This window comes from Curtobacterium sp. ME12 (assembly GCF_903970855.1).
GTDB lineage: Bacteria > Actinomycetota > Actinomycetes > Actinomycetales > Microbacteriaceae > Curtobacterium > Curtobacterium poinsettiae_A.
This window is the reverse complement of the sequence record NZ_CAJCKD010000020.1, coordinates 1-57,459: the sequence shown is the minus strand read 5'-3', so window position 1 is coordinate 57,459 and position 57,459 is coordinate 1. Positions and strand designations below refer to the sequence as shown.

Below are 57,459 nucleotides of genomic sequence, written 5' to 3'. Positions count from 1 at the left end.
GCGGTCAGCTTGATCTGCGGCAGCGCCACCACCGGGAACGGCAGGAACATCGCCGCGAGCAGGTAGACGAACGAGTACCGGAAGAACCGCTTGTGCCAGTTCCGGACGATCGCGTACGAGGCGAACGAGCTGAGCAGCAGCGTCGCGACGACGGTGAGCGCCGCGACGCCCAGGGACACCGAGAAGGACACCGGGAACCGGGTCAGCTGCCAGGCCTCGGCGAACGAGCCCGGGTTGAACGGGAACGGCAGCGACAGGGCGTTGCCGTCGACTGACTGCTCGGTCGTCTTGAACGCCATCGAGAGCGTGACGTACAGCGGGATGAGCACGGTCAGCGACGCGAGGCCGAGGACCACGGTCAGCGTCCAGTTCGTGCCGCCCAGTCGTCGGCGGTGGCCGCGCCCGGAGCGACCGCCGCCGGTGGTCACGGTGCGGGTGTCGGTCGGGGGTCGTGTGTCGATGGCGGTCATGCGAGTCGCAGGTTCCTTCCGCGGGTCGCCGCGAGCTGCAGCACGGAGATGAGGACGGTGATGATGAAGAACACGGTCGCGTTCGCCATCTGGTAGGCGTAGTCGCCGCCCGTGAAGCCGCCGAAGATGGTCATCGCGACGCTGCTCGTCGCGCTGCCGGGGCCACCGTTGGTCAGACCGACGATCACGTCGTAGGCGCCGAGGTAGCCCTTCACACCGAGCACGGTGTTGATGACGATGAAGCCGCCGAGCAGCGGGAGCGTGATCGAGCGGAGCTGCTTCCAACCGGTTGCGCCGTCGAGCGCACTCGCTTCGTACAGCTCCTCGGGGATGGACGTCAGGCCCGCCGTGTAGATCAGGAGCGCGCCGGGCACGGTCTGCCAGGCGGACACGATCACGATCGCGAGCCAGGCCAGGTTCGGGTCGCCGAGGATGCTCTGCTCGAGCGGGCCGAACCCGACGCTCGTGGCCAGGGCCGGCACGGTGTTCGAGAACAGGAAGTTGAACACGTAGGCGACGATGATCCCCGAGATCACCATCGGGATGACGAACACCGACCGCAACCCGGCGGCGAACCGGATCTTCTTCGCCAGGGCGATCGCCAGGGACAGCGCGACGACCTGCGTGACGACGACGGTGACGGCCGCGAAGCCGAGCGTGAAGCCGTACGACGCCAGGATCGCAGGGTCGGAGACGAGCGCCCGGTAGTTCTCGGCGCCGATGAAGTCCCACTGCCCGAACCCGAGGTAGTCGGTGAAGCTGTAGAAGACGCCGACGCAGGCGGGCGCGACGACGAACGCCGTGAACAGCACGAGGGCGGGCACGAGGAACAGGTAGTACATGCCCTCCGTGCGCCGGAGGGACCCGGCACGACGGTGCGTGCGGGCGGCCGCGGTCGCCGGCCCGGAGGTCTGCGGGTCGGTGTCGCGGGAGAGCGGGGTCTGCATGGTCATGGTGGCTCCTGTGTCCTGGTCCGGCTCAGACCGTCGCGGAACGGCCGGCGAGCCGCCGCCAGTCCGAGTCGAGCCGCTGCAGCATCGAGGTGAAGTCCCCGCTCCGGATCGCCGACTGCAGGTAGTTACCGAGCGGGATCGACGTGGGGATGAAGGTGCCGGCGCCCTGGTAGAACGCGGCGTCGTCGACGTACCGCTGCAGGCCGGCGAGACGCTCGTCCTGCTGCGGCGGTGCGTCGATGCGTGGCGAGTACGCCAGGTTGTCGCGGTTGTAGGCGTCGATGACCTCGGGCTGCATGAGGAACTCGACGAGCTCCTTCGCCTGCTCCGGGTGCTCGGACGCCGTGGGGATCCAGAGCCCCAGGTCGATGTTGACCCGGGCCTTGCGGTCGGCCGGGTCGTTCGACACCGGCAGGGCGAAGGTGCCGACGGGCAGCTCGTCGTCGATCAGCGCGATCTGCCCGAGCGCCCACGGGCCCTGCAGGTACATCGCGGCCTCGCCCTTGCCGAACGCCAGGTTGCCGTCGGCGTAGGCCCGGGTGGCGTGGTCGCGGTTGAAGAAGGACGAGATGGTCTTCGCACGCTCCATCGGCACCGCGAAGTCCTTCTCGAACGACACCTCGGAGTCCGGGCCGACGTCGGCGCCGAGGGCCTTCATCTTGCGGAAGAACGAGCCGGTGTCGACGAGGCTGCCCACCGAGTAGTCGAACAGGCCCTGCCAGAGCGTCCAGGTGTCCCGGTCAGTGGCGTAGATCGGTGTGGTGCCGGCCTTCTGCAGTGTGCGGCAGACCTCGACGAACTCGTCCCACGTCGTCGGGACCGGCAGGTCGTGGTCGGCGAAGATCCGCTTGTTGTAGATCACCCCGGCTGCGGCGAGCGAGTACGGCAGCACGCTCGTGCGGTCCTCGAACTTCGCGTACTGGTTCGTCAGGGTGTCGATGTCCGGTCGGACCCGCGCTGCCGACGGCAGGTCGCTGAGGTCGCTGAGCACGCCGCGCGAGATGTACCGGGCGAGCTCGAGGTTGTCGTTGAAGCACCCGACGTCCGCCGGTTCACCGCGCACGAACTGCGGGGCGATGGCCGCCGTGCTGTCGTGCACGACCGACATGCCGGCGTGTTCCCCCTCGAACTTCCGCAGCAGCTTGTCGAAGTACGCGATGACCTCCTGCTTCTGCTCGTAGAAGCGGAGTGTCGTGGCAGCACCGGCGGCACGCCCCGGGGTCGCGCACCCGGCGAGCGCCATCGTGCCGAGTGCGATGCCACCGGCCGCGCCCGCGAGGAACCCCCGCCGGCTCACCGCCGCCTGGAGTGTTGCGGTCCTGCTTCCCACCATCGGGTCTCTCCCTCGTCGCGCATCGTCGCGCAGCCTCTTGTTTACAGCGCTGTAAAGCCTACGTCAACGTTGTAATCGCATGTGGCGGTGGTCGGTGCGCCCCACGGCCACGCCTTGACGGCACGCCACGACACGCCTGCACGAACGCACAGGAACCCGAGCAGGCACCATGGTCCGCATGGCAAGCACCGCTCCTCCCCTGCCCGGGCCCGTGACCATGACAGCGCAGTTGCGGCGGTGGGTGTTCTGGCCCGCCGCCGTCATCGTGCTGGGGTTCGTGGCGTTCACCTTGATCTCCCCCTCCACCGCCGAGGCGCTGTTCCTCGGTCTGCAGGACGCCATCGTCGAGAACTTCAGCTGGTACTACGTGCTCATCGCCGCGTTCTTCGTCGGCTTCTCGCTGTTCGTCGGCTTCAGCCGGTTCGGTGACATCAAGCTCGGCAAGGACCAGGACGAGCCCGAGTTCTCGACCGGCTCGTGGTTCTCGCTGCTCTTCGCCGCCGGCATGGGCATCGGCCTCGTCTTCTACGGGGTGTCCGAACCGCTCAGCCACTTCGCCTCGCCGCGGCCCGGTGTCACCGGCACCGAGAACGAGCTCGCGCAGCAGGCCCTGACCCAGACGTTCCTGCACTGGGGTCTGCACGCCTGGGCGATCTACGTGGTGCTCGGGCTCGCTCTGGCGTACGCGATCCACCGCCGGGGTCGCCCGGTGTCGATCCGCTGGGCCCTCGAACCCCTGCTCGGCAACCGCGTGCGCGGCGGCTGGGGCAACCTGATCGACGTGATCGCCCTGGTCGGCACGCTGTTCGGCGTCGCGACCTCGCTCGGCCTCGGGGTCATCCAGATCGGCGCCGGACTCGAGAGCGCAGGCATCGCCGACAGCAGCATCGTCAGCCAGATCGCGATCATCGCCGTGATCACCGCCGTCACGATCGTCTCGCTCGTCACCGGTGTGACCAAGGGCATGAAGATCCTGTCGAACTTCAACCTGCTGCTCGCCGCAGCGCTGCTGCTGTTCGTGCTCATCGTCGGGCCGACGCAGTTCCTGCTCCGCGACTTCGTGCAGTCGATCGGTTCCTACCTGCAGAACATCGTCGGCCTGTCGTTCAACGTCACCGCCCAGCAGGGCGCCGAGGGCGTGGCCTGGCAGGGTGCCTGGACCACCTTCTACTGGGGCTGGTGGATGTCGTGGGCGCCGTTCGTCGGTGTCTTCATCGCCCGCATCTCCAAGGGCCGTACCGTCCGGCAGTTCGTCTTCGGCGTCCTGCTCGTGCCGACCGCACTCACGTTCCTGTGGTTCGCCGTCCTCGGCGGCACCGCGATCCACCGCCAGACCGACGGCTCGGGGGGCCTGATCGGCTCGGACGGCTCGGTCGACATCGAGGGGTCGCTGTTCGCGGTCCTCGGCGACCTGCCCGCCGGCGTGGTGCTGACCTACGGCGCGATCCTGCTCATCGGCGTGTTCTTCGTGACCTCGTCGGACTCCGGGTCGCTCGTGATGGCGATGATCGCGTCGGGCGGTGACATCGAGCCGAAGAACTGGCTGCGGGTCTTCTTCGCCGGGGTCGCTGCGCTGCTCGCCGTCGCCCTGCTGCTCAGCGGCGGACTCAACGCGCTGAAGACCGCGGCGATCACGACCGCGTTGCCGTTCAGCATCGTCCTGCTGCTCACCTGTTGGTCGACGATCATCGCCTTCACGCGCGAGCGCCGTGCCTACGACAAGGCCGAGCGCGAGGTCCTGCTCGAGCACGTCGGCGCCTACTACGGCCTGGAGGTCGAGGCGCCGACCGAGCGTCCGGCACGGTCCGGCCTCGGCCGCCCCTGGGCCGCGGTGAAGAACCGCGTGCGCGGCGGCCGCGGAACCGCGGCCCCGACGCCGACGGTGGGCGCGGGCGCGCTCGAGGACTTCCCCGTGCGGCCGTCGTCGATCTCGGCCGACCCGGCGGTGGATCCGAGCCTCGACGCGCGTCCGGCGTCGGACGACGGGCGCGCGACGGAGCAGCCCGGGCGCTGACGTGGCGCGCGGCGCGCCAAGCGCCGCACGCGCCGCGTGGTGCGAGGTTCCGTGTTCGGTGCGACGAACGTGCCCTCGCACCAGAGACGCAACCGCGCACGGGCCGTCGACGCGACCACCTGACGGACAGGAGGCACGGTGTCAGCTGGCACCGTGCCTCCTGTCCGTCGTCGGTCAGGTCTCGGTCCGTGCGGACGCGACCTCGAGGGTCACGACGACCGCCACCACGGCGAGCGCCGTGACCGGCAGCGACACCGCCGGCACCGCGATCGACGCCAGGACCAGGAGCACCAGGGCCACCACGACGGCGTTGGCCCGCGCCGACAGTGACGGGCGGATCGCGAGCGCCCAGATCGACAGCACGAACACGGCGACCGGCACCGCGACGGTCGCCGCGATCGAGGCGGACGACAGCGCGACGTGTCCGGCGTCGGCGCTGACCGCGACCTCGATGCCGGCGGGCAGGGCACCGGCGGCGGCGAAGACGAAGTAGTGGCCGTAGCCGAACACGAGCGCGGTGGGCAGCGAGCGGATGTGCGCGTGCTGCTCGCGGGAGAAGTAGATCCACCACATGCCGACGGTGATCACCAGCCCGCACCCCGCGAGCGCCAGCAGGGCCCCGAGGTGCTCGGTGTGCGCGAGGGCGTCGATCACCGCACCGGCCGAGGCCACCAGCCCCTCGCCCAGGACGATGAGGGTGAACAGCGAGAACCGCTCGGCCAGGTGCCGGGTGTGCCACGGGGCCGTGCCCGTCGAGGTCTGCGCCCAGATCGGCACGGAGAGCTCGGCGAGCACGAGGAACGGTGCCGCGTACGACCAGACGTCGTCGGGCAGGGCCAGGGAGACGACCCAGAGCACCTGCACGACCGTGATGCCGACGGCGTGCAGGGTGGCTGTCCTGCGGTAGCGGGTGGAGGACGCGGCGGCGCGGATCCACTGCCCGACCAGGGCCAGCCGCATGACGACGTAGCCGATGACGCCGATCGTGAAGTCGTTCTCGACCATGGCGGCGTGCACCCCGGCGGCGAGGACGAGCACCCCGGCCATCTGCACGAAGGTCATCACCCGGTAGAGCCAGTCGTCGGTGTCGAACGACGTGGCGAACCAGGTGAAGTTCATCCACGCCCACCAGATCGAGAAGAACACCAGCCCGTAGGCCAGGACGGCGGAGGTGACGTGTCCCTCGAGCTCGATCTCGTGCAGGTTCGTCGCGGCGAAGCCCACCGCGACGACGAACACCAGGTCGAACAGGAGCTCCAGGGGGCTCGCGGCCCGGTGTCGCTGGTCGGGGTCGCGCGGCACCATCCGCCGCAGTCCGATGGTCGGCATGGGGGCAACGGTAGGGCATCCCCGGAACGCGGACCACTGACGGCGGGACCGGCCCTGCCGATCTGTCCGTGTGCAGGCCCCGCACCACCAGACCCAGCCCGTCCCGGCCGTGTACGTCGTGTCCGGCCGATCCCCTCCGACAGGAGTCCCGGTGACCTCACCGCGTCCCGCCGTCCGTCCCAGGTCGTTCCGCGGAGCGGCCGTCAGCGCCACCGCCGGCGCACTGGCCGCCGCCACGCTGCTGGCGTTGGCCGTCACCCCGGCGAACGCCGCGACCTCGGACACTCCGCGCTCACCGGCCGATCCGACCGCTGCGGTGGCCGCACAGGAGGGCCAGCCTGGAGGCCCGTCCAGCGTCGGTCCCGCCGCCGACGGCGTGCAGGTGGGTTCCGGTTCCTACGCGCCGGCCCCGCCGGACGAGCTCACGGACATCGCCGACGTGCGGAAGACGCTGGACCAGGAGCTGTACGTCGACCCGTCGAAGGCCGGCGAGCCGGTGCCGACGAACCAGTGGTGGACGGACCTGCTGGTCAGCAAGTACTCCGGCGACATGTGGGCGTACCCGTTCGTCTCGTCGAACAGTGCTGCGGGCACGAAGCTCACGATCCCGACGCGGTGGAACAGCGACGGCACGGCGATGCGTCTGGAAGCCCCGGTGACGGTCGGCGGGACCGTCGAACCGAGCCCGGACGCGAGCGACCGCACCCTCGCCGACTTCGAGGACGGCCTGCCCGACGGCTGGACCGCGACCGGCGACGCCTTCACCGCCACCGCCAGCGGGACGGCCAGCGGGCAGAGCGCGGTCTCCGGGTGGCTCGGCGGACGCTTCCTGAACTCGTTCACCGACGAGGACGGCGACGGCGCGACGGGGACGCTCACCTCGCCGACCTTCAACATCGACCGTTCGACCCTGGCGTTCCTGGTCGGCGGTGGCCGGCACCCCGACCACGAAGCCGTGCAGCTCCTGGTCGACGGGGACGTCGTGGCGAGCAGCACCGGGACGGACAGCGAGCAGCTGCGCTGGGAGAGTTGGGACGTCTCCGCTCACCGGGGGCAGTCCGCGCAGCTGCGGATCGTCGACGATCTGCGGGCCGGGTGGGCACACGTGCTGGTCGACCAGGTCCTGCTCACCGACACCCCGGACGGTCTCGCCGACCGCTTCACGACCACGTTCCGGGCGAAGCAGGCCGACGCGCTCCGCTGGGGTGACTGGAACGTCAGCTGGCGGATGCCGCAGGACGGCCCGGGCGGGCAGTACATGGACGTCACGAGCGTGCAGGGTTCGCCGTACGAGTGGTTCGAGTTCCACGGCATCAGCCCGCGCCTCACCCTGCAGGACGGTGCCGAGATCACCGACGGGGACGGCGAACCGCTCGACCTGCCGGTGACGACGGACCGGTTCGAGATCCGCCAGGACGGCCACGTCTTCGGCGTGCACGCCCCCGACGGGACGACCTTCACCCGTGTCGGGGACGCGCTGGAGGCATCGTCCGGCACGCCCTACCTGGTGCTCAGCGCGGTACCCGAGCAGGGCCTGTCCCTCGACGACCTGCACCGCACCGCCTTCGCGGTCCCCCGTGACACGACGATGACGTACTCGTACGACCCGGCGGCGGCGAACGTCCGCCAGCAGTGGGCGATCCGCACCGACGCGCTGCAGGGCGACGACCACGACACCGTGCAGGGCTGGCTGCAGCACCAGTACGCCGACGCCACCACGAACCTGCGCTTCACCGGCGCCACCTACGAGACCCCGCGCGGCACCATGCGGACCACCGTCGGCCACGGCGGCTGGACCCTGGACTACGCGTTCACGGGCATGACCCCGATCGGCGCCACACCCGAGGCGGTCGGCGACGACCCGTACTCCGAGGAGGTCATGCGCGAGTACCTGCACGAGTACGCCGCGAAGACGACGTACGGCGGAGACACCTACTGGGGCGGCAAGGACGTCCTGCAGCTCGCCGAGTACATGACGATCGCGCGGCAGATCGGTGCGACCGAGGACGCCCGGACGCTGCAAGCCACCCTCGAGCGCGCCCTGACCGACTGGTACACGTACACGGACGGCGAAGCGGAGCACTTCTTCGCGATGTACCCGACGTGGAAGGCCCTGATCGGGTTCGCCGACTCGTACGGATCGGCCCAGTTCAACGACAACCACTTCCACTACGGGTACTTCGCCGTCGCGACCGCCATGCTCGGCAGGGTCGACCACGACTGGGCCGCGGAGTACCAGGGCATGGCGACGCTCGTCGCGAAGCAGTACGCGAACTGGGACCGCGACGACGCCCGGTTCCCGCACATGCGCACGTTCGGCGTCTGGGAGGGCCGGTCGAACGCCGGTGGTGTGTCGTCACCCGGCGGCAACAACCAGGAGTCGTCGTCCGAGGCGATCCAGTCCGAGGCGGGGCTCTTCCTGCTCGGCTCGGTCCTCGGCGACGAGGAGATGCAGGCCGCCGGTGCCGTGCAGTACGTCACCGAGCGCGCCGCCGTCCGCGACTACTGGCAGAACGTCCGCGGCAACCCCGCCTCGGCGTCCTACGACGGCAACGGCGCGTTCCCGGACGAGTACGAGCACGGGCAGGCGGGGATCCTGTTCGACTCCGGGCAGGCCCACGCCACGTACTTCTCCGGTGACCCGGCCTGGATCTCCGGCATCCAGTGGATGCCGATCGCCCCGTGGTTCGACTACTTCGGCTGGGACCCGGGCTTCTCGAAGGCCCTGATGCGCGAGATGATGGCCGCCCGCCCGGGGTCCATCGGGCAGGCCGGCGTCACCGACGGCAACGCGGCACGCATCCAGATGCTCACGAAGAAGTGGTGGGGCGTGGGCAGCTACGGCGACGTCGAGATCACCCGCGACCGCCCGGCCGCGATCGGCGAGTTGCAGGACGCGATCCGCGCCGTCGAGGCGAACCACCCCGGCTACGTCACCCGACGCACCGCGGCGAACCCCCTGTACGACCCGGCCACCGACACCCTGCTGGTGAGCGTGGACGACAGCGGACGGGTGGTGTTCCCGGACCGGTACTGGACCCCGGACACCCTGCCGGCCGCGCTGGTGCCCGCCGAGCTCGACGGTCCCACCGCCGACCGGAACCCCCGGGACTGGCCGACGCCGTCACCGCTGATGCCGTTCCTGGTGGACGACTTCCGCGCCGACACCGCGACCATCGACCAGCTGTACGGCGTCGACCTCACCGACCACACCCCGGGCGAGGACACCGAGCACGCCGCGCGGGTGTTCAGCGGCATGGGCGACGCCCTCGGCAACGTCGTGCTCGGGTTCCTCGGACAGTACGACCCGGACACCTACGCCGACGTGCACGCCGCGCTGTGGGCCGCCGACGACCCGGCAGTGACCGGACAGTCGATGGCCGGCCTCGTGTACCACCAGGCGATGTCGAACCGGACCGTCGGCACCGAGGTCACCGACCGGCACACCTCCGACCCGCTCAGCCAGGTGTTCCGCGCACCCGACGGCACGATCAGCTACGTGCTCGACAACCCCGACACCGTCCAGCACACCTACGACGTCTACGAGGGCACCGAGGTGATCGGCCGGATCGCGGTCCCGGCGCAGACGCAGATCACGTCGCACCTGGACGCGCGGCTCACCGAGGTCGTCGTCAGTGCCGAGGGCGCCCCGAAGACGATCGTCCCCGGCGCGACCACGACCTTCACCGCCACCGGCTCCGACCAGTACGGCGCCACCGTCGCCCTGGACGACGTCACCTGGTCGACCGACACCGGCACGATCAGCGCCGACGGCGTCCACCGCGCATCGGAGCGCGCGGAGCGGGCGACCGTCACCGCCACGGTGGGCGGCGTGCAGGGGTCGTACGCCTTCCGGGTCGCACCGGCACCGGTCCTCACCGGATTCGACGTCACGCCCGGCTTCGACCGGCTCGTCGTCGGGACGCCACAGCGGTTCCGTGCCGCCGGCCACGACCAGTACGGCGACCCGGCGGACCTGCCCGCGGACGTCACCTGGTCGTACACCGGCGCCGGGAGCGCCGGGACCGACGGCACCGTGACGACCACCGCCGAAGGCTCCGGGTACGTCGTCGCGACCGGCGGCGGTGTCGAGGGCTCGGCGGTCGTCGCCTCGGTGACCTCGATCCCCGACGCCGCAGCGGGTGCCGACGTCGACGCGAGCTCCTCGGACGGCGGCAACGTCGCCGGGGAGGCCGTCGACGGGGACCGCAGCACCCGGTGGGAGAGCGCGCACGGCGTGGACGAGGTCGACTACACGATCGACCTCGGGCGACTGACCGATGTCGACACGGTGCGGGTGGACTGGGAGAACGCGGCCGCTGCCCGGTACGTGCTGCAGGTCCGGGACACCGCCGACGGTCCCTGGCGCGACGTGCGGACCGTCGACAAGACCACCGCCGACGCGGACACGGTGGCCGTCGGCGAGACCGCCCGGTTCGTGCGCCTGCACCTGACCGACCGGCTGACGGGGTACGGCTACTCCATCTGGGAGGTGCACGTGTCCGGCACCCCGGCCGCCTCGACCGTCGACGTCGAGGACGTGCTCGTCGCACCGCGCGCCGCGACCGTCCGCGCCGGTGACACGCTCCGGATGGCGGCCTACGGGTTCGACCACGACGGGTTCGGCGGCCGGCTCGCCGCGGACCGCACGGAGTGGACCGTCGACGGTGGCGGCGGTGTCGACCGGGACGGCGTCGTCACCGCAGCGGCCGAGGGCGGTGTGACCGCGACGGTCACGGCCACGATGCCGGAAGCGTCCGGGACGGCCACGGTCAGGACCCTCGACGGGGCGACCGACGGTGACGACGACGGAACCGCACCCGCCCGCTCTCGTGACGTGGCCGCCGGCAAGCCCGTCACCACTTCGTCGGACGAGCGCAGCGACCTGTCGGGCGGCAACGCGGTCGACGGCGACGCCCGGACCCGGTGGGCGAGCGGAGCGCGCGACGGCGAGTGGTTGGCTGTCGACCTCGGGCAGGTGGTGCCGATCGACCAGGTGCAGCTCGACTGGGAGGCCGCGTGGGCCGAGGCCTACCGCGTCCAGGTGCGCGACGACGACGACGCCCCCTGGCGGACCGTCGCGGAAGAAGCGCACGGGACCGGCGGCGAGGTGACCCACCGGTTGGAGGGCGACGACGTCACCGGCCGCTGGGTCCGGGTCGTCGCGGACCGTCGGCACACCGAGTTCGGTGTCTCCCTCTGGGACCTCCGCGTCACCTCGACGCAGGGCGAACCGACGCCGGACCTGGCACGACGGGCGACCGTGTCGTCGTCGGCCGACGAGGGCGACGGCGTCCCCGCACGGAACGCCGTGGACGGCGACCCGGGCTCGCGCTGGGCGAGCGGGCACACCGACGACCAGTGGCTCGCCGTCGACCTCGGCGCATCGCACCGCCTGCACGGCGCGGTGCTCCGGTGGGAGGACGCGTTCGGGCGCGCCTACCGGATCGAGGCGCGGAACGCGGGCGACGACGGGTGGACGACGCTCGCCATCGAGACGGACGGTGACGGCGCGACCGACCGGCACTCGCTGGACGGCTCGTGGCGGTACGTCCGCGTGCACGGTGTCGAACGCGCGACCCCGTACGGCTACTCGCTGTACGACCTCGAGATCCGGTAGCGCTGACGCCCTGTTTCCCGCACACTCGACCGAACAGCCGACAACCGACGGGGAGACCATGTCACAGCCGCTCGAATCGCTCATGCACGCCAACCTGTTCGAGGTGTTCGGGGAACGGGACCCAGAGCGCCGCCGGGCCGCGATCGAGCGCACGTACGCCCCGGACGTCGTGTTCATGGACCCTGACGAGGTCGTCACCGGGCGCGAGGCCCTGCACGCCAAGGCGCAGCGCCTGCTCGACGAGGCCCCCGGCTTCGTGTTCTCGCCGGCCGGCCCGGTCTACGAGAACCACGGGATGGGGTACCTCGCCTGGCACTTCGGCCCCGAGGGGCAGCCGCCCGTCGTGTCCGGCATGGACATCTGCTTCATCGAGGGCGACGTCATCGCGAAGGTCTACACGCTGCTGACCGCCTGACCACCCTCACACCTGCGGCGATCGTCGGGCGTGACCGATGCGGTCACCGCGACCGGCTGACGGACGGGAGGCCCGGTGCCAACTGGCACCGGGCCTCCCGTCCGCCTATCGGTACGGCTGTTCCGTTGCATGATCGAGACACCGGTCCGACCCGTCATGCGGCATGGTTGAGCCACCGATGGTGGACAGGACGGAGCACACGGTGGAACGAGTGGTGGGGTGGGCCACGGTCGCGGTGGTCGTCCGATGACGCGCACAGGCCCTGCGGTGAGTCCGCAGCCGTGGACACTGATCGCCGTCGTGGTGCTGGTTGGCTGGGCGGTCGTGACGGCGCTGCTGTTCCCGGTCACCGGGATGGACGAGCACGAGGGCCCCGGCGACCAGGTCTGGCGGACCTCGTCGAGTGCGCTCGGCGTGCCGCTCTCGCCCGAGTGGGACGTCCTCGTCTGGCTCGCCGCGCTCGCGCTGGTGCCGGTCGTCGTCGTCGGTCTCACGTTCCTGCTCCGTCGCCGACGACCGCACACCGCGCCCGTCAGTCCGTCGCCGGGTGGCCCTGCCCGCTGAGGTGCGCACGGAGCACGTCGCGGACACTCGTCCACGACTGCACGCCGTAGCGGTCGTTGTCGACGTGGTGCAGCTGCGCCTGCCCGCTGAACATGCTCACGAAGTACTGCATCCCCTGCCACGCCGGGAACGTCTCGTCGGGGTCCTTCGACAGGCGCTTGCCCACGGCGCTCATCGCGGACAGGGTCCCGGTGGTGCCGGCCCACTGCAGCCGGAAGCGCTCCCCCGTCAGCTCGCTCACGGTGCGTGCGACGTCACGGGCGGTGACCTGGTCGCCCGCCATCTCGATCACCCGCGGAGCATCGTCGTCCAGGGCGGCGAGCGCCGTGACCCGGGCGACGTCGTCCTTCGTGGTGAAGTCGAGCACCTGGTCCGCCGACGACCAGAACAGCACGAGCCGACGGCCGAACAGGATCATCGGGGCCTCGCCGGTCAGCAGGTCGGTGAACATGCCGGTCAGGATCGAGGTCGCCTGCACCGGGGCCGCGTCGAGGTCGGCGGCGAACTCACGCCGCAGCTCGAAGTTGCGGTTGGTGCCCGGTGCGATCCGCCGGTAGTCGGCCGAGTAGTCGGACGGGATGAACCGCCGGACGCCCGCCGCCACGGTCGCCGCGAGGAGCGCACGCTGGGCGTCGACGATCACCGGGCGGGTCCCGCTCACAGCGGAGACCACCACGTCGGACCCGCCGACGGCGCGGGTCAGGGCGTCGTGGTCGCCGTACTCGGCGGCGACGACGTCGACACGGGCGTCGCCGCCGAAGCGCTCTTCGGCGGTCCTGCTGCCGGGCCGGGTGAGGACCCGGACCCGCACGTCGTGCTGGGTGAGCTCGCGGACGATGCGGTGCCCGAGGTCGCCGGTGGCGCCGGCGACGAGGATGGTGGTGGTCATGGGCTGGGCCTCACTGCAGTGGTGGTCGACGTGGTCGTCGCGGTGCGCCGTCGGGATCGCTCCGGGACGGCGAGGGGGTGTTGGAACGTGGGGTCTGCCTGGTCCGGTCCGGCGGTGCCGAGCCCGGCGGTGAGCGCGACGCGGGCCAGGAGCCGACGCAGCGTCGTCTGTTCGTCGTCGTCCAGGTGTCGCATGAGCACGCCCTCGGCGCCGCGCAGGGCGGACCGGGTCCGGGCGAGCAGGGCACGGCCGGCGTCGGTGGGGTGGACCTGCCGTACCCGCCGGTCCGTCGGGGCCGGGCGGCGTTCGACGAACCCACCCGACTCGAGCGCGTCGACGATGTAGGTCATCTGGGTCTTGTCGATCCCGAGCCGCTGCGCGAGTCCGAGTTGCGACGACGGTTCCTCGGTGGTGATCGCGACGAGCACCTGGTACCCGCGGGACCCGCCCGGCACGTCGTCGACCGCCTCGCTGCCCATCCGTGTGAAGCCCTGGAGCGCCAGCGGCAGCGCCCACCCGAGCTCGGATTCGATCCCCTCGGCACCCCAGTCGATCTCGGGGAGCGCTCCTGCCGACGTCGGACTGTCCATGTCAGAGATCGTAGCCGGTCAAGATCGTCTTGTGCAAAGATCATCTGCAATCAAGACGGACAGCCGTCACCAACCGAGCAGCCGAGGACCCATGCCGGACACCACAGTCATCACCCCGTTCACCCTCGACGTCCCCCAGGCGGAGCTCGACGACCTGCGCGGTCGCCTGTCGGGAACCCGCTGGCCCGACGCCGAGACGGTCGAGGACACCTCGCAGGGACCCCGACTCGAGAAGGTCCGCGCCCTCGTCGAGCACTGGACGACGGAGTACGACTGGCGTCGGACCGAGGCGCTCCTGAACGGCTGGGGTCAGCACACCACCCACATCGACGGACTCGAGGTCCACTTCCTGCACGTCCGGTCTGCCGTCCCCGGTGCCCGCGCGCTCCTGCTCACCCACGGCTGGCCCGGATCCGTCCTGGAGTTCCGCCACGCCATCGGTCCGCTCACCGACCCGGTTGCGCACGGCGGCGACGCGGCGGACGCGTTCCACGTCGTGATCCCGAGCCTGCCCGGGTTCGGGTTCTCCGGCAGACCGACGACGACCGGGTGGAACACCGCTCGGACGGCCAGGGCCTGGTCGGTGCTGATGTCCCGGCTCGGCTACACGGACTGGTTCGCCCAGGGCGGTGACCTCGGCGCCACCGTCACCGCGGAGCTCGCAGCCCTGCAGGCCGCGGGGGACATCGGGCTCGGCGGCATCCACCTCAACATGGCGCTGTTCATGCCGACCGACGACGAAGCCCGGAACGCCTCCCCTGACGAGCAGGTCATGCTGCAGGAGAGCGGTCACTACTGGCAGGAGCTGTCGGCCTACTCGCAGCAGATGTCGACCCGCCCGCAGACCATCGGGTACTCGTTGGCCGACTCCCCCGTCGGACTGGCGTCGTGGATCTACGCCATGTTCCAGGACGTCGGCGGCTCGCACGACGAACACGGCGACGCCGAGCGGATCTTCCCGCTCGACGAGATCATCGACGACGTCATGCTCTACTGGCTGCCGAACACCGCTGCGTCCTCGGCGCGGATGTACTGGGAAGCCACCCGGACCGGCTGGGCCACCCCGGGCACCGTCGAGGAACCGCTGACCCTGCCCGTCGGACTGAGCATCATGCCCGGCGAGTACGTCCGCCGGTCGCGCCGCTGGGCGGAGCGCCGCTACACCGACCTGGTGTTCTTCAACGAGGTCGCGCGCGGCGGGCACTTCGCGATGCTCGAACAGCCGGCGCTGCTCGTCGACGACGTCCGGGCGACGTTCCGGAACCTGCGCTGACGCCGGACGGGAGGCACGGCGCCAGTTGGCACCGTGCCTCCAGGCCGTCACGGCGAGCGCTCCGGACCCGCCCGTTACGCTGTCCCCGTGTCAGAGCCGCGCCGCAGTCCGGGGAACCAAGCTTCACTGCGTGAAGCCAACCGGGGTCGGGTCGTCAGCGCGGTGAAACGGCACGGCGGGCTGACGCAGGTCGAGCTCGCCGGGGTGACGGGACTGTCCCCCGCGACCGTCTCGAACATCGTCAAGGAACTCGTCGCGACCGGCGCCCTGCACGCGACGCCGAGCACCTCGAGCGGCCGTCGGGCGCTCCGCGTGACGCTGCCGCACGGCCTCGGGTTGGTCGCCGGGGTGCACGTCTCACCGCGGCACCTGCGGCTGGCACTGTCGGACCTGAACGGCGCCGTCCTGGCCGAGCGGCACATGCCCCTGGCCCGTGACCACCGTGCCGACGCCGAGCTCGACAAGACCGCGCTGCTCGTGCTGGACATGGTGGAGTCCATCGAGTCGTCGATGGACGAGGTGCTCGCCGTCGGCCTCGCCGTCGCCGCCCCGATCGACGCGCGCACCGGGATGACGGCGCGCGGTGGGATCCTGCGCGGCTGGGACGGCGTCGCGCTCGGGCAGTCGCTCGCCCGGCGGATGGACAAGCCCGTGCAGGTCGACAACTCAGCCAACCTCGCCGCACTGGCCGAGCACCGGAGCGGGGCGGCCCGTGGCCGCGACACCGTGGTGACGCTCGACGTCGGCAACGGCATCGGTGCCGGACTCGTGCTCGGCGGGCACCTGTTCCGCGGGCACCACGGCATCGCCGGCGAGTTCGGACACACGCCCGTCCTGCCGAACGGGCCCCTGTGCCGGTGCGGCAACCGCGGCTGCCTGGAGGCGATCGCCGGCGCGCCCGCCGTGCTCGAGGGTGTCCGCGACGAGGTCGGCACCCTGAAGCTGGCGGACCTGATCCTGCGTGCGATGGGCGGCGACCAGGTCTGCATGCGCGCCGTGGCCGACGCCGGGCGCGCGATCGGTTCGGCGGCGGTGGGGCTCTGCAACGTCCTCGACCCGGAGCGGGTGGTGGTCACGGGCGAGTTCGCGCGGGCCGGTGAACTCCTGCTCGGCCCGATGCGGCACGCCCTCGAGTCGTCGTTGATCGTCGACGTGGACGGCACCCCGGACGTGGTGCAGGGGCAGCTCGGCGAGAAGGCCGCGGTGACCGGCGCGCTGGCCCTGGCGATCGAGGCCGTGGACGTGACGCGCGCACGCTAGGAGGACCCGCGCCGGGCCGTGCCGACCGGGCGCTCCGTGCTGCACCGGCCGTGCCGCTCCGTGCCCTCCGGGTAACGTTTTCGTCACGGCGCGCGGTCGTTGCGTTCAACTCTTGCAGCCAAGAACGCTCACTGTCACACTCAGGGCACCGCCGATGGGGGCGGTCCACTGTTGGAGGACGTTTCAATGAAGAAATCCACCACACGAGCGATGCTGGGCGTCAGCGCCCTGCTGCTCGCGATCACCACCCTGGCGGGCTGTTCCAACGGCGCGGACGCCGGAACCGGGTCCGGCGGAGGCGGCGGGGACGCGTCGAAGGCCAAGATCGGCCTGCTCCTGCCCGACTCCGTCACCGCCCGCTACGCCAGCGCCGACCGCCCGCTCTTCACCGCCGAGGTGAAGAAGCAGTGCAGCGGCTGCTCGGTCGTCTACGCGAACGCCGACGGCGACGCGTCGAAGCAGCTGCAGCAGGCCCAGTCGATGCTCACGCAGGGCGTCAAGGTCCTGGTCCTCGACCCGTTCGACGGCGAGGCCGCAGCGTCCATCGTCCAGCAGGCGGAGGCGAAGAAGGTGCCGGTGATCTCCTACGACCGGCTCATCAACAGCCCCGACCTGAGCTACTACATCTCGTTCGACAACGAGAAGGTCGGTGAGCTGCAGGGCCAGGCTCTGGTCGACGCACTCAAGGCGAAGAAGGTCCCGGAGGGCTCGGGCATCATCATGGTGAACGGCTCCCCCACCGACAACAACGCCTCGCAGTTCAAGAAGGGCGCGCACTCGGTCATCGACGACAGCGGCTACAAGGTGCTCGCCGAGTACGACACCCCCGGATGGGACCCCGCCAAGGCGCAGGACTGGGCAGCCGGCCAGATCAGCAAGCTCGGCAAGGACAAGATCACCGGCGTCTACGCGGCGAACGACGACACGGGCGGCGGCGTGATCGCGGCCCTGAAGTCGGCCGGCGTCACCGAGCTCCCGCCCGTCACCGGGCAGGACGCCTCGCTCGCGGGCATCCAGCGGATCCTCGCCGGCGAGCAGTACATGACCGTCTACAAGGCCTTCAAGCCCGAGGCGTCGAAGGCCGCCGACCTGGCGATCCAGTTCGCCAAGGGTGAGACCCCGAAGGGCGACACCACCGTCGACACCGCCGGCGGCGCCAGCGTCCAGTCGACGCTGCTCGACCCGGTCGCCGTCACCACGGACAACGTCCAGTCGACGGTGGTCAAGGACGGCCTGTACGAGGTGTCGAAGATCTGCACCGCGCAGTACAAGGCAGCCTGCGACAGCGCCGGCATCAAGTAGGTCCGACCCCCTCTGCCCGCCCGGTCCGACTGCGGACCGGGCGGGCCTCACCGATCGAGGACGACACCCGTGAGCACGACACCCGTGAGCAACGCGTCACCAGCAGCACACCCCTCCGCCGACCCGGTGATGTCCCTCCGCGGGATCACCAAGCGGTTCGGCGCCGTCCAGGCCCTCAGCGACATCGACTTCGACGTCTACCCGGGCGAGGTGGTCGCCATCGTCGGCGACAACGGCGCCGGCAAGTCGACGTTCGTGAAGATCCTCGCCGGGGTCTACACGCCCGACGGCGGCACGATCACCTTCGGCGGCGACGAGGTCAGCGTCCCGAACCCCGCGGCGGCCCAGACCCTCGGCATCGCCACGGTGTTCCAGGACCTCGCCCTCGCCGACAACCTCGACGTGGTCTCGAACCTGTTCCTCGGTCGCGAGATCGCCCACCCGTTCCTCGACGAGGAGGAGATGGAGCGCCGATCGTGGGAGCTCCTGCAGCAGCTCGCCGCGCGGATCCCGTCGGTGCGGATCCCGATCGCGTCGCTGTCCGGTGGGCAGCGGCAGACCGTGGCGATCGCCCGCTCGCTGATCGGCGACCCGCAGGTGGTCGTGCTCGACGAGCCCACCGCCGCACTCGGCGTCGCGCAGACCGCCGAGGTCCTGAACCTCGTCGAACGCCTGCGCGAGCGCGGCCTCGGCGTCGTGCTCATCAGCCACAACCTCGCGGACGTGCAGGCCGTCGCCGACCGGGTCGCGGTCCTGCGACTCGGCCGCAACAACGGCACGTTCCGCATCGACGACGTCTCCTACGAGGAGATCATCGCGGCGATCACCGGCGCCACCGACAACGCCGTCACCCGTCGCGCCGCCGCCCGGACCGAGCAGGAGACCAGCGCATGAGCAAGACCGACGAGACCCTCACCGCAGCGACCCCGACGCCCTCGGCCGCGGACCTGCAGGACGAGCGGCTCCTGCGTGACGCCGGGCTCGGCGGCGCGGCGAAGGCGTTCGTCCGACGGGTCCGTGGCGGCGACATCGGCTCGCTGCCGGTGGTCGTCGGGCTCATCGTCATCTGGGCGGTGTTCCAGGCGCTCTCCCCCGACTTCCTGTCCCCGGGCAACCTGGTCAACCTCGCCCTGCAGTGCGCCGCGGTCGGCACCATCGCGATCGGCATCGTGCTCGTGCTGCTGCTCGGCGAGATCGACCTGTCCGTCGGCAGCGTCAGCGGGCTCTCCGCCGCGATCCTCGGCCAGGGCCTGACCACACTCGGCTGGCCGCTGTGGCTCGTGCTCACCGTCGCGCTGGCCGTCGGCGCCGCCGCCGGTCTGCTCTACGGCCTGCTGTTCACCCGCTTCGGGGTGCCGAGCTTCGTCATCACGCTCGCCGGTCTGCTCGGGTTCCTCGGGCTGCAGCTGTTGATCCTCGGCCCGAACGGCTCGATCAACCTGCCGTACGACTCACCGATCGTGCAGTTCGCCTCGGCCTCGTACCTGCCGCCGTGGCTCGCCTACCTGCTCGCTGTGCTGGCAGCCGGCGGCCTGTTCTTCACCGAGGTCCGTCGCGCTGCCCGCCGCCGCCGTGCCGGGCTGTCGACCGGGGCGATGTCCCTGACCATCGTGAAGGCCGTCGCCCTGTTCCTCGGCCTCGCGCTGATGGTCTGGTACCTGTCGCGCGACTTCGGCACCGGCACCTCGTTCGTGTTCTTCGTCGTGCTGGTCGTGCTGATGAACTTCGTGCTGAAGCGCACCCGCTGGGGGCGCTCGGTCTTCGCGGTCGGCGGCAACGTCGAAGCCGCACGGCGCTCCGGCATCCGGGTGAACCGCATCTACATCTCGGTGTTCATGCTGACCTCGCTCTTCGCCACCGTCGGCGGCATCCTCGCCGCCGCCCGCCTCAACTCGGCGAGCCTGTCCTCCGGCGCCGGCGACACCAACCTCAACGCGATCGCCGCAGCCGTCATCGGCGGGACCAGTCTCTTCGGTGGCCGTGGCAGCGCCTGGTCGGCGCTGCTCGGCATCATCGTGATCCAGTCGATCTCGAACGGGCTCACCCTGCTGAGCCTCGACTCGTCGATCCGCTACATGATCACCGGCGCGGTCCTGCTGCTGGCCGTCATCATCGACTCGCTCTCGCGGCGCAGCCGCGCCAGTCACGGCGCGGCCTGAGCGGGGCCCTGGACCCCGCCACGCCGACGGACGGGAGGCACGGTGCCAGCTGGCACCGTGCCTCCCGTCCGTCTCGGCGCGCGTCTCCGATCCGGGAGACGCCGGCGTCTCAGCGCGCGCTACTTGCTCTTCGAACCCGAGGTTCCCGGCAGGCTGAGGATGTTGTCGGTGCCCTGCGGCACCACGATCAGGGAGCCGTTGTCGCCAGCGCTCTTGAGGGCCTCGATCTCACGCTGCTTGAGCGCGGCGTCCGAGAGCGGGTGCTCGTTGAGGACCTCGTTGGCGTCGGCCTGACCCTGCGCTTCGGCGACCTGCTGCTGTGCCTGCACCTTCTTGGCGTCCAACAGTGCGCGCTCCTTCGTGACCTGGATCTGCGCCTGCTGTGCCGTGGCGTACGCCTCGGTGACGGACTTCGGCGGGGTGATCTCCTGCAGCGCGAAGTTGTCGACGTGCACGCCGGAGCCCTTCCACCGCGTCTCGAGCGCCTGGATCATCGATTTCTCCACCGTGCCGCGCTTGGTGATGAGCTCGATCGTGGTGAAGTCGTTCGGCACCTGGCGGACGACGCTGCGCACCGAGTTGCCGATGAACTGCGTCTTGAAGTTCTCCTCGGTCTTGTACGACCGGTAGATGTCGGTGACCGACTTCGCGTCGATGCTGTACTGCAGGTTCAGGCTGACGTTCGACGAGACGCCGTCCTGGTCCTGCACCGTGACGTACGGGCCGGAGCGCACGTTGCCGTTGTTGTCCGAGTCCGAGCCGTTCACCGCGTTGATGTAGGTGACGGTCTGGTTGCGGATGTTGAACGTGTGGAGCGTGGCCCACGGTGCCTTGAAGTGGAACCCGGAGTCCGTGGTCTGCCCGACGATGTTGCCGGAGATGTCCACCTGGACCTTCGACTCGCCCGTGTCCTGCGCGTAGAGCGTGCTGCCGAGCGTGAGCCCGACGAACAGGACGCCGGCTGCGGCCGCGGTCCACGCTGCGATGAGGTTCGGGCGGCGGGTCGGGACGGCGGGGCGTGCCTCGCGACCGGGTGTGGCCGGGCGTGCGGGGGTGGAGTAGGTGCGTGTTCGGAAGTAGAGCGCGACGAGCGCGATGACGAGGAAGACGATGGCGGCGACGAACATGACGATCACTCCTGGATGCTTGTCCGAGCAGTCTGCCGTACCCGGAGGGGTGCGGGTGACGCGGGTGCGCGTGGGGCGCCGTGTCGCGTGGTGCGTGTCGCCCCGGTCGCCTGGCGCCGGTTCCGTCTGGTGCGAGGTTGCACACGTGGTGCGACCCCGGATGCCTCGCACCACGTGTACAACCTCGCACCGCGCGGACGCGCTCGGGGTCGGGGCCGCGTGGGCTAGGCCGGTCCGACGATCTCCTCGATGCGCTCGAGTCCGCTGCGGCAGCGTCCGAGGTACTCGTCGTACAGGTCCGGTCGCCGGTCACGCGCCCACCGTGTGACGTCGAGCAGGTGCAGCGCAGTCATCGACGCGAGCCGCCGGTGGTCGTCGTCCGACGTGAGTCCGGCAGCGTCATGAACTCGTCGTGGTCCGCGCGGGTGACGGACCCGTCGATGAACGTCCGCGTGAACACCCGGCGGGCATCCGTCCACGGTGCCGGCCCGGTCTCCGCGGCGCCCCAGTCGATGAGCACCGGCCGCTGGCCCGGACCGCGGGAGATCAGGTTGCGAGGTGCGAGATCGCCGTGGGCCAGCCCGAACTCGAACTGCGCCTCCGACAGCGGAGCGAGACGATCACGCAACCGGTCCGGCGACGCGTAGGCACCGTCACGGAGCAGCGGATCGTCGTCGCCGAGCGCATCGAGGTTGTAGTCGAGGTGCGCCGTCCAGGCGAGCCGGAGGTCGTCGCCGAACCTCGTGAACAACGACCGAGGCGCATCGACGAGCGGGATCATGGCGACGGCTCGCGCGGCGCTACCGAGCCACCGCCACGGGCGGTCGATCGGTCGTGGGTCAGGTGCGACGTACTCCCACACCGAGAAGGGGACACCGCCCTCCGACCCGTGGGCGAGCGGTTCGGGGACCGGGATGCCGACCCGGCTCGCGCTTCGTGCGGCCCACGACTCGACGGGGTACTCGTTCTGCCGGAGCGGGTCAACCGGGAAACGCAGCACGACCGGAGCAGCACCCGCACGGTCCACCCGGTAGGTGTGGTTCACCGCCCCGCCGGGTAGCCGTTCGATCCGGTCGACCGATCCGCCGACGGAGCGCAGGACGACTCGGAACCACTCCTGCTCGACCGCCTCGTCCGACATGGGATCAGCATGGCCGCTCCGATCAACCGTCGCGCGGAACGCTGTCCGCAGCGCGGGATGCGGCAGCGACCGACACGATGCCCCAGATCGCCGCATCGACGATGAGCAGGAGCACTGCACAGCCGATCGCCGCCCACCGACCTGGACTGTCCACCACGATCTCCCCGCACCACGCTGACGCGCGCGAGGAGAACGACCAGCACCATCTGCCCGACGACGCGGTTGCCCCAACCGGTCGTCGGGAGCGCATGATGACGTGTGCGAATCCTGACGATCAGTGCGACGACGATGCGTGTCTCCGCGCAGCAAGAAACTGTGTGGCCGCAGCTGGCTGATGCGGCGCTCCGCGATGCGCGCGCAGGTCGGACGCCCGCACCGATGGTTTGGTTCAGGACCGACCTCGGAGTGTCCGGAGTGATCCCGATCTCCCCTGCCGACCCGGTCCGCTTCGACGAGGTCGACAAGGAACCGGAACGGTTCCTCGGCACGGTGATCGCGCTCGGGCCGGGAGCGCAGCCGAGCGACTGACCCGGCTCAGGAGACGGGCGCCCCTACCCGATCGAGCTCGGCCAGGACTCGGCGGCTTCGACGCACACCGATCACCGTCGCGACCGTGACGAACACCACGACGACGGCGATGAACACCAGGAACGCCCAACCCCACCCGAACGTCGTGGCCGAGGCACCTCCGAGTCCCACCAGGCTCAGCCCCGTGCCGATCAGGGTCGGGGCCGAGGCCCGGGTGGAGCGTCGCTGCCACGCGAGCATCGCCCGCACGAGCGGCACGGTCTCGGGCGCCACCGGTGCCGTCCCGCTGACCTGTCGGGTGACGGACTTGCGGTCCGCCGGGGTGAGCGCGCCGAGCGGCTGCTCCGGCGTCTCGACGAGGTACGGCAGCAGTCTGCGGTGGCGTCGAGCACGGACCCATGCGGTCACGTTCACGACCGCTCCGGCCAGGGCGAACAGGAACCAGATCACCGAGTCGGTGCGGAGCACGGAGGGAACGCTGATGAACGCCCACAGGATCGACATGCCGGCGAACCCCGCCTGCTGCGACAAGACGACCGCCGTCGGTCCGTGCTCGACCAGGTGGTCGGCGCGACGCGTCGCCTCGACGAGGTCACTCGGGCTCACCACCCCGGCACCTGAACCCGGACCGAACTGATCCGACCGGCGCGTGTCTTCGCCGTCACGGCCGGGTCGTAGCTGTCGGCGGTCGCCAGGTAGAGGGTGCGACCGTCCTCGCCACCGAGCGCACAGTCGATCGCGCAGTCCCCGGGCGCGTCGATGCGGTCCGTGACCTCGCCGCCCTCGACGACCCGCAGGAACTCCCCCGTGTCGACCGAGCAGACCCAGATCGCGCCATCACGGTCGACGGTGCTGCCGTCCGGGGTCACGCCGCCGGGCAGGGCTGCCCACTCGCGCCGCCCGGTCAGCGAACCGTCGTCCTCGATGTCGAAGGCGGTGAGGCGGCCACCCCACGTCTCGCTGACGACCAAGGTGCGGGTGCCGGGCAGGACGTTGGCACTGTTCGGGAACACCAGGCTCTCGGCGGCCAGGCGGACGGAGCCCTCGGGGTCGATCACGTAGAGCGGGCCGGGGCGCAGTTCCTCGCCCGCGTACAGGTCGTAGCCGAAGGCACCGATGTACGTCCGGCCGGTCTGCGCGTCGACCACCAGGTCGTTCACGAGCGACGACTCGATCGTCGAGAGGTCGGCGAACACCGACGTGCTGCCGTCCGGCTCGACGGCGACGACCGTGCGGGACTCCATCGAGCTGACGATCAACCGCCCGTCAGCGAGCCACCCGAGTCCCGACGACTGCCCGTCGACGGTGGCCTCGAGCCGGGGGCCGGCGGTCGAGGACGGGTCGACCGAGAACACCTCGCCGGTGTGCATGTCCGAGTACCAGAGCCGTCCGTCGTGCCAGCGGTTGCCCTCCGGGAACCGGATGCCGGAGATGACGATGTCGGTCGCGGAGTCCAGGGTGATGTGCACGGATCCAGCCTGCCAGCGGGACCGGGAAGCTGCCCGGACGGATGCCGTGACGGCGGCCTAGGGTCGTCCCATGCCGGGTCGTCACCTCATCCACCACCTGGGCGTCTTCGCCAGCGACTTCGCCGCGAGCGACGCGTTCTACACCGCCGCCCTCGCGCCCCTCGGTATCGGAGCGGGCTACCGCACCGACTCCGTGGCCGAGTTCTGGCAGCACGGGGACGACACCCCGAGCGTCTCGCTCGAGACCGCCCGGATCCCCGAGGCGACGACGCGCGGACTCCACCTGGCGTTCGAGGCCGGATCGCGGAGCGAGGTCGAAGCCTTCCACCGCGAAGCCGTGGCTGCGGGCGGGGTGTCACGGCACGAGCCGCGCTACTGGCCGGAGTACCACGCGTACACCGCGTTCGTTTCCGACCCGGACGGCAACAACGTCGAGGCCCTGATCAAGGAGAGCGGTGGCTGACCCGGTGGCTGCACCACGGTCACCGACGGACGAACGGCACGACTCTGGCACGATCGACCCATGCCCCTCGACGGAACCCCTCTGCGCCGGCTCGGCTTCCTGACGATCGGGTCGTTCGACCCCGCCCGACCGTCCGAGGGTCACGAAGACACCCTGCGCGTGATCGAGCGCGCCGAGGCCCTCGGCTTCGACAGCGCCTGGCTGCGCCACCGCCACCTGCAGTACGGCATCTCCTCCCCCGTCGCGGTGCTCGCCGCCGCCTCGCAGCGCACCTCGCGCATCGACCTCGGCACCGCCGTCACCCCGATCGGGGCGGAGAACCCGTTCCGCCTGGCGGAGGACCTCAGCACGGTCGACGTCCTGCTCGGCGGCCGCCTGAACCCGGGGTTCTCGGTCGGCACCCCGATGAACTTCGACCTGTACCGCGACGCGATCTACCCCGACACCCTGGAGCACGAGGACCTCGGCGACGACCGGCTCCTGCGCTTCCGTGACCTGGTGCGCGGCGACCCGGTGACGGCCACCGAGACCGTCGAACGTCGCGGCATCGAGGAGTTCGCGAGCACCGTCCAGCCCCACAGCGCCGGCCTGGCCGACCGGATCTGGTACGGCACCGGCAGCACGAAGTCGGCCGTGTGGGCGGGCGAGAACGGCTTCCACCTGCTCACCTCGAGCGTCACCCGCAGCGAGGACGGCACGGACTTCGCCACGAACCAGCGCGCCCAGATCGACGCCTACCTCGACGTCCACCCCGACCCAGCTGCCGCCCGCGTCTCGCAGGGCCTGGTCGTCATCCCCACCGACACCGCGACCGCCGAACAAGAGGCCCGATACCGCGCCTACGTCGACAGCCGATCGGGTCGCGTCGGCGTGCCGCAGGGCCCCGCCGGGATGCTCTTCGCCGCCGACCTGGTGGGCACGTCGGCCGAGATCGCCGACCGACTGCGCGCCGACGTCGGCTACCAGGCGGTCACCGAGGTCGCCTTCGCGCTCCCGTTCTCGTTCGAGCCCGGCGACTACGCCCAGATCATCACGGACATCGCCGAGCGGCTGGGTCCGGAACTCGGCTGGGCGCCGAGATCCGACGGGTGGGACCCGCAGCACGGATGACGAGTCGGCCGATTGCACCGGTGGTCACGGCACTCGATGTCGGGCAAGATCAACGCGAGGGTCATCAGCACCCGTCGACTCTGGGGGGTCACATGCACGACCAGCGTCCCGAAGAACCGGTCCGACAGCACTCGACCGACTTCCTCCCCGGGGTCAGCGGCAACCCGGTCGCCCCGTTCCAGCGAGACCATCGACCGGGTAGCGCGCCGATCCGGAACGACTGGATCTTCTTCGTCCCCATCGGCGGTGTGGTCGTCCTCGGGGTCGTCGCGTACGTCATCTGGGGCTCGTGATGCGGCTCCGGGTGGGGTTCGCAGAGTCAGAGCCCGGCAGCACGCCGACGATCGAACACGATGAACGGCTCATCCGGACCTTCCGGCACACCGCGAGCCGACTGTTGTTCTGGGGGTGCGTGCTGTGTGCGCTCGGCGGCGTCTCGATCGGCTGGTCAGTAGTCGGCCCGATCCGCCTGACGGGGCTGGCTCTGGCGGGCTTCTTCGTCCTCGTGGGCTCGGGCTTCCTCGTCCTGCGGGGCCGAGTGATCCGACGGGCTCGGCCTGCCGTGGCGGCCGCGCAGGGTCGCATCGACCGTTTCCGATCATGGCAACGCTCGCAGCCAGGGTGGGTCCCCCTGGACGCCCTGCGCCGGTCCGGTCGGTGACGGCATCCTCGATGCCGTCACCGGGTCGAGTGACCTCGTCAGTCCTGCTGGTCCGCCTCCACGGCGTCCCGCAACCGGTCGAGCACGTCCGGTACCGCTGAACGCACCCGGCTCCAGCTCGGGATGAACGGCTTGTCGTTCGGCCGCGCCGTGAAGGCACCGCCGGCGTCGAGGATCGCCTTGGTGAAGAGCTCCACGGCGGCTTCCTCGGCGTGCTGGTCGAACGCGAACCCGCTCATCTCGGCTTCGTGCCGGTACACCTCGACGATGTCGAGCGCGTTCCGGTAGTACGTCGCCTTGAGCACGCGGAACGAGTCGGACGTGAGCGGGACGCCCATGGTCGCGAGCTTCCGGAGCAGCGACTGCACGATGTCGTTGCCCATCCGGGCGAGGCCGCCGGTGCCGTCGGCCTCGGCGAGGGGCTGGTGCTTGTGGTCGTACGCGTCGGCGATCTCCACCTGGCACACCTGCCGGGTCGCGTAGTCGCGGTACACCTCGGACAGCATGCCGATCTCGAGTCCCCAGTCGCCGGGGATCTTCAGGCCGTTCAGCACGTGGGCACGCATCGCGAACTCGCCGGACAGCGGGTACCGGAAGCTGCTCAGGTACTCCAGGTACTCGGACTCCCCGTAGACCTGGCGGAGCGAGCGGAGCAGCGGCCCGACGAGCAGCCGCGCGGCGCGGCCGTTGATCCGACCGTCGGCGACGCGGGCGTAGTAGCCCTTCGAGAACTCGTAGTCGAACGCGGGGTTCGCGACCGGGTAGAACAACCTCGCGAGCATGCCCCGCTCGTAGGTGGTGATGTCGCAGTCGTGCAGGGCGATGCAGTCCGCCCGCTCCGACGCCAGGGCGTACCCGGTGCAGTACCAGACGTTCCGGCCCTTGCCGGGCTCCCCCGGTGCCAGTCCCGCGCGCTCCAGTTCGGCGTCGAGCTCGCGCAGCCGCGGCCCGTCGTTCCACAGGATCCGGTGCCGCTGCGGCAGCCGCGAGAAGAACTCGCGGGCGTGCTCGAACTGCGAGCGGTCGGCCCGGTCGAGCCCGATCACGATCTCGCTGAGCCAGTCGGCCTCGGCCAGCTCGTCGACGATCCGCGACAGGGCTGGACGCTCGAGCTCGGAGTACAGCGCCGGCAGGATCAGGCTCATCGGTCGTTTCTCGGCGAAGCCCCGCAGGTCCTCCTCCAGGCTCGCGGTGCTGCGGCGACCGAGGTCGTGGAACGTCGTGATGACGCCGTTCTGGTGGAAGTCGCTCATCGGTGGCTCCTGACGGACGGGGTGGTGAACCGGGTGAGGCCCTCGGCCCAGCCCTGCGGGCCGGGGGCGATCGTGCGGTGGACGCGCTCGGGGCGGTCGTCCGCGAGTGGTCCGGGCGTCGGGCCGTGCCCGCGGACCACGACGGCGAAGTCGACCGCGTCGAGCAGCGCGGTGTCGTTCGGGCCGTCACCGAGTCCGATCGTGCGCGGGATCGTCCCCGTCCGACGCTCGTGGTCGGCGATCAACGTCCGGACCGCCGCGCCCTTGTCGCGGCCCGCCAGCAACACGTGCCAGAACCGACCGCCGCGCACCAGGTCGAGGCCGACCGCGGCGAGCGCCGCGCGGAACGCGTCCGCCCGGTCGTCGTCCTCGGCGTGCCAGAGCAGGACCTCGGACGCCTCGCGCTGCTGCGCTCGTCCAGCCGCTTCGAGGTCGAGCCCCGTCCACGCGGCGACGACCGCGTCGGTCACGTCGCCGAAGGTCTCGAACTGCAACTCCAGTGACTGGCGGACGCGGTCGAGTTCCGCGTGCAGCCGCTCGAGGTCGTCGTCGACCGGTCCGACCAGCACGCCGCCCTCCGGTCCGACCACGAGCGCGCCGTTCTCCGCCACGAACGCGTGCCCGTCGAGCCCGGTGCGCGCCTGCAGTGCCGTTATCTCGGCACGCGTCTTGCTGCTGCAGAACACCACGGGGACGTCGTCCGCCCGCAGCTGTTCCAGCATCGGCAGGGCCGCGTCGAACGAGTAGTCGTGGTGGTCGAGGAACGTCCCGTCGAGGTCCGTGACGATCATCAGGTCGGGTGTTGGCATCGTGCTCCGCTGGCGGCTGGCTGGGCTGCGGGCGACGATGCCCCGGACCACCCTGCCACGCGCATGCGTCGGGCGGGTGAACAAGCCGGCGTCGGTCGCGCGCCGCGACCAGCGGACGGACTGGAGGCGCGTGCCAGCTGGCACCGCGCCTCCAGTCCGTCGTCACGCACGCTCAGAGCCAGTGCCGCCGCTTGAACACCGCCCACAGCACGACCGCCAGCAGGACCATCGCGACGATCGCCGCGGGGTACCCCCACGCCCACCGCAGCTCGGGCATGTGCTCGAAGTTCATGCCGTAGATCGACGCCACCAACGTGGGAGCGAACAGGATGGCTGCCCACGACGAGATCTTCTTCACCTCTTCGCCCTGCTCCATCGACGCCCGAGCCAGCCGCCGGCTCTCCTCCCCCTGCGCAAGGCTCGCGCTGGTCATCCGGCGCATCGCGTCGTTCTGCTCCTGCGTCACCAGGGTCGAGTGCAGCGTGAGGGCGTTCTCGAGCAGCGTCCGGAACGTGTCCACCCGCTCGGTGACGCGGATCGCGTGGTCGAGGACGTTCCGCAGCTGGTTCTGCACCTCGGTGTCCGTGCCGTACTTCTCGGCACCGCGCAGCAACGCGTTGAGCATCCCGGGCAGCGGGCCGATGGCGCGCTGGAACCCGATGACCTCGCTGAGCAGCTGGTAGATCCGCCGCGAGGACGCCGGGTCGACGTCACCGTCGAACAGGTCGTCCTCGATGTCGTCGATGTCGTCCTGCAGCCCGGCGACGACCGGGGCGTAGCTGTCGATGACCTCGACGAGGACCGCGCAGAGCACCGCCTCGGACCCGCGCCCCAGGGCGTCCGGGTCGGCTTCGAGTCGCTTCCGCACGTCGGCCAGGTTCGGCCGTTCCGCCTGCCGGACGGTGACGACGAAGTCGCGGCCGGTGAACAGGTGCACCTCACCGAACTCGACCGTCTCCTCGTCCTCGTCGTACCAGGCGGGTCGCAGCACCACGAACAGGGTGTCGCCGTAGCGCTCGAGCTTCGCCCGCTGGTGCCCCTTGTGCGCGTCCTCGACGGCGAGCGGGTGCAGCCCGAACTCGTCAGCGACCGAGGCCAGTTCGGTGGCGGTCGGTCGGAACAGCCCGATCCAGGCCATCGCGCCCCGCCCGGCGGCGTCGAGCGCTTCGTAGGTGCGCCCGAGGTCCGCGGGCGAGTCCGTCCGCGCTCCGTTGACGTAGATGCCGTTGTCGATGAGGGCCACCGGTGTCCTCCTGGTTCCGTGGTGCGTGCGGCCCGCGGGTGGGCCGGGGGGATCGTAGCCGCGGCGCACGCGGGCAATCTGCCGATCGTGCCGGAGTGCGACGCAACGAGCGCTCCCCTCACGCCACGCTGACGCCGCGGGCCCGCATCCTCACGGTTCGCTGACGGCATCGGTGCGCCCCGCACACCCGCCCTGTACAGTCGGGATCACGTCGGGGAGAAGGCGCAGGGGGGAACACCGTGGGGGAAATCCAGTACGACGACGCTGCAGCCGACCTGCTGGCGCAGGCGGCCTCCGGTGCTGCCGAGACGCTGCGCGGCCAGAGTGCCGCACGACGTACCGGCGCCGAGAGCGCGCTCGACGACTTCGACGGTGCGTACGCGAAGCGCTTCGAGGAATCGGCGCAGATCGAGGCGGACGACCGTCCGAAGCTCGCCTCCGTGCTCGACGAGCTGAGCACGCAGGTCGACGCGACGACGACCGCCGCCGCGAACGAACGGCAGCGGCAGGCCGACCTCGCCGCGTGGCAGGTCCGGCAGGACGAACGGGACCGGCAGTCCGCCGAGGACCCGATCAGCGTCCTCCGGCTGCCCGGCATGCAGAGCTTCGACCTCAAGCCGTCCGAGATCGCGATCGCTCCACCGAGCATCTCCGCTTCGTTCTCGGCGCGGACCCGGACGCGGACCGGCGGTGGGACGTCGGGCGGCACGAGCTCGGCCGATCCCGAGCACCTCCGGTCCTTCGCGAGCGGTTCCCGCGCACTCGACCGAGCCGCGGCCACGAAACAGACCACGCTGCGGAACGCATGGACCGGCTTCACGGCGAGCTGCGGGTGGGCGAAGATCGACAGTTCCACGTTCCTGCACGGATTCGAACGCATGCTCGAGGAGAACGACGCGGACGCCGCCTGGGCCGACCGCATCGCCGACGCCTTCGAACAGGCCGGAGGCCACGGGTCGGTCTCGAACGCGACCCTCGACGTCTCCGCTGCCGCGGAGCTGCCGCCGGCGTTCCAGCAGATGCTGGACCCGGACCTCTCCGCAGCCGAGGTCGCGGCACTCTGGGCCGGACTCGGCTACTCGGCGGCGGACGCGAACGACCTCAGGGCGCTGCCGTTGCCGGTGCTGAGCGTCCTCGGCAACCTGGAGGGTGTGGACTACTGGGCACGAGACACCGCCAATCGGGTCGTGCTCGATGCCCGCATCCGGGCCGCCGAGCAAGAGGTGGAAGACCTCCGGTCCACGGTCGCGTACGACAACGGGACGTCGTGGATGCTGGCATCGGAGAACCTCGAGGCGCTGCGGGCGATCGACACCGCGAGTCAGTTCGAGCGAGGCAGCAAGGCGGGTGAGCGGTTCATCGTCTCGTTGACGGACGACGTCCCGCCCCTGGCTGCGGTGTCGGTCGGCGACCTCGACACCGCCGACAACGTCACGTGGGCGGTGCCGGGGATGGGGTCCGACACGACCGGCATGGTCGGGTGGACCGACTCTGCACAGCACCTCTACGACCAGCAGGCGGACACCGGGCCGGAGGACCGCGCTGTGATCTCGTGGATGGGCTACAAGACCCCGCCGCAGCCGGTCATATCCGGCAAGCTCGACTTCGGGGTCCTCGGCAGCGACTACGCCGAGACCGGCGGTGACCAGCTCGCCGAGTCGATCCGCGGGTTGGACGCCGTCCGCCAGGACGACGGGCCCACGACGAACGTCGTCGCCCACTCCTACGGCTCGACCACGTCGGCGTACGCCCTCACCAAGACCGGTGTCCAGGTCGACTCGTTCACCACCATCGGGTCCGCCGGCCTCCCGAACTCCATCGAGGACGCCGACGACCTCAACGCCGACCACGTGTACGCCGGACAGGCGCGGGACGTCTGGGCGATCGACCCCGAGAAGGGCGACCAGTGGGCGTGGACCGGACGGCTCAGCCCCGTGCACAGCCAGGACCCGACCGATCCGGACTTCGGTGCCACCGCCTTCGGCGCGGACGGCTCGGGCGCGCTCAACCCCGTCGAGGACCACGGCACGCACACGGACGACGAACGCGGCTACCTCGACCCGAACACCGAGTCCCTCAGCAACATCGGTTTCGCCACGACCGGGCACCCCGAGCTCATGACGGAAGCCCAGCCGAAGGGGCCGACCCAGTTCCAGGAGTCGCTCCTGGAGAATCCGCAGTGGACACTGTGATCGTGAACGACCGATTCCGCGGCCTCGCCCGCACCAGCACCAGCGTCGCCCTCGTCCTGACAGCGGCGCTGACCATGACCGGCTGTAGCAACACCCCCGGAGGCAAGACCGTGGATCCGTCCGACGCCAAGAAGTCGATCGTCGATGTCGTCAAGGAGTCGGCCGACGCGGTCGGTGGCGACTGGACCGTTTACCGAGGCCCCGCTGCCGAAGTCTGCACCCGGTCGGGCGGCCAGGAGGGCGCCCGTTTCGTGTACATCCTGGAGCGGAGCGGCACGGACGGCGGCGGCGATCCGGCAGCCGACATCCGCACCGTCGAAGAACTCTGGAAGGCCAAGGGGATCACGACGGAACGGTTTGAGAGCGGCGGCCCGGACCCGCTCACCGGGGTCCGCGGCGTGGACGGCCCCGTCACCTCGATCGGCTTCAACGCCTACCCGCAGCGCTACAGCATCACCGGCGTCTCGAAGTGCTCCGACGGCGACGTGCGGGAGCTGCGCTCCGCGGAGTGACCGCGCCCGCGCACGTGTCGACGCGCCCGGTCCGCGACCACTGGCGGGCTGGATCGGACGGAGGGTCGACGCGCGAGGGAAGATGACGAGGTGAATCGCACCGATCGGCTCTACGGCCTCGTGGAGGAGTTACGCGCCGTCTCCCCGCAACCGCGGAGCGCGCGTCGTCTCGCTGAGCGGTTCGAGGTCTCGGTGCGGACCATCGAACGGGACATCTCCGCGCTGCAGCACTCGGGTGTGCCCATCTGGGCGGAGCCCGGCCGGACGGGTGGGTACGTCATCGACGCGTCCGCGACGCTCGGTCCGGCGGGCTTCACGCCGGACGAGGCCCTCGCGGTGCTGATCGGGCTCGGCTCGCTGGGGCGCAGTCCGTTCCGGCACGCGGCGCACACCGCGGCCAGGAAGACGCTCGCGGTGATGCCCGTCGGCGATGCCGCACGAGCCAGCGCGCTGGCCTCCCGGGTGCACTTCCTGGAGGACGACGAGGACACGGTCGTCCCGGCCGAGTTCGCGGCGGCCCTGCGTGCCGATCGAGTCGTGCGACTCCGGTACCGGGACGCCGACGGAGCGGAGTCCGTCCGGGACGTCGAACCGCTGGGGTCGATCGGGAAGGACGGTCAGTGGTACCTGATCGCCTGGTGCCGGATGCGCGACGGGGTGCGGGCTTTCCGGGGCGACCGGATGCTGTCGGTCGAGGTCACCGACGAGCGGCCCGCGCAGCGCGTCCTGCGATCCGAGGACCTCGCGATCCAGTACGGACGACTCCGGCCGGTCCTCGACGAGTAGCTGCGCCGTCGGTTTCCGGAAACACCGACAGGACGGTGTCGCGACGGCCGGTGAAGCTGGTCGCTCCGAGTCAGCAGCACCACCGTGAGGAATCCCATGTCGTTCGCATCCGTCCGCATCATCACCGACGACCTCGAAGGCATGGTCGCCTTCTACGAGCGGATCACCCGCCAGCCGGCCGAGCGCCCCGCACCGGTCTTCGCGCAGTTCAGCGGCCCGGGTCGGACGCTCGCGATCGCCAGCACCGCCACGGTCGCCATGCTCGGCGGCGCGCTGACGCCGGCGACGAACCGTACCGTGCTCGTCGAGTTCGAGGTCGCCGACGTCGACGGCGAGTTCGCCGAACTGCAGCTCAGCAGCGACGACGTCGTCCTCGAACCGACCACGATGCCGTGGGGCAACCGCTCCGCACTGGTCCGCGACCCGGACGGCAACGTCGTCAACCTGTTCAGCAGGCCCGCCGCCGCCAGCTAAACCGCGTTGCTCAGGCCGCGGCGGCGTTCGCCGACGAGCGGCACTCCTCCGGCGGCCGCCCCGCGACGGACTCCGCCGCGATGTCGCGGAGCCGCGCGAGGCGGTCGTGGATGGCACCGAGGGCCTCGATCTGGCGTCGGATGCGATCGCTCTCCTCGTCGAAGTGGTCGAGCATCGTCCGCGTCGCGACCCCGGTGTCGAGGAAGGGCAGGATCTCGACGATCCGACGACTCGGCATGCCCGCCGCGTAGAGCATCTGCATGAAGCGCACCCGCGCGACATCGGGCTCGCGGTACTCCCGGTGTCCGCCCGTGGTCCGCGCGGATGCCTGGACGCCGCGACTACGCAGAGCGGTCAGCACGCGCGGCTCCCTCGTGGTGGTGGGCGGGGTGCCGTCGAGCTGGTGCTCGGCCTGGAAGACCGAATCGGACACGAGCTGTCGGGCGTGCTCGTTCGTGAGCCGGTAGAAGACGCGTGTGCCTTCCTGTCGGGTGGCGACCGCGCGGGCCAGACGCAGCTTGGCGAGGCGTTGCGAGACCGCGGCTGGCGACTTACCGACCTGCTCAGCGAGGTCGTTCACGGGCAGCTCGCCGTCGGAGAGCGCCAGCACGATCCGCACCCGGGTGGCATCGGCGAGCATGCTGAACGCCTCGACCGCCAGCTCCACGTAGTCACTCTCGACGTGGCGACCACCCCTGCTATCTGCATCTATGCGCAGACTCTTGCATATCCGTTCGGTAGTCGATCGGCCACCGAACGGTGGTGGGCTCACTCACCCTCGAGCGCGTCAGAAGTACATGCGCCCCCGAGCGATGTCGGCCTCGGCCTGCCGAAGGGCGTCCGCGACTTCGGGGTCAGTCCCCTCGAACTTCGCCGCTCGAGAGCCAAAGTTCGTGTAGCGGTGCATGACGAACCACAGCACGAGGAGCACCGCCAAGACCAAACCGGTTCCGATCCACCACCACATGCGGGCAGCGTAAGAGCGACCAACCGCGCGCGCAAGCAATGCAATGCGCCGTTGAAGGAGTGGCTGTGGCGTTCGCGGATCCCAATCAGCTGTTGTCCTCCTGGCTCGACCTGCCCGCAAGAGGTTCCTGCAGCAGAGCTCGAGCACCACGCCGCGTTCATCCGCCGAATGGTCGGTGCCGCGTCGGACGCTGCGGACCGGCTCCGCGGCGAGAAGCCGTCGCACCAGCGGGGCGACGGCGGGCCTGGAGGCACGGTGCCAGCTGGCACCGTGCCTCCAGTCCGTCAGCGTCTCGAGTCCAGGGCCACAGACGACGCGACCACGCCGCCCACCATCGCGGCGGGAGCCGCGAAACGAGCTTCCGCACAGCTGCCCCTTCCTCGGGAGCCCTCCGGGTCGTATGGTTTACAGCGTTGTAAACGGGCCGCCGCAGGGACGGCCCGCAGGTCACGGCCGTTGCACGGCCCGATGGACGACGACGTCCACGAGGAGCACCCACTTGCGCCCCATCTCCTTCCGATCCCGAGGGCTGCGCCGTGCGCTGTCGTCGGGCATCGTCGCTGCGACCGCCCTCGGCATGCTCGGGATCGCCGCGATCCCGGCCACTGCGGATCCCGCAGCCGACCGCACCGTCGTCTCGGGCCAGGCCCGGTTCGAGGTGCTCTCCCCCACCCTGATCCGCACCGAGTACGCCGGTGACTCGCAGTTCACCGACGGCAGCACCTTCAACGTCATCGGCCGCGACGACTTCGCACCGACGACGTTCACGAAGACCGAGCGGGACGGCTGGCTGACCCTCGACACGGGCGCGATGACCGTCCGGTACAAGGAGGGCTCGGGGGCCTTCACGCAGGACACCCTGCAGACCACCGTGACCACGGCGTCCGGCCAACGGGTCACCGGCACGCCGTGGGTGTCGACGCCCACCCCCTCGTGCACGATCGGGTCGCTCTGCGAGGCCGAGATGCTCGGCCTCACCGGCCTGTCGCTCGCCACCGACCACACGGGCTTCACCGGAGCCGGGTTCGCCGCGGGCTTCGAGTCCGTCGGCAACGCGATGACCTTCACGACCACGGCGGACCAGGCCGGCTCGTACGACCTCGCCCTGCGTTACGCGAACTCGCAGGGTGGCGACGGCCAGGTCGCCACCCGCACCCTCAGCGTGACCGTCGACGGCGGTGCCGCGAAGACGATCCGGCTCGCTCCCGGCGCGAACTGGGACGACTGGAAGACCACCGCCGCCACGACGCTCGACCTGACGGCGGGCGAACACCGCGTGCGCATCGAACGCACCGCGGACGACTCGGGCCGGGTGAACGTCGACAGCCTGGCCCTGGTCCGCACGGGCGCCTCCTACCCGGCACCGTCGACCACGGTCACCGGCGAGGACTGCGCGTTCGGCACCGTGTGCCAGGCCGAGGACTCGGCACGCACCGCTCCGGCGACGACCGCCACGAACCACAACGGCTTCGCCGGGGACGGCTTCGTCGCCGGGTTCGAGCGTGCCGGGGCGCAGCTGACGACCCACGTCACCGGGGTGCCGGCCGCGGGCGACTACGCCCTGCAGGTCCGCTACGCCAACGGCTCCGCCGGGACGCCGACGCTCACAGCGGCCCCGACCGGCCAGCAGGCCACCACCACCCAGCTCCCCCGCACGAGCGGCTGGGACTACTGGAACACGGTCACGGTGCCGGTACACCTGGCCGCCGGCACGAACGACGTCGTGATCGGGTGCCCGACCGTGGCGGACAACTGCAACGTGAACTTCGACACCGTCGCCGTGGTCGACACCGCGTCGCCGGTCCTCGCCGCACACGCCCCGCTCGGCGGGTACCGCCGCGACCTCGACACCGCGAACGGGTCCGTCAAGACGAACCCGGGCCTGCTCTACCAGGACGGTTGGTCGCTCCTCGACGACAGCGCCTCGGCGCTGTACGACCCAGCGACCGACACCGTCACCCCCGCTGGCGACCACGGCGGCGAGCGCTACCAGGACGGCTACGTCTTCGGGTACGGCAGCGACTACCGCCATGCCCTGCAGGAGCTCGCCGTCCTGACCGGTCCGACGAAGCTGCTCCCCCGCTGGGCGTACGGCGTCTGGTACTCCGAGTACTACGACCGCTCGCAGGCCGACTACCTGGCGATCGCGAAGCAGTTCGCCGACGAGGACGTACCCGTCGACGTCATGGCGATCGACACCGACTACAAGATCGGCAGCCCTACCAACCAGGGCGACAGCAAGTGGAACGGCTGGTCCGTCGACCCATCCCGCATCCCGGACATGACCGGCCTGCTCGCCGACTGGCACGCCCAGGGCATCCACAACACCCTCAACATCCACCCGTCGATCTCGAGCCAGGACCCGAAGTTCGCCGAGGCGCAGGCCACCGCGAAGGGCAGGCTCACCAAGGGCGACGGCGACCGGTACCTGTTCGACTGGTCCGACCGCGACCAGCTCAAGGCCTACTTCGACCTGCACACGTCCTTGCAGCCGAAGGGCGTCGACATGTGGTGGCTCGACTGGTGCTGCAGCGAGAACTCGAAGTACTCGGCGAACGGCGTCACCCCCGACGCGTTCATCAACCAGCAGTACGCGAAGTACACGAACGAAGCGCTCGGCGGCCGGGGGCTGGCGTTCTCGCGGGCGTACGGCTCACTGACCGCGGGTGGCTACGGCAACCCGCAGGCTGTCCCGACCGGCCCGTGGGCGGACAAGCGCACGACCGTGCACTTCACCGGCGACACCACGTCGTCGTGGGACATGCTGCTCGCCGAGGTCGGCTACACCCCCGGTGAGTCCGCCGCGACCGGCCTGGCCTCGGTCAGCCACGACATCGGTGGGCACAACGGTGCGCAGTACGGCATCGAGGGCGCCGAGGAGGGCACGACCCAGCTGCCCGAGGACCTCTACGCCCGGTGGGTGCAGCTCGGCACCTTCCAGCCCATCGACCGCCTGCACAGCAACCACAGCGACCGACTCCCGTGGCAGTACCCCGCCGCGGCCGAGGCTTCGGCGAAGCGGTTCCTGAACCTCCGCGAGGCCCTGGTCCCCCTGACCTACACCCTCGCCGCCCAGGCGACCGAGACGGGCGTCCCGATCCTGCAGCCGCTCTACCTGCAGTACCCCGAGGCGCAGGAGTCCTACGCCCAGGCCGGCTCGGAGTACCTGTACGGCCCGGACGTCCTCGTCGCCCCGGTCACCGCCGCGAACGACGATTCCGGCAAGGCGACCCGCTCCGTTTGGTTCCCGGCCGGCAGCTCGTGGACGGACTGGTTCACCGGCAAGACGTACGCCGGAGGCACCACTGCCGACGTGACGACCGACCTGAACAGCATGCCGGTGTTCGTGAAGAGCGGCGGGATCGTCCCCACCCGCTCCGAGCAGGTCGAGAACGACGCCGCACCGCTCGATGCCGTCACCCTGACGGTGGCGACGGGCGCGGACGGCTCGTTCGACCTGCACGAAGACGCCGGCGAGGACAGCGCCGCTGACGGCGCCGCGAAGTCGAGCGCGATGACCACGGCCGCCGCGTCCGCGAAGGCCACGGCGGGCAGCGCCTCCACCGCCGTCCGCTACACGCAGCAGGCGACCGGCGGCTCGCTCGCCATCGCCCCCGCCGACGGCTCCTTCGCCAGCCAGGTGCAGGACCGCTCGTGGACGGCGACGTTCACGAACGCGGACCGCCCCCGCACCGTCACCATCGACGGCCGGGTGATCGCGGACACCGCCTGGACGTACGACGCCGACACCCGCACCATCAGCGTGCCGGTCGGCGAACGGTCCGTAACGAAGCGAACGGTCGTCGCCTTCAGCAGCAAGGCGGCGGCGACCCCGGTCCTGCGGGTCGAGTCGCCTCGGGTGGACGCGGGCGACACGCAGACCGTGACCGGCACCGGGTTCCCGGCGGACACCGACGTGGCGCTGGCGACCGCGCCACGCATCGGTGGTGCCACCGCGCACACCGACGCCAGTGGCGCGTTCTCGGCCGACCTGCGGGTGCCGAGCACGGCGTCTGGTCGAGTGACGGTCACCGCGTCGGTCGACGGTGCAGCCCTGGCTCGGGCCGCCTTCACCGTCGTGGCTGCGGCTGCCCCGGTGCCCACCGCGTCGCCGAGTGCGGGCACGCCGGGCAGCGGCGCTCCGACGCCGGGTGACAGCGGATCCGGTACACCTGGCGCGGCAGCGCCGGGCAACGGTGGCGCGGATGCGGGCAGCGATCCGGGCGGTGCACTGGCCTGGACGGGCTCGAACCTGCTCCCCCTCGGGCTGTTGGCGGCGGCACTGCTCGCGGCCGGTGGACTCGTGTGGACGCTGCGGAGCCGGCGACGGCGGGCGCGTGGCTGAGCCCGCCTGAGCGGGCGCCCGTCACGGGCAGATCACGGACGGACGGGAGGTGAGCCCCACCCGCCGGTACCGTCGCACCGCGCCAGCGGGGTGACGGCCGTGCCGGGAGGGACGGTGCCAGCTGGCACCGGGCCTCCCGTCCGTCCGTGGTTGCGCTCCGGATCCCCCATCACGCGTGCGCCGTACGGTCGCGGCGAGCGCGAGGTCAGGTCGGTGCGTGCTGCGGGCGCACGTGAGAGAACAGCGAAAGCAGTCGTCCACGTCACCATCGCCCTCAAGCTGTGGGGGACGTCGGCCAGTGGACCCACGCGTCTGCTCCAGATCGACTCAAGGACGTTTTGTGTGCCGCAGCGTGGCGGATGGCAGCTCGCCGAAGCGTTCCGCGTACGAGCCGGCGAACCGGCTGACGTGCAGGAAGCCCCAGCGGGCGGCGACCTCGGACACAGTGACGCTGCCCGAGGGGGCGATGATGAGGTCCTCACGGGCTCGCTCCAACCGGAGCCGGCGCAGGTACGCCATCGGCGTGGTGTCGAGGGCCCGTCGGAAGGCCTCCTGGAGGCTGCGGACGCTCGTCGAGACGGCGGACGCGAGCTCTCCGACCGTCCACGACCGCGCCGGGTCCTGGCGAAGGAGCTCGACAGCGCGTGAGACCGATCGGGCCCCGGATCCTCCCCGGGGCATGTCGAGCGCGTTCGAGTAGTTGTGCGGCTGCCCGAGCAGCAGGCTGTGCAGGAACACCTGCTCGAGGCTGCGCACCGCGAGTGGATGCGCGAGGAGGCCAGGCGTCCGCCGGGACCCCTCGTCGACGAGCCGGACGGCCTGCGACACGGCCCGGCCACCGTCGGTCGTGAGGTCGAACTGGGGCTCGAACTCGAGCGGCGTCGAGGCCGGTGCGTCCAGCAAGAGCTCCAGCTCGGTCTCCAGATCGCTGCGCGTGATCATGATGGCGACCTGCGCGAACCAGTCGCTGCAGTCGAGCTCGACCGATCGACCCGGCATGAAGACCCCGGCGGTCTGCTCGGTCCCGCGGAACCGCGGTCCCCGGGCGGCGCGCATTGTCGTCTGGGACTGAACGGGGATGTCGAGGTGGTAGTTGACGGGCTCCGCGGTGTGTATCCGGACGGCCTCGCGGAAGCGCATGTAGCCGAAGGTGATCCGACCGGCCGTGAGGGCGTTCAAGTGCATGCGCAGACCCGCGGCGGGTTCGGACGGGGAGATCTCCACCGGGAGGAACACCTCACTGAGCACGGCGGCAGCCTCGTCCGCGGTCGCGCTGGCGGCGACTCGGTGCGAGGCGAACACCTCCGTAGCGGCCCTGGTCATGGCGCGACTCTACCGGCGGCGTCCACGCGCACCGGGCACGATCCCGCGTTGAACGACGGTGAGTCCGCGCGCAACGGATGGTGCGTGTTCGTCGGGCCTGTCTACGGTGATGTCCAACCGTCGCACAGCCTCCACCTCTCCGATGTGCGACCGGAAACCGCAGAAGTCCAGGATCAGCTGGCTCAGACAGGGAGGCGAACACGACCATGCTGGAAGCCCCGCACGCACCCGACCGTTCGCTGCCGCCGCGCGTCGTGACCACGTCAGCGAGCGGCCAGGACCCGGACCGGATCCTCGTGTTCGGAGACGCGGTCTTCGCGCCGGGAGAGCCGCTGCACCGAGCGGCACGGAGGCTGGCGGACGGCCTGGCTGCACGGTCCGGTCGCGGTGTCGACGTCACCGCGGTGCCGTGGTCGAGCTGGTCCGGCCAGACGCTGCTCTCGGCCGGGAGCGGGATCCACGTCGCCAACTACGACGTGGTGGTGGTCTGCCTGTCCGGCAGCGTCGTCCACAGCCGCACGACGAACACGGCGCTCGCCGGAGCCGCCGAAGCAGCGCTCGTCCTGGTCGACCAGCTCCGACCAGAGCTGGCGCCGACCGCGGAGATCGTGCTCGCGCTGGCAGGCAAGGAGGACCAGAGCGCCCTCGTGCACGCACTGCAGCAGGCGCGACGAGACCTGGTCGTGCTCGGCGTGGACACCGACGTGGTCACGTACACCCCACCGCTGTTCCTCGAGGTCACGCATCTGCTGCTCGAACAGCAACGGGCCCGCGCCGGGAGCCCACAGTGGATCCGCTCGACGCCGCAGCCGATCCAGCACCGGTACGACGCCATCCGCCGCCTGGACATCGTCGACGCCCCTGCCGACGCAGCCCTCGACCGGATAGTGCAGCACATGACGGAGCTCTTCCAGACGAGAGGGGCCGCTATCACCTTCCTGCCGGTCGGACGGCAGTGGTCCGCCGCGAGTCTGTGGGTCCCCCGTGGGACCCGAGCGCTGCAGGACTCCTTCTGTCGCTCGACCGTGCTGACGTCAGGGCCGACGGTCATCGAGGACGCCTGGGACAGGAACCGCCCACAGGTCGCGCGGCGGGGACGGATCCGCTTCTACGCGGGCCATCCGCTGGAGGACCTGGACGGGACGAGGGTCGGGGCGGTCTGCGTGTTCGACCCTTCCCCACGCGGGGAGGACGCCGTGGAGCTCGACCTCCTGCGCGACTTCGCGGTCCTGGCACGCAACGCCCTGTACCGGCGCTGAGACCTCCACCAGGTTCGGGTCTGGTGGAGCATGCCGCGCCGAACGGCGCGGGGTGCAAGCTCAGACGGGAGGGACGGGATCGGGTACCCCCGCCCCTCCCGTCTGAGCAATCGACTGACGACCAGAAGTCGGCCTCGGCAGGATCGTCTCGACGTCGACGTCGACGTCGGAGCCGCCCTTCTCGGGTCAGCACCCAAGATCGAGCCTGCTTCGAGCCTGCTTCGAGTCAGCGGGCCGTCGTCATCGCAGCGACGACGTGCGCCTGCGCGAGGGGATCGGTCTCCCCATCGACTGGGACCGATCACGAGCAAGGCGGTTCGAGGTCGGTCAAGGCTGGAAGACCGCCCGCACACACCCGTCGGTCTTCTCCTTGAACATGGCGTACCCCGTCGGTCCGTCGTCGAGCGGCATCGCGTGCGTCGCGAGGTGCTCGGTGACGATCTCGCCGCGGGCCATCCGCTCCAGGAGCATCGGGATGTACCGCTGTCCGTGCTGCTGCGCGGACCGGATCGTGAGGCCCTTGTTCATCACCGCCCCCAGGGGGAACTTGTCGACGAAGCCCCCGAACACTCCGAGGACGAAGAGGCTCCCGCCCTTGCGCGCGGCGAAGATCGCCTCACGGACGGCGGTGGGTCTGTCGGTCTGTAGTCGCAGCTGCTGCTTCAGCTGGTCGTACGCGAAGTCGGGTCCGTCGTGGTGTGCCTCCATCCCGACCGCCTCGATGCACACGTCGGGGCCACGGCCGCCCGTGAGTTCGCGGAGCTCCGCCGTCACCTCGCTGGTCTCGTAGTTCATGGTCTCCGCGCCGATGACCTGCTCGACCTGCGTCAGCCGCTCTTGGAAGCGGTCGATCACGATCACCCGTTCGGCGCCGAGCAGCAGCGAGGCACGCGCCGCCATCTGGCCGACCCCACCCGCGCCCCACACAGCGACGACGTCGCCCGGCCGGACACCGCCGAGGTCCGCGCCCATCCATCCGGTCGGGGCGGCATCGGAGGCGAAGAGCGCCCGCTCGTCGCTGACCCCCTCGGGAACGGCAAAGGCGCCCTGGTCGGCGTACGGCACACGGATGTACTCGGCGTGGCTACCGGCCCAGCCGCCCAACGCGTGGGAGTAGCCGTAGCAGCCGCCGGGTGCCTGACCCCAGAGCATCTCGGGGATGCCGGCGTTCGGGTTGCCGTTGTCGCAGAGCGAGTAGAGCTCGTTCCGGCAGTACCAGCACTTCCCGCAGCTGATGAACGAGCAGACGACGACGCGATCTCCGACCTTGTGCTTGGTGACGGCTGATCCGACTTCGACGACCTCGCCGATGAACTCGTGACCGAGCACGTCGCCTGCTCGCATGGTCGGGACGTACCCGCCGAGGAGGTGGAGGTCGGACCCGCAGGTCGTGCTCAACGTCACCTTGATGATGGCGTCCTGAGCGTTGAGGATCTCCGGATCGTCGACGTTCTCCACAGAGAGTTCGTTGACTCCGGTCCAGCACAGCGCCTTCACAGCACACCCTCGCCCTTCGCATCGTCTTCTGCCGTGTCGACCGCAGCGCCCAGCAGGGTGCGCGGGCGTTTTCCGTGCGGTCTCGGTGTCGCACGGAGGATCTCGCCGGTCTCGAAGACCTGCTTCGCATCGCGCAGCGCTGCACGCAACGCAGCGTTCGGGTCGCCGTCGACGTCGACGTCGACCCCCTTGCGGACTCGGGCGTGGACCTCGAAGCCCTCGACTCCGGGAGCCGGGTCGATCCGGATCTCGAGCGATCCCGCCAGACGCTGCAACGGTTCGGGGTATCCATCGCGCGCGAAGTCAGAGGCGTCGCCGAGGACGGTGACAGCTTTCCACCCTTCGGGGTGTGCGCCGTCGCCGTCCGACTCGCGCTCCTTCTTGACGAGGGAGCGTGCGACGAGGCCCGCCGCGACACCTGCGACGCCGAGTCCGACTGCGGCAGCCGCTCTCCCAGCCATGATCAGCCCGCCTTCCCCGGCTTGAGGACGACCTTGGTCCACCCGTCGTCGCGGCTGTCGAAGTGCTCGTACGCCTCGGGTGCCTGGTCGAGTGGCAGCTCGTGGCTGACGATGAACGACGGCGTTGCCTTGCCCGCGGCGATGAGGTCCCGGAGCCGGCGGTTGTACTTCTTGACCGGTGCCTGTCCGGTGCCCATGGTCTGGCCCTTGAACCAGTGCAGTCCCATGTCGAAGGCGATCTGCCCCTGCTTCGCGAGTTCGCCGGGGCCGCCGGGGTCCTGCGGCACGAAGACACCGACGGTGCCGATCCGGCCGGTGAACCGCACGGACTGGACGAGGCGGTTGAGCGTGAGGTTCGGCTGCTCGTCCCCGCTGGGGTCGTGCGCCTGGTAGCCGACGCATTCGCAGCCGTTGTCGGCGCCGAGACCCATGGTCTGCTCCAGGACGGCCTGCACCGGATCCACCTTCGAGTCGTCGATCGCGATCGCACCGATGGATTCCGCCAGCCGGAGTCGGTCCGGATGCCGATCGACGACCATGACTTTGCTCGCTCCGCGGATGGTGGCCGACAGGGCGGCCATCAGGCCGACCGGGCCGGCGCCGTAGATGACGGTCTGGTCTCCCGGTTGCACTCCTGCCATCTCGGTGGCGTGGTAGCCGGTCGGGAAGATGTCGGCGAGCATCACGTAGTCGGCTGACTTCTCCTCGGCGTCCTCTCCCAGTCGGAGGCAGTTGAAGTCGCCCCATGGCACCCGCAGCAGCTCGGCCTGGCCGCCCGCCCATGGCCCCATGTCGGCGAACCCGTAGGCAGCACCGGCCCACTCCGGGACGGGTTGCGCGGTGAGGCAGTAGTTGGTCAGCCCCCGCTCGCAGTTCTTGCAGTGCCCGCACGCCACGTTGAACGGCAGGACGACGTGGTCCCCGATCTTGACCTTGTCGACGCCGTCGCCGACCTCGACCACCTCGCCCATGTTCTCGTGCCCGAACCAGCGCCCGGTCTCGAAGCTGGTGCGCCCCTCGTACATGTGGAGGTCGGATCCGCAGATGTTGGTCGTGGTGACGCGCACCAGCACGTCGGTGGGGTGCTCGATGCGCGCATCCGGGACGTCCTGCACCGTGACCTTGTGCGGCCCCTCGTAGACAACGGCTTTCATGTTCGTCTCCTCCCGTGCGGAACGTGCCCTGGTATGCGCCGCGAGCCGGTCGGCCACGCGACACCTCCATGCCACGCCCCCCGGAGCGGGGGCACCATCGGCAGACACGCCCATACGGGTTAACGCGGTCTGGACCCGTGTGCCGCGTCACCGTGCTACACCGGCGACAGACGGTTTTTGGACAACTCCTTCGATGCCCGCTGCCGATGATCGTGAGGTGATCGAACCGTGACACGCACTGCTGCACTGCGGTTCACCGAGATCGCAGCGCGCCCGGGTCCCGTTCGCGATCGGGCCCAGGCTCTGCTGGACGAGCTGCACCACCACATCCCCTTCGACGGTGCATGGATGGCGCTGACAGAGCGGGGAGGCACGGGGTACAGCGCGATCGCGAGCACGGACCTCGACGAGTCCAGCGTCCGCTATCTGAGCGGTCCCGAGATGGCGCGCGACATCGAAAGGACCGGTGCCGATCGCGCGCGGCCTCCCACCAGCCTGTCCGATCTGCCCTACTCGTCCGCAGACCTGCAGACCTGGGCGGAGTGCCTCCTCCCCGCGGGGTTCCACGAAGCATTGTCCGTCGCGCTGTTCGAGGACGGAGGTCGGCACGTGGGTTTCATGACAGTGCTGTTCCGGAGCGCGGCTCCGCCGTCGCAGACGCTTCGCCGACGACTCGCTCGACTCATGCCGAATCTCGCATCGGCTATCGACCCGGTCCGATCGCTGGCAGCATCGGCAGCCTTCGTCAGCGGAGCCGGGTCCGGTGTGGTGCTGCTTCCCGGGTACGGGGTCGCCCGCATTCCGGGCCTGTCCGATGACGCGCTCCTCGCCACCGATTCCGCACTCATCACCGCGGCCAGGGACGCCATCGACGAGGGGCACAGCTACGCCACGTTCCTGTGGCCGCGTGGGAGCCGGCAGTCGCCGGACGGTTACATGCGGGCGACGGTGCTGGCCTGCGAGCGAGATCTCATCGCGGTGGCCTGCGGGGTCGTCATGCTCTCACCCGCGGGGCACCTGAGAGGCCTGACGCCGCGGGAACTCGAGGTGCTGGGGCACGTCATCGAGGGATGCTCCAATCTGGAGATCGCCCGGGCGCTGGCGATCGCACCCCGCACGGTCGCTGCGCACCTGGAGCACATCCTGGCCAAGCTGGACGCCACGTCGCGCACGCTCGCCGCCGTGCGCGCCGAGCGCGCCGGTCTCTACCTCCCCCTCTCGCAAGCCCGGCCCAGGTGAGGGCCGCGCGTTGGCATCGAAGCGCATACGCGACAGAACGAAGGACCACCATTCCGGAAGGAAGAGTCATGTCCCACCTTTCCATGAAGGCAGGCGTTGCCGTGATCATCGGCGGAGCGGTCGCGGCGATCGCCGCGCTCCTCGGCGTCCCCGATCTCTCACCGCTGTTGGGCTGGGCCATCGCATCAGGAGTGTTCCTCTTCTGGGCGTGGTCCGAGGCCTGGCCGGCCGATCCCGAACGGACCAGATCCCTCGCCCGCCACGAGGAGCGATCGCGGAAGCTGGTCGACGTGCTCGTCATCGCCGCCACGTTCCTCAGCCTCGTCCTCGTGATCTTCGCGCTCATCCGCAGCCAGCAGAAGGACCCCGTCGGGTCCGCGGCCGCGATCCTGGCGGTCGTCGGCGTCGTGGCGGCATGGGCGGTCATGAACACCGTGTACGCCTTCAAGTACGCGCGCATGTACTACATCGACGACCGCCACCGTTTCGACTTCGACCAGGACGAGGACCCGTCCTACAGTGACTTCGCCTACACGGCCTTCTCGATCGGGATGGCCTACAACGCGGGCAACATCACCCAGTCATCCACTCCGTCCCGCAGGGTCGCCCTGGGCCACGCGCTGCTGTCCTACTTCTTCGGAACCTTCGTCGTCGCAGTCGCCATCAACTTGATCACCGGCCTCGCCCAGGGAGGGTGAGAACGAAGACGATCGTGCCCACCAGTGGAACGGACAAGCGGGTCTACTCGACCCGAGATCGAGCTCGCATGCTCATCTTCGACGCCATCCAACGGGCTTGACGAGAAGTGACGGAGTGGCGGCGTCCGATAGGTGATGGGCTACCGGTCGATGCGTGCGAACCGATCGCGGACCAACGCGGCGGTGACTTCGGGTTGCTCGAGGTGCAGGTTGTGTCCGGCGGCGTCCAGGACGACGAAGGTTCCTCTTGGGTAGTGGTCCCGGAGTGCGACCCCGTCGTCGGAGCCGCGAAGACCGGGCAGCACATCTCGCTCGAACGCTGCGAACGCGGCCGTGTCCTGGATGACGCTGACCTCCTCGAACGCTTCTCGCGCGTCACCGGCCGCTTCGAGGACGGACGGGTCGGCGTGCAGCACCGTTCGCTCGACGACGGCACGGTCTGCGTGTGCCGAATGCACGACACCCGCGAGGGCTGACGATGTGGACGCTCGCGAGCAACCGTGCTCCGGAGGGCCGAAACCGTCCTCGTGCGACCCCGGACCCAACTCCCGGTGCGCCTCGTCGATGACGACGAGCCGAACCGGACAGCCGGTTAGAGGTCCGCCACCGGCGTCCGTTAGCCGGGCCCGTCCCGGAACGCTGTGTCCGACTCCACCGGGCCGCAACGGTCAGATGACTCGTGTCGCACACAGGTGGTCCGCTGAACGTCGCAGTGAGGCAGCCCTGTACGCACGACCCAACGACAGCCACGGGAACGAAGAAGCCCACCGATATCCTCGGTGGGCATCCGTCGTGGTGTCCGACACGCTTCGGTCGGGCTGACAGGATTTGAACCTGCGACCCCTTGACCCCCAGTCAAGTGCGCTACCAAGCTGCGCCACAGCCCGCGAGTTCCGGAGAACTCAGGATCCCGGAGGATCCTCGCCCGCGTCCGACCGGAGCGCGAGCGACCGGTCCAGCATAGCGGACGTCAGACCCCCTCCGTGCCACGGCGAGTCGCACCGAACGAGCACCGAACGAGCGGAGAAGGCGAACGCGCATGCGCGCTCAGCCCGGCCGCACCACCTCGCGCCGCGCCCCCAACCACGGCAACCCGAGCCCGACGAGCAACCCGCCGGACCCGTCCGCCGCCAGGTCCCCGATCGTGTCGTCGTACCCGACGAAGATCTTCGAGTCGACGAAGTTGTGCCCGAGCCACTCCCCCATCTCCCAGACCGCCCCGACCGCGAGTCCCGCACACAGCGCGAGCACCGCGACGACCACCCGGCGCTCGGCGTGCGGCGCCGGCACAGCACGCAGGTCGGCACCGATGACGTAGAGCACCGCCGCGAGCAGCCCCGTCAGCACGACGTGCATGAACTTGTCCCACAAGAAGACCGTCGTGTACCACTCGAGCACGCTCGACCACCCGGCGACGAGCACCAGCACGCACACCGCCACGTCGAACGCCGGCCGCAGCCCGAGCATCCGCGGCACGACGACCCCGAGCAGCGCCAGCGCCATCACCGGGAACGCCGTTCCGCCCCACCCGACGCTTGCCACGACGACGCTCACGAGCGTCACGGCCCGCACCACGTCGGCCACCAGGAACCGTGGCCGCAGGAACGTCGGCCCGAGCGTGGCGATCACGACGCCCACCGCACGACCGCGTGCACGGCGGCGTGGTCGGACGGCCACACGCCGCCCGGCCGCCGCACGTCGACCGCGACGCGGTCCACCTCTGCCTCGGACGTCACGAGCACCCCGTCGATCCGCCGGCCATCGACGCGCGGACTCCCGTAGTGCGGGTACGTCCCGTAGGGCTCACCCACCTGCCTGGAGGCCCGCCCCCAGCTGTCCTCGACCCCCGCCTCCGCCAGGGCTCGCCATGGCGCGGATCCGGCGGGGCTGTTCCAGTCGGCCATGACCACGGCGGGCAGGCCGCGTTGTCGGACGATGCGGCCGAGCAGTTCGGCGGACCGGAGTCGGGCCCACGGCGAGGCGACGTCGAGGTGCGTGGCGACGGCCAGGAATCTGATGCCGGTCGCGCGGTCGTCGGCGACGGCTCCGACGGCGTGCCGGGGGAAGGACGTCGCCCACGACCGCGAGCCGGGGCGGTGGGGTGTGCGGGAGAGCGCCCAGGTGCGGCGCTCGACGACGTCGAGGCGGGAGCGGTCGAGGAACAGCCCGACCTGTTCGCCACCGCCGCGCGCTCCTCGCCCGGCCAGGACGGGCTCCCAACCCGACCCGAGGCCGGACCTCAGGTCGTCGGCCTGCGTGGGGAGGGCCTCCTGGACGGCGAGGACGGTGGGCGCTTCGGACGTGACGAGCGCGAGCACGGCGTCTCGGCGACGCTCCCAGGCGTCCAGGTGCGTGGGCGGTCGCGGTACGCGGCGACGCACGTTGAGCGTCATGCAGTGCACCTCGGGCGACCGGACCGGTCCGATGAGCGGGCGGTCGTCGGGGTGGTGGGGCATGCCTCCCTTCTACGAGACGACACCCGTCGGATTCCCAGGGACCTCTCCGTCTGGCTCGTATGGTGGCTCGATGCGTTCTCGTTCCACCCCTCGTCTCCTGGTCGCGATCGCGGTCTCCGGGCTGCTGCTCGGAGCCGCCGGGTGCACGTCGAGCGGACCGGACACGAGCCGCCCGACCTTGGCGAAGGCCTCGGCCGACACCGTCTCGGTTGCCGACGCTGCGGACGCCGCCGCCCGGTCCGTCCGCGTCAGCAAGGCCCTGTTCGCGAGTGCTCCCGGAGCGGTCGTCGCCCGGGCCGGCGACACCGACGGGATCCGTGGTGCGGCGAAGGCTGCGGCGAGCGCCCACGTCCCGGTGCTGCTGACCGCAAAGAACAAGAGCGCCGCCGTCGCCCGCGAGCTCGACCGGCTCGGCGCCGACTGGTACCAGGCCGAGGGCGACGTGTCGGTCGACACGGACGTCGAACAGCGGCAGGCGCCGGACGGCGGTGACGCGCCGGAGTCGACCCGGGCCTCCCGGCAGGCGACCGTGGTGGTGGCGGACGCGAGTGCGGACGCTGCTGCCGTGGCGACGGCGAAGGCCGCCGGCGCGAAGGTCGTCACCATGCCGGAGGGCGTGACCGATCCGGCTGCCGCACCCGACGTGGTGACGGCGCTGCACGAGCGGGCGGAGCACCCGACCGTCCTGGTCGGCGCGGCGTTCGACGCCCTGCCGGATCCGGAGTGGACGGTCCGGGCGGCCGAGGGCGGCTTCCAGCTGCGGAACGGCGGGCAGCGGCCGTTCGACGGGCACCGGTACGTCGCCCTGTACGGGGCTCCCGGGGCGCCGGCGCTGGGCGTGCTCGGCGAGCAGGGGCCGAAGGAGACCGTGCAGCGGGCCGAGCAGGTCGCGAAGCCGTACCGGGCCGAGTCCGACGAGCTCGTGACGCCCGCGATGGAGGTCATCGCGACCGTCGCCGCCGGGGACGCCGGCGCTGACGGCGACTACTCGACCGAGCTGCCGGTCTCGACCCTCGAACCCTACGTCGACGCCGCGCACGACGCGGACATGCCGGTCATCATCGACCTGCAGCCGGGGCGGTCGGACTTCCTGTCGCAGGCCAAGCAGTACGAGTCACTGCTGAAGAAGCCCGGCGTCTGGCTGGCGCTCGACCCGGAGTGGCGGCTGACGAAGGACCAGGTGCCCCTCGAGCAGATCGGCAGCGTGTCGGCGTCCGAGGTGAACGAGGTGTCCTCGTGGCTGGCCTCGCTCGTGCGCGAGGAAGGGCTGCCGCCGAAGGCCCTGGTACTGCACCAGTTCCGGCTGTCGATGATCCAGGACCGTGGCGCGCTCAAGACCCACCCGGAACTCGACATGCTCGTGCACGTCGACGGGCAGGGGTCGCAGCCGGACAAGCAGGCGACGTGGAAGGCACTGCACCAGGGCGCACCGGAGGGGCTGCACTGGGGCTGGAAGAACTTCTACGACGAAGACACGCCCATGCTGACGCCGTCGCAGACGATGTCCGAGGTGTCGCCGACTCCTTCCCTGGTCACGTACCAGTAAGCGCGTTCCGTCGCGTTGTCCACAGATCGGAGGCTCGGGTCGGGTTTCGTCGGTCGGTGCTGACAGCATGGGGGCATGGACACCCCCACCGCCGCTCCGTCCGTCGTCTCGCCATCTGCGGACATCGCCGCCGAGGCGCAGCAGGCGCTCGCAGCGCTCACGGGTCGCCCCGACGCGGTGTTCCACCCGGGCCAGCTCGAGGCCATCTCCGCGCTGGTCGAGCACCGGCAGCGCGCCCTGGTCGTGCAGCGCACCGGGTGGGGCAAGTCCGCGGTGTACTTCCTCGCGACGTTGCTGCTGCGCCGACGCGGGGGCGGCCCGACCGTCCTGGTGTCGCCGCTGCTCGCCCTGATGCGCGACCAGGTCGCCGCTGCCGCGCGGGCCGGTGTCCGCGCGGTGTCGATCAACTCCGCGAACGCCCACGAGTGGGGCGAGACCCAGGCAGCCCTCGCCCGTGACGAGGTCGACGTGCTCCTCGTCTCCCCCGAGCGGCTGAACAACCCGAAGTTCCGCGACGAGCAGATGCCGACCCTGATCGCCCGGATGGGGATGCTCGTGGTCGACGAAGCGCACTGCATCTCGGACTGGGGCCACGACTTCCGGCCGGACTACCGCCGACTGGCCGAGCTCATCCGGTCACTTCCTCACGGCGTCCCCGTCCTGGCCACCACCGCGACGGCGAACGAGCGCGTGGTCGAGGACGTCGCCGAACAGCTCACCGCCGGCCCGGCCGACCCGGTGTTCACGATCCGCGGGTCCCTGGCCCGCAAGTCCCTGCGCCTCGGCGTGCTGACCCTGCCCGATGCCCGGCAGCGGCTCGGGTGGCTCCTCGCGCACCTCGGCGACCTGCCCGGCAGCGGCATCATCTACACGCTCACCGTCTCGGCGGCCGAGGACATCGCCCGGCTGCTGCGCGACAACGGGTACGCCGTCCGTGCCTACACGGGGCGCACCGACACCGACGAGCGCGAACAGCTCGAACAGCAGCTCAAGGGCAACGAGCTGAAGGCCCTGGTCGCCACGAGTGCGCTCGGCATGGGGTTCGACAAGCCCGACCTCGGGTTCGTCGTGCACGTCGGGGCTCCATCGTCGCCCGTCGCCTACTACCAGCAGATCGGTCGTGCCGGTCGTGCGACCGACAACGCCGACGTCCTGCTCCTGCCCGGGCGGGAGGACCGCGAGATCTGGCAGTACTTCGCCAGCGCCTCGATGCCGACCGAGGCCCGCGCCGCCGCCGTGCTCGGCGCCCTGTCCACCGACACCGCGATGTCGACCGTGGCGCTCGAGGGCCTGGTCGACATCAAGCGCTCCACCCTCGAACTCCTGCTCAAGGTGCTCGACGTGGACGGCGCCGTCCGCCGCGTCACCGGCGGCTGGGTGTCGACCGGGCAGCCGTGGGAGTACGACGCGCCCCGGTACGAGCGAGTCGCCGCGGCCCGCGCTGCCGAGGCGGCGTCGATGCTCGACTACGAGTCCACCTCGGCCTGCCGCATGCAGCTGCTGCAGGAGGACCTCGACGACCCCTCGGCCGAGCCCTGCGGGCGCTGCGACAACTGCGCCGGGGCGTGGTTCCCGACCTCGGTCTCCGACTCGGACTCGTCCGGAGCCGCGGCCGCGCTCGACAAGGTCGGCGTCGAGATCGCTCCGCGTGCCCAGTGGCCCTCGGGGATGTCGTCGCTCGGGGTCTCCGTGCGGGGCAAGATCGGCCCGGACGAGCTCGTGCAACCCGGACGTGCGGTGGCGCGTCTGACCGACCTCGGCTGGGGTGGCCCCCTGCGTGCGCTGTTCTCGACCTCCACCCCCGACGCCCCGATCTCGCGCGAGCTCGTCGACGGTTGTGTCCGGGCACTCAAGGACTGGCCGTGGGAGACCCGGCCGACCGGCGTCGTCGCGATGTCATCGCGGTCACGACCCGAGCTCGTGGGGTCCCTCGCCCAGGCGCTGTCCACGATCGGTCGGCTGCAGTTCCTCGGTACGCTCGGCCGCGCTGGCGGGACCCCTCGTGGCGACGGTGCGACGAACAGCGCCTACCGTCTGTCCGGCGTGTGGGACACCTTCGTGCTCGATCCGTCGCTCGCCGCAGCACTGCAGGCGCACGAGGGCCCGGTGCTGCTCGTGGACGACCTGGTCGACAGCCGGTGGACGATGACCGTCGCCGGTCGGGAGCTCCGGCGGGCCGGCGCGTCCGCCGTGCTGCCGTTCGCCCTGGCCACGGTCGCGTAGGCCGGGTCGCATCGACCTCGCACCACTCCTGCGACAGTCCACGTGTCGATCGACGCGTGGTTTGTCGCAGATCCGGGCCGACCGCGCGAGCGCTACCGCCGCGCGGGCTTCGGGAACGTGGTCCGCATGTGGTCGCTGGTCAGCACGTCGCCGATCCCGACCATGAGCACCGAGAACAGGATCTGCTCGATGACCATCCAGAACGGGTAGAGCCCGGGGATCGCCGCGACGATCAGCGTCACGATCGGGAAGATCCGGCTGAACAACCGCAGCCGCTGGTACGCCCAGTAGTACCCGAGCTGTGCCCGCCAGGCGAACACGTAGAGCGTCAGGGTGATGAGCAGCACCACGGTGGACCGGAACCACACCGCCCACGACAGGGTGTCCCCCGCGCGGGTCAGCAGCACGGCGACCACGATGGCGGTGAGGCCGACGACGGTCTCCGCGACGAGCAGCCACCGGATCCACCGGAACGAGCGCACCGTGTCGGGGTGTTCGAGCATGTCCTCGCGGATCACGTACCCGGACTGCCGGCCTCCGGCCAAACGGTCGAGCCGCAGGCGGCACCACACGCGGTCGGCGAGCACACCGAGTCCGTCGTTCTGCTGCGTCACCAGTACATCGTGCCCCATCCCGAGGCCGGCAGCGGACGTGGCCCCGGGCGGGGACGGCTCAGTCCGACGGGACGAGTGCCGCGCCACCCAGCACGGTGCCGGTGTCGGCGTCGAGCAGGACCAGGGAGCGGACCTCGTCGGGCAGTGACCACGGATCGCTGAGCACGACGGTCAGCCCCTGTTCGACCCCGGCGGCCTGGAACAGGTCGTAGGACTCGCCGGCGGGCGTCCACCCCGGCTTCGCGCCGCCGCGCACCGTCCCCGCGGACAGTACGACGTCGACCGGGCCGTCCCCGCCGGTCTCCAGGTGGTCGATCTCCACGGCGAGGGTCTCGTCGCCCGTGTTCCCGGCGATCCGCACGTGTCCCGAGGCCGCAGCCCCGATGCCGACGATGTCACCGGAGACCGGCGGGACGCGGCGCCACCACGGTTCGATGGGCGAACCGTCGACCGGACGGACGGGTTCGGGCTCGATCGGTTCCTCGAGGCCGTTGGACGGCGGCAGTCGGACGTCGGGCGACTGCGCCGGCTCGGAGGGCACGGGGTCGGCACGGGTGACCGAGTCGCCGTCGTCCGGCGCGTGCGCGATCGCCCACAGGGACACCGATCCCACGACGACCACACCGACGACGACGCCCACCAGGGCGGACCGACGTCGGTCCGCTGCCCACGGCCTGGTACGCACGTCCCCATGATGCCGCACCGGCGCGCCGGACCGGCTCCGGGCCTCCAGGCCGGACGCGAACGCAGAACGCGCCCCGACGGATCGGGGCGCGTTCTGCGTGACGGGTGGGAGCGCTCAGCGCTTCCGGCGCTCGCGCACCCGCATGTTGACGTTGATCGGCGTGCCGGAGAAGCCCCAGACCTCGCGGAGACGACGCGTGATGAAGCGTCGGTACTGCGGGTCGAGGAACGCCGACGTGAAGAGCACGAAGGTCGGCGGCTGGCTCGACGCCTGGGTCCCGAACAGGATGCGGGGCTGCTTGCCGCCGCGCACGGGGTGGGGGTGTTCCTGCACGAGCTCGGCGATGAAGGCGTTGACCTTGCCGGTCGGGATGCGGGTGTCCCACGACTCGAGGGCGGTCTCGAGCGCCGGCACGAGCTTCTCGAGGTGACGGCCGGTGCGGGCCGAGATGTTCACGCGCGGGGCCCAGGCGACGTGCGCCAGGTCCTGCTCGATCTCGCGCTCCAGGTACCGGCGTCGCTCGTCGTCGAGCAGGTCCCACTTGTTGTAGGCCAGCACGAGGGCACGGCCCGACTCGAGGACGAGGTCGATGATGCGGAGGTCCTGCACGGACACCGGCTCGGTGACGTCGAGGACGACGACGGCGACCTCGGCCTTCTCGAGCGCGGCGGTGGTGCGGAGCGAGGCGTAGAAGTCGGCGCCCTGCTGCATGTGCACGCGCTTCCGGATGCCGGCGGTGTCGACGAAGCGCCACACCTTGCCGCCGAGCTCGATCTGCTCGTCCACCGGGTCGCGGGTGGTGCCGGCGATGTCGTTCACGACGACCCGCTCTTCACCGGCGGCCTTGTTGAGCAGTGAGCTCTTGCCGACGTTCGGGCGGCCGAGGATGGCCACGCGGCGGGGGCCGCCGACCTCCTGCTTGGCGACGGCCGAGGTGTCGGGCAGCGTCTTGATGATCAGGTCGAGCAGGTCCGCGACGCCGCGACCGTGCAGGGCCGACACCGGGTGCGGCTCGCCGAGCCCCAGGTTCCAGAGTTCGTAGGCGTCGAGTTCACGGCGCTCGTCGTCGGCCTTGTTCGCGACGACGATGACGGGGCGGTCGGTGCCGCGGAGCATCTTGACGACGTGCTCGTCGGTGGCGGTGATCCCGACCGTGACGTCCACGACGAACAGCACGGCGTCGGCGAGGTCGATGGCGACCTCGGCCTGCGCGGCGACGGAGGCGTTGATGCCCTCGGCGCCGGGCTCCCAGCCGCCGGTGTCGACGAGCGTGAAGCGCTTGTCGTTCCAGTCCGCCTTGTAGCTGACACGGTCGCGGGTGACGCCGGGGACGTCCTGCACGACGGCCTCACGACGACCGAGGATGCGGTTCACGAGCGCGGACTTGCCGACGTTCGGGCGGCCGACGATCGCGAGCACCGGGTAGGCGGGCAGGTAGTGGACGCCGTCCTCGCCGACCTGACCGGCCTCGAGCAGGGCGAGGTCTTCGTCCTCGAGGTCGTACTCCTCGAGTCCGGCGCGGAGCGCGGTCGCGCGCTGCTCGGCCTCGGCCTCGTCGAGTCCGGCGAGCCGCTCGCCGAGGGCGTCGTCGTACCGGGGGAAGTCGTCGTTGTCCGGGTTGTCCAGCTGAGCCATCTTGGGTTCCTCGCGAGCGGCCGGGGCCGCGGTGTCGGTGGCCGTTGCCGGCCGGGGCCGGGGGTCCGGCCGTGGGGTGACCAGGCGGCCGAGGCCGTCCGGTCGTGCGTCAGTGCGTGGCCGCGCGGGCCAGGTCGACGACCGCCTGCACGGTCTGGTCGAAGTCGAGGTCGGTGGAGTCGAGCGTCGTGACGCCGTCGGCGGCGTTCATGAAGTCGACGACCTTCGCGTCCGCCGCGTCGCGACGAGCGAGTGCTGCGGAGGTCTCGGCGGCCGACTGGGTCGTGACCTCTGCCGAGCGTCGGGCCATTCTAACGGACTCGTCGGCCGTCAGCAGGATCCGGACCTCGGCGTCGGGTGCGACGACCGTGGTGATGTCCCGGCCCTCGGTGATGATGCCCGGGGCGTCGGTCTTCCGCATGACGTTGCGGAACAGCTGGACCAGGCGCTTCCGGACGTCCGGGAGCTTCGCGATGTGGGCGACCGCGCCGGTGACGTCGGGGGTGCGGATGGCCTCGGTCACGTCGGTCTCCCCCACCTTGACGTAGTAGTCGTCGGGGTCGGTGCCGATGGCGTAGTCGAAGGTGTCCCAGCTCGCCAGGATCGCCGCGGCGTCGTCGAGGTCGACCCGCTGCTGCAACGCGTGCCACGCGAGTGCGCGGTAGGCGGCGCCGGTGTCCTGGTAGCCGTAGCCCAGGGCGCGGGCGGCCGCGCGGGAGACGCTCGACTTGCCGCTGCCCGCGGGGCCGTCGACCGCGATGACGATCTTCGCGACGTAGGCGCCGTCGGCCAGGCCGGACGGCATCGGGGCGCTGGTCGAGCCGGGCTCCCCGCCGGGTTCGCCGAGGCCGCCGGCGGGACCGCCGAGCGGACCGCCGAGCGGACCGCCGTCGCCGCCGGAGCCGTCACCCGGGCCACCGAGCGGGCCGCCGGCGCCGCCGGTACCAGGCGCGGGCAGGCCCGAGTCGGGCCCGTCGGTTCCACCGGCCGGAGCGCGTCCACTCGTCACGCCGGAGTCGTTCGTGTCGTCGTTCAGGCCCATGCTGCTGCGATCCTCCATCCGCGCCCCTCGAGTTCCTCGACGAGTCGCTGTTCCTGCTCGGGCAGCACCGACACCTCGACGATGCCGATCTGTGCGCCCGGTGAGTGCTCGAGGCGCATGTCCTCGAGGTTGATGCCGATCTCCCCGATGAACGTCAGGAGCGCGGCGATCTGCCCGGGGGTGTCGTCGACCAGGACGACCACCTGGGCGAAGCGCTTGGTGGTGCCGTGCTTGCCGGGGAGCCGTTCTACCCCGCGGTTGCCGTCGGCGATGGTCTCGGCGATGGTGCGCGGCGACCCGGCACCGTCCGGGTCGCCGAGCGCGTCGATCACGCGGGACAGGTCGTCGCGCAGGTCGGTGAGCACCGGCCGGATGT

50 protein-coding genes, 1 tRNA gene and 2 pseudogenes (1 of these 53 only partly in view) are annotated in these 57,459 nt (G+C 70.7%); 23 read left to right on the top strand and 30 right to left on the bottom strand.

Translation table 11 applies throughout. The annotated features are described in order from the left end of the window. The 3 genes in view from H7A73_RS11100 to H7A73_RS11090 are tightly spaced (at most 25 nt apart) and all read right to left on the bottom strand, a layout consistent with a single transcriptional unit that may run on beyond the window. On the bottom strand, positions 1-470 hold the 5' portion of the coding sequence (locus H7A73_RS11100; protein WP_182066003.1) for a carbohydrate ABC transporter permease. The gene continues 439 nt to the left of window position 1, outside the view; the window shows 470 of its 909 coding nt (coding positions 1-470); its start codon is at positions 468-470; its stop codon lies beyond the left edge, outside the window. Beyond that, positions 467-1,423, bottom strand: coding sequence for a carbohydrate ABC transporter permease (locus H7A73_RS11095; RefSeq protein WP_182066002.1), 957 nt, complete (start codon positions 1,421-1,423; stop codon positions 467-469). Before H7A73_RS11095 ends, H7A73_RS11100 begins: the two co-directional genes overlap by 4 nt. A 25-nt stretch (positions 1,424-1,448) precedes the next feature. Continuing rightward, positions 1,449-2,720, bottom strand: coding sequence for an ABC transporter substrate-binding protein (locus H7A73_RS11090; protein ID WP_182066001.1), 1,272 nt, complete (start codon positions 2,718-2,720; stop codon positions 1,449-1,451). Positions 2,721-2,934: 214 nt separating this feature from the next. Between H7A73_RS11090 and H7A73_RS11085 the strand changes: the two genes are divergently transcribed. Further along, positions 2,935-4,770: a BCCT family transporter gene (locus H7A73_RS11085; RefSeq protein WP_259362840.1), complete on the top strand. Its 1,836-nt coding sequence runs from the start codon at positions 2,935-2,937 to the stop codon at positions 4,768-4,770. A gap of 174 nt (positions 4,771-4,944) precedes the next feature. Here H7A73_RS11085 and H7A73_RS11080 read toward each other — a convergent pair whose 3' ends face one another. Continuing rightward, positions 4,945-6,099 carry a low temperature requirement protein A gene (locus tag H7A73_RS11080; RefSeq protein ID WP_182066000.1) on the bottom strand — a complete coding sequence of 385 codons (1,155 nt, stop codon included), beginning with the start codon at positions 6,097-6,099 and terminating at the stop codon, positions 4,945-4,947. A 151-nt stretch (positions 6,100-6,250) separates the two neighbouring features. On the opposite strand from H7A73_RS11080, the gene H7A73_RS11075 reads away from it, so the two are divergent. The 3 genes from H7A73_RS11075 to H7A73_RS11065 all read left to right on the top strand — a co-directional run bounded on the left by H7A73_RS11075 (position 6,251) and on the right by H7A73_RS11065 (position 12,698). Continuing rightward, positions 6,251-11,719 (top strand): discoidin domain-containing protein, encoded by a 5,469-nt coding sequence (locus tag H7A73_RS11075; RefSeq protein ID WP_182065999.1) that lies wholly within the window; start codon positions 6,251-6,253, stop codon positions 11,717-11,719. 58 nt (positions 11,720-11,777) lie between these two features. After that, the gene (locus H7A73_RS11070) at positions 11,778-12,134 is read left to right on the top strand and encodes a nuclear transport factor 2 family protein (RefSeq protein ID WP_182065998.1); all 357 of its coding nucleotides are present in this window, start codon (positions 11,778-11,780) and stop codon (positions 12,132-12,134) included. Between the two features lie 267 nt (positions 12,135-12,401). Then, a complete protein-coding gene (locus tag H7A73_RS11065; RefSeq protein WP_182065997.1) occupies positions 12,402-12,698 on the top strand; it encodes a hypothetical protein in 297 nt (98 codons plus the stop codon). Here the strand turns inward: H7A73_RS11065 and H7A73_RS11060 are convergent. Both H7A73_RS11060 and H7A73_RS11055 read right to left on the bottom strand, forming a co-directional pair. Continuing rightward, positions 12,667-13,587: an NmrA family NAD(P)-binding protein gene (locus H7A73_RS11060; RefSeq protein ID WP_182065996.1), complete on the bottom strand. Its 921-nt coding sequence runs from the start codon at positions 13,585-13,587 to the stop codon at positions 12,667-12,669. The two genes, H7A73_RS11065 and H7A73_RS11060, sit on opposite strands and share 32 nt — an antisense overlap. After that, positions 13,584-14,177, bottom strand: coding sequence for a MarR family winged helix-turn-helix transcriptional regulator (locus H7A73_RS11055; protein WP_182065995.1), 594 nt, complete (start codon positions 14,175-14,177; stop codon positions 13,584-13,586). The genes H7A73_RS11060 and H7A73_RS11055 overlap by 4 nt, the downstream gene beginning before the upstream one ends. Positions 14,178-14,268: 91 nt before the next feature. Between H7A73_RS11055 and H7A73_RS11050 the strand changes: the two genes are divergently transcribed. The 5 genes from H7A73_RS11050 to H7A73_RS11030 all read left to right on the top strand — a co-directional run bounded on the left by H7A73_RS11050 (position 14,269) and on the right by H7A73_RS11030 (position 20,171). Next, positions 14,269-15,450: an epoxide hydrolase family protein gene (locus H7A73_RS11050; RefSeq protein ID WP_182065994.1), complete on the top strand. Its 1,182-nt coding sequence runs from the start codon at positions 14,269-14,271 to the stop codon at positions 15,448-15,450. 87 nt (positions 15,451-15,537) lie between these two features. Then, positions 15,538-16,710: an ROK family transcriptional regulator gene (locus tag H7A73_RS11045; protein ID WP_111235216.1), complete on the top strand. Its 1,173-nt coding sequence runs from the start codon at positions 15,538-15,540 to the stop codon at positions 16,708-16,710. Between the two features lie 186 nt (positions 16,711-16,896). Further along, positions 16,897-18,012 (top strand): sugar ABC transporter substrate-binding protein, encoded by a 1,116-nt coding sequence (locus H7A73_RS11040; RefSeq protein WP_182065993.1) that lies wholly within the window; start codon positions 16,897-16,899, stop codon positions 18,010-18,012. 129 nt (positions 18,013-18,141) lie between these two features. Then, on the top strand, positions 18,142-18,906 hold the full coding sequence (locus H7A73_RS11035) for an ATP-binding cassette domain-containing protein (RefSeq protein ID WP_110864792.1): 765 nt from the start codon (positions 18,142-18,144) through the stop codon (positions 18,904-18,906). After that, positions 18,903-20,171: a sugar ABC transporter permease gene (locus tag H7A73_RS11030; RefSeq protein ID WP_138802952.1), complete on the top strand. Its 1,269-nt coding sequence runs from the start codon at positions 18,903-18,905 to the stop codon at positions 20,169-20,171. Before H7A73_RS11035 ends, H7A73_RS11030 begins: the two co-directional genes overlap by 4 nt. A 119-nt stretch (positions 20,172-20,290) precedes the next feature. Here H7A73_RS11030 and H7A73_RS11025 read toward each other — a convergent pair whose 3' ends face one another. The 3 genes from H7A73_RS11025 to H7A73_RS11020 form a co-directional block, all read right to left on the bottom strand. After that, the gene (locus tag H7A73_RS11025; protein WP_247737528.1) at positions 20,291-21,298 is read right to left on the bottom strand and encodes an SPFH domain-containing protein; all 1,008 of its coding nucleotides are present in this window, start codon (positions 21,296-21,298) and stop codon (positions 20,291-20,293) included. Positions 21,299-21,522: 224 nt separating this feature from the next. Beyond that, positions 21,523-21,651: a hypothetical protein gene (locus H7A73_RS18100; protein WP_259362838.1), complete on the bottom strand. Its 129-nt coding sequence runs from the start codon at positions 21,649-21,651 to the stop codon at positions 21,523-21,525. Beyond that, a complete protein-coding gene (locus H7A73_RS11020; RefSeq protein WP_182065991.1) occupies positions 21,648-22,439 on the bottom strand; it encodes a phosphotransferase family protein in 792 nt (263 codons plus the stop codon). The genes H7A73_RS18100 and H7A73_RS11020 overlap by 4 nt, the downstream gene beginning before the upstream one ends. Positions 22,440-22,817: 378 nt before the next feature. Between H7A73_RS11020 and H7A73_RS11015 the strand changes: the two genes are divergently transcribed. Beyond that, complete coding sequence (locus H7A73_RS11015; protein WP_181422693.1) at positions 22,818-22,967, top strand: hypothetical protein; 150 nt, start codon at positions 22,818-22,820, stop codon at positions 22,965-22,967. A 6-nt stretch (positions 22,968-22,973) separates the two neighbouring features. On the opposite strand, the gene H7A73_RS11010 is transcribed toward H7A73_RS11015, so the two are convergent. Continuing rightward, positions 22,974-23,573 (bottom strand): hypothetical protein, encoded by a 600-nt coding sequence (locus tag H7A73_RS11010; RefSeq protein ID WP_182065990.1) that lies wholly within the window; start codon positions 23,571-23,573, stop codon positions 22,974-22,976. Next, positions 23,570-24,436 (bottom strand): SMP-30/gluconolactonase/LRE family protein, encoded by an 867-nt coding sequence (locus tag H7A73_RS11005; protein ID WP_182065989.1) that lies wholly within the window; start codon positions 24,434-24,436, stop codon positions 23,570-23,572. Before H7A73_RS11005 ends, H7A73_RS11010 begins: the two co-directional genes overlap by 4 nt. A gap of 70 nt (positions 24,437-24,506) precedes the next feature. Here H7A73_RS11005 and H7A73_RS11000 point away from each other — a divergent pair, with 70 nt between their 5' ends. The 3 genes from H7A73_RS11000 (at position 24,507) to H7A73_RS10990 (ending at position 26,302) form a co-directional block, all read left to right on the top strand. Then, positions 24,507-24,899 (top strand): VOC family protein, encoded by a 393-nt coding sequence (locus tag H7A73_RS11000; RefSeq protein WP_182065988.1) that lies wholly within the window; start codon positions 24,507-24,509, stop codon positions 24,897-24,899. 60 nt (positions 24,900-24,959) lie between these two features. After that, a complete protein-coding gene (locus H7A73_RS10995) occupies positions 24,960-26,009 on the top strand; it encodes an LLM class flavin-dependent oxidoreductase (protein ID WP_182065987.1) in 1,050 nt (349 codons plus the stop codon). 92 nt (positions 26,010-26,101) lie between these two features. Continuing rightward, the gene (locus H7A73_RS10990) at positions 26,102-26,302 is read left to right on the top strand and encodes a hypothetical protein (RefSeq protein WP_111057409.1); all 201 of its coding nucleotides are present in this window, start codon (positions 26,102-26,104) and stop codon (positions 26,300-26,302) included. Positions 26,303-26,708: 406 nt separating this feature from the next. On the opposite strand, the gene H7A73_RS10985 is transcribed toward H7A73_RS10990, so the two are convergent. The 3 genes from H7A73_RS10985 to H7A73_RS10975 form a co-directional block, all read right to left on the bottom strand. Next, positions 26,709-27,923 carry a glycosyl transferase gene (locus H7A73_RS10985; protein WP_182065986.1) on the bottom strand — a complete coding sequence of 405 codons (1,215 nt, stop codon included), beginning with the start codon at positions 27,921-27,923 and terminating at the stop codon, positions 26,709-26,711. Continuing rightward, the gene (locus tag H7A73_RS10980) at positions 27,920-28,732 is read right to left on the bottom strand and encodes an HAD-IIB family hydrolase (protein ID WP_182065985.1); all 813 of its coding nucleotides are present in this window, start codon (positions 28,730-28,732) and stop codon (positions 27,920-27,922) included. Before H7A73_RS10980 ends, H7A73_RS10985 begins: the two co-directional genes overlap by 4 nt. A 172-nt stretch (positions 28,733-28,904) precedes the next feature. Further along, entirely contained in the window at positions 28,905-29,975 is a 1,071-nt protein-coding gene (locus H7A73_RS10975; RefSeq protein WP_182065984.1) for a magnesium and cobalt transport protein CorA, read from the bottom strand. A 239-nt stretch (positions 29,976-30,214) separates the two neighbouring features. Between H7A73_RS10975 and H7A73_RS10970 the strand changes: the two genes are divergently transcribed. The 4 genes from H7A73_RS10970 (at position 30,215) to H7A73_RS10955 (ending at position 33,939) form a co-directional block, all read left to right on the top strand. Further along, positions 30,215-32,167: an alpha/beta hydrolase gene (locus H7A73_RS10970; RefSeq protein ID WP_182065983.1), complete on the top strand. Its 1,953-nt coding sequence runs from the start codon at positions 30,215-30,217 to the stop codon at positions 32,165-32,167. 2 nt (positions 32,168-32,169) lie between these two features. After that, on the top strand, positions 32,170-32,679 hold the full coding sequence (locus H7A73_RS10965; protein WP_182065982.1) for a hypothetical protein: 510 nt from the start codon (positions 32,170-32,172) through the stop codon (positions 32,677-32,679). A 90-nt stretch (positions 32,680-32,769) separates the two neighbouring features. After that, on the top strand, positions 32,770-33,465 hold the full coding sequence (locus H7A73_RS10960; RefSeq protein WP_182065981.1) for a helix-turn-helix transcriptional regulator: 696 nt from the start codon (positions 32,770-32,772) through the stop codon (positions 33,463-33,465). A 96-nt stretch (positions 33,466-33,561) separates the two neighbouring features. Further along, on the top strand, positions 33,562-33,939 hold the full coding sequence (locus H7A73_RS10955; protein ID WP_182065980.1) for a VOC family protein: 378 nt from the start codon (positions 33,562-33,564) through the stop codon (positions 33,937-33,939). 10 nt (positions 33,940-33,949) lie between these two features. Here the strand turns inward: H7A73_RS10955 and H7A73_RS18095 are convergent, their stop codons facing one another. From H7A73_RS18095 to H7A73_RS10945, 3 genes and pseudogenes are all read right to left on the bottom strand, one after another. Next, on the bottom strand, positions 33,950-34,300 hold the full coding sequence (locus tag H7A73_RS18095; protein WP_259362843.1) for a MerR family transcriptional regulator: 351 nt from the start codon (positions 34,298-34,300) through the stop codon (positions 33,950-33,952). Next, positions 34,281-34,579, bottom strand: a pseudogene (locus H7A73_RS18090) (ArsR/SmtB family transcription factor). Before H7A73_RS18090 ends, H7A73_RS18095 begins: the two are co-directional and overlap by 20 nt. 147 nt (positions 34,580-34,726) lie before the next feature. Then, complete coding sequence (locus tag H7A73_RS10945) at positions 34,727-34,906, bottom strand: hypothetical protein (protein ID WP_182065978.1); 180 nt, start codon at positions 34,904-34,906, stop codon at positions 34,727-34,729. Positions 34,907-35,405: 499 nt separating this feature from the next. Between H7A73_RS10945 and H7A73_RS10940 the strand changes: the two genes are divergently transcribed. Beyond that, a complete protein-coding gene (locus tag H7A73_RS10940) occupies positions 35,406-39,251 on the top strand; it encodes a TIM-barrel domain-containing protein (RefSeq protein ID WP_220456604.1) in 3,846 nt (1,281 codons plus the stop codon). 327 nt (positions 39,252-39,578) lie between these two features. Here the strand turns inward: H7A73_RS10940 and H7A73_RS10935 are convergent, their stop codons facing one another. After that, complete coding sequence (locus H7A73_RS10935) at positions 39,579-40,574, bottom strand: AraC family transcriptional regulator (RefSeq protein WP_182065977.1); 996 nt, start codon at positions 40,572-40,574, stop codon at positions 39,579-39,581. 254 nt (positions 40,575-40,828) lie between these two features. On the opposite strand from H7A73_RS10935, the gene H7A73_RS10930 reads away from it, so the two are divergent. Further along, positions 40,829-41,833, top strand: a complete 1,005-nt coding sequence (locus H7A73_RS10930; protein ID WP_182065976.1) for a GAF domain-containing protein — start codon at positions 40,829-40,831, stop codon at positions 41,831-41,833. A 327-nt stretch (positions 41,834-42,160) separates the two neighbouring features. Here H7A73_RS10930 and H7A73_RS10925 read toward each other — a convergent pair whose 3' ends face one another. The 3 genes from H7A73_RS10925 to H7A73_RS10915 are packed head-to-tail and all read right to left on the bottom strand — an operon-like array spanning position 42,161 to position 44,945. After that, the gene (locus tag H7A73_RS10925; protein ID WP_411469313.1) at positions 42,161-43,291 is read right to left on the bottom strand and encodes a zinc-dependent alcohol dehydrogenase; all 1,131 of its coding nucleotides are present in this window, start codon (positions 43,289-43,291) and stop codon (positions 42,161-42,163) included. Between the two features lie 35 nt (positions 43,292-43,326). Then, positions 43,327-43,791, bottom strand: a complete 465-nt coding sequence (locus H7A73_RS10920) for a hypothetical protein (protein WP_182065974.1) — start codon at positions 43,789-43,791, stop codon at positions 43,327-43,329. Positions 43,792-43,793: 2 nt separating this feature from the next. Next, positions 43,794-44,945 (bottom strand): glutathione-independent formaldehyde dehydrogenase, encoded by a 1,152-nt coding sequence (locus H7A73_RS10915; protein ID WP_182065973.1) that lies wholly within the window; start codon positions 44,943-44,945, stop codon positions 43,794-43,796. 228 nt (positions 44,946-45,173) lie between these two features. On the opposite strand from H7A73_RS10915, the gene H7A73_RS18085 reads away from it, so the two are divergent. Together H7A73_RS18085 and H7A73_RS10905 are read left to right on the top strand one after the other, a co-directional pair. Next, on the top strand, positions 45,174-46,184 hold the full coding sequence (locus H7A73_RS18085) for a helix-turn-helix transcriptional regulator (RefSeq protein WP_182065972.1): 1,011 nt from the start codon (positions 45,174-45,176) through the stop codon (positions 46,182-46,184). A gap of 68 nt (positions 46,185-46,252) precedes the next feature. Next, a complete protein-coding gene (locus tag H7A73_RS10905; protein WP_182065971.1) occupies positions 46,253-46,882 on the top strand; it encodes a DUF1345 domain-containing protein in 630 nt (209 codons plus the stop codon). A gap of 140 nt (positions 46,883-47,022) precedes the next feature. Here H7A73_RS10905 and H7A73_RS10900 read toward each other — a convergent pair whose 3' ends face one another. The 4 genes from H7A73_RS10900 to H7A73_RS10885 all read right to left on the bottom strand — a co-directional run bounded on the left by H7A73_RS10900 (position 47,023) and on the right by H7A73_RS10885 (position 49,338). Continuing rightward, positions 47,023-47,340 (bottom strand): alpha/beta fold hydrolase, encoded by a 318-nt coding sequence (locus H7A73_RS10900; RefSeq protein WP_182065970.1) that lies wholly within the window; start codon positions 47,338-47,340, stop codon positions 47,023-47,025. A 355-nt stretch (positions 47,341-47,695) separates the two neighbouring features. Then, positions 47,696-47,769: transfer RNA gene (locus H7A73_RS10895), tRNA-Pro, on the bottom strand. Between the two features lie 160 nt (positions 47,770-47,929). Then, positions 47,930-48,511 carry a hypothetical protein gene (locus H7A73_RS10890; RefSeq protein ID WP_182065969.1) on the bottom strand — a complete coding sequence of 194 codons (582 nt, stop codon included), beginning with the start codon at positions 48,509-48,511 and terminating at the stop codon, positions 47,930-47,932. Continuing rightward, complete coding sequence (locus H7A73_RS10885) at positions 48,508-49,338, bottom strand: endonuclease/exonuclease/phosphatase family protein (protein ID WP_182065968.1); 831 nt, start codon at positions 49,336-49,338, stop codon at positions 48,508-48,510. The genes H7A73_RS10890 and H7A73_RS10885 overlap by 4 nt, the downstream gene beginning before the upstream one ends. Before the next feature lie 70 nt (positions 49,339-49,408). Between H7A73_RS10885 and H7A73_RS10880 the strand changes: the two genes are divergently transcribed. Continuing rightward, positions 49,409-50,884: a hypothetical protein gene (locus tag H7A73_RS10880; RefSeq protein WP_182065967.1), complete on the top strand. Its 1,476-nt coding sequence runs from the start codon at positions 49,409-49,411 to the stop codon at positions 50,882-50,884. Positions 50,885-50,959: 75 nt separating this feature from the next. After that, on the top strand, positions 50,960-53,107 hold the full coding sequence (locus H7A73_RS10875) for a RecQ family ATP-dependent DNA helicase (protein WP_182065966.1): 2,148 nt from the start codon (positions 50,960-50,962) through the stop codon (positions 53,105-53,107). Between the two features lie 92 nt (positions 53,108-53,199). Here the strand turns inward: H7A73_RS10875 and H7A73_RS10870 are convergent, their stop codons facing one another. From H7A73_RS10870 to H7A73_RS10850, 5 genes and pseudogenes are all read right to left on the bottom strand, one after another. After that, positions 53,200-53,721 (bottom strand): hypothetical protein, encoded by a 522-nt coding sequence (locus H7A73_RS10870; RefSeq protein ID WP_182065965.1) that lies wholly within the window; start codon positions 53,719-53,721, stop codon positions 53,200-53,202. 58 nt (positions 53,722-53,779) lie between these two features. After that, the gene (locus H7A73_RS10865; protein WP_182065964.1) at positions 53,780-54,406 is read right to left on the bottom strand and encodes a hypothetical protein; all 627 of its coding nucleotides are present in this window, start codon (positions 54,404-54,406) and stop codon (positions 53,780-53,782) included. Between the two features lie 114 nt (positions 54,407-54,520). Beyond that, positions 54,521-56,041 (bottom strand): ribosome biogenesis GTPase Der, encoded by a 1,521-nt coding sequence (der, locus tag H7A73_RS10860; RefSeq protein ID WP_071405612.1) that lies wholly within the window; start codon positions 56,039-56,041, stop codon positions 54,521-54,523. A 109-nt stretch (positions 56,042-56,150) separates the two neighbouring features. Then, complete coding sequence (gene cmk / locus H7A73_RS10855; protein WP_051596569.1) at positions 56,151-56,846, bottom strand: (d)CMP kinase; 696 nt, start codon at positions 56,844-56,846, stop codon at positions 56,151-56,153. A gap of 227 nt (positions 56,847-57,073) precedes the next feature. Further along, positions 57,074-57,459 (bottom strand): annotated as a pseudogene (locus H7A73_RS10850) (prephenate dehydrogenase); the annotation flags it as partial.

What these genes read in the sequence shown, in the direction of transcription:
- H7A73_RS11040 (WP_182065993.1), top strand. Translation starts at nt 16,897, where the DNA reads ATGAAGAAATCCACCACACGAGCGATGCTGGGCGTCAGCGCCCTGCTG.
- H7A73_RS10985 (WP_182065986.1), bottom strand. Translation starts at nt 27,923, where the DNA reads ATGAGCGACTTCCACCAGAACGGCGTCATCACGACGTTCCACGACCTC.
- H7A73_RS11035 (WP_110864792.1), top strand. Translation starts at nt 18,142, where the DNA reads ATGTCCCTCCGCGGGATCACCAAGCGGTTCGGCGCCGTCCAGGCCCTC.
- H7A73_RS18100 (WP_259362838.1), bottom strand. Translation starts at nt 21,651, where the DNA reads ATGACTGCGCTGCACCTGCTCGACGTCACACGGTGGGCGCGTGACCGG.
- H7A73_RS10920 (WP_182065974.1), bottom strand. Translation starts at nt 43,791, where the DNA reads ATGGCTGGGAGAGCGGCTGCCGCAGTCGGACTCGGCGTCGCAGGTGTC.
- H7A73_RS10880 (WP_182065967.1), top strand. Translation starts at nt 49,409, where the DNA reads ATGCGTTCTCGTTCCACCCCTCGTCTCCTGGTCGCGATCGCGGTCTCC.
- H7A73_RS11055 (WP_182065995.1), bottom strand. Translation starts at nt 14,177, where the DNA reads ATGGACAGTCCGACGTCGGCAGGAGCGCTCCCCGAGATCGACTGGGGT.
- H7A73_RS11015 (WP_181422693.1), top strand. Translation starts at nt 22,818, where the DNA reads ATGGTTTGGTTCAGGACCGACCTCGGAGTGTCCGGAGTGATCCCGATC.
- H7A73_RS11070 (WP_182065998.1), top strand. Translation starts at nt 11,778, where the DNA reads ATGTCACAGCCGCTCGAATCGCTCATGCACGCCAACCTGTTCGAGGTG.
- H7A73_RS11000 (WP_182065988.1), top strand. Translation starts at nt 24,507, where the DNA reads ATGCCGGGTCGTCACCTCATCCACCACCTGGGCGTCTTCGCCAGCGAC.
- H7A73_RS10980 (WP_182065985.1), bottom strand. Translation starts at nt 28,732, where the DNA reads ATGCCAACACCCGACCTGATGATCGTCACGGACCTCGACGGGACGTTC.
- H7A73_RS10955 (WP_182065980.1), top strand. Translation starts at nt 33,562, where the DNA reads ATGTCGTTCGCATCCGTCCGCATCATCACCGACGACCTCGAAGGCATG.
- H7A73_RS11080 (WP_182066000.1), bottom strand. Translation starts at nt 6,099, where the DNA reads ATGCCGACCATCGGACTGCGGCGGATGGTGCCGCGCGACCCCGACCAG.
- H7A73_RS10905 (WP_182065971.1), top strand. Translation starts at nt 46,253, where the DNA reads ATGTCCCACCTTTCCATGAAGGCAGGCGTTGCCGTGATCATCGGCGGA.
- H7A73_RS11025 (WP_247737528.1), bottom strand. Translation starts at nt 21,298, where the DNA reads ATGTTCGTCGCCGCCATCGTCTTCCTCGTCATCGCGCTCGTCGCGCTC.
- H7A73_RS11095 (WP_182066002.1), bottom strand. Translation starts at nt 1,423, where the DNA reads ATGACCATGCAGACCCCGCTCTCCCGCGACACCGACCCGCAGACCTCC.
- H7A73_RS11030 (WP_138802952.1), top strand. Translation starts at nt 18,903, where the DNA reads ATGAGCAAGACCGACGAGACCCTCACCGCAGCGACCCCGACGCCCTCG.
- H7A73_RS11020 (WP_182065991.1), bottom strand. Translation starts at nt 22,439, where the DNA reads ATGTCGGACGAGGCGGTCGAGCAGGAGTGGTTCCGAGTCGTCCTGCGC.
- der (WP_071405612.1), bottom strand. Translation starts at nt 56,041, where the DNA reads ATGGCTCAGCTGGACAACCCGGACAACGACGACTTCCCCCGGTACGAC.
- H7A73_RS10915 (WP_182065973.1), bottom strand. Translation starts at nt 44,945, where the DNA reads ATGAAAGCCGTTGTCTACGAGGGGCCGCACAAGGTCACGGTGCAGGAC.
- H7A73_RS10945 (WP_182065978.1), bottom strand. Translation starts at nt 34,906, where the DNA reads ATGTGGTGGTGGATCGGAACCGGTTTGGTCTTGGCGGTGCTCCTCGTG.
- cmk (WP_051596569.1), bottom strand. Translation starts at nt 56,846, where the DNA reads ATGCCGTCCGGCCTGGCCGACGGCGCCTACGTCGCGAAGATCGTCATC.
- H7A73_RS10990 (WP_111057409.1), top strand. Translation starts at nt 26,102, where the DNA reads ATGCACGACCAGCGTCCCGAAGAACCGGTCCGACAGCACTCGACCGAC.
- H7A73_RS10875 (WP_182065966.1), top strand. Translation starts at nt 50,960, where the DNA reads ATGGACACCCCCACCGCCGCTCCGTCCGTCGTCTCGCCATCTGCGGAC.
- H7A73_RS11060 (WP_182065996.1), bottom strand. Translation starts at nt 13,587, where the DNA reads ATGACCACCACCATCCTCGTCGCCGGCGCCACCGGCGACCTCGGGCAC.
- H7A73_RS10935 (WP_182065977.1), bottom strand. Translation starts at nt 40,574, where the DNA reads ATGACCAGGGCCGCTACGGAGGTGTTCGCCTCGCACCGAGTCGCCGCC.
- H7A73_RS10995 (WP_182065987.1), top strand. Translation starts at nt 24,960, where the DNA reads ATGCCCCTCGACGGAACCCCTCTGCGCCGGCTCGGCTTCCTGACGATC.
- H7A73_RS11050 (WP_182065994.1), top strand. Translation starts at nt 14,269, where the DNA reads ATGCCGGACACCACAGTCATCACCCCGTTCACCCTCGACGTCCCCCAG.
- H7A73_RS11085 (WP_259362840.1), top strand. Translation starts at nt 2,935, where the DNA reads ATGGCAAGCACCGCTCCTCCCCTGCCCGGGCCCGTGACCATGACAGCG.
- H7A73_RS10885 (WP_182065968.1), bottom strand. Translation starts at nt 49,338, where the DNA reads ATGCCCCACCACCCCGACGACCGCCCGCTCATCGGACCGGTCCGGTCG.